We start from the raw sequence: 57,671 nt of genomic DNA, 5'->3' as shown, positions 1-57,671 counted from the left end.
GATAGGCTTTATTGCTGGTTTAGGTATGACGTGGTTTCAAGATTTGATGCCCAATAAAACAGGTGCTGCTTCTGCACTATTTTGGAATACAACAAATGTAGGCAATATTCTAGGCGCGGTAATTATCGCTTCTTTCGCCCAGCTACTTGGCTATAGGGATGTCTATTTAATAAATACCATCATGGCAATCACTGCGACAATATTATTGCTCTATGCAGCGCGAAGAACCATGACTATTAGAGTAAATTGAAAGCGACTATTAAGAGCTTAAAATCAGATAAGTGGAACACTTAAAATATGTGTTCCACTTTAGCTATTACACAGCCCTAATTATATGCACCGCTTGCATAGTGTAACTCGTAACTGTGACTATAAATTTCGATTACATTACCAAAAGGGTCTTCCATAAAAATCATTCGATATGGTTTTTCTCCAGGGTAATAAAACCGTGGCTTCTTCATTCTCTGTTTCCCGCCAGCTGCAACTATTCGCTTAGCTAACCCTTCAACATCAGGGTCTTGAACACAAAAGTGAAACACCCCAGTTTTCCAATATTCGAAGTTATTCTCGCGGCTTTCTTGGTTTTTAAATTGAAACAGCTCTATGCCAACACGATCACCTGTAGACATGTGAGCAATGCGCAAAGAGCCCCACCCCTCACCCAGTGCGTCTGTACACATTTCACCAATATCCGAATCGTCTTCAACAATATCTGTTGGTTCCATTATTGTGTACCAACCTAGTACATCAGAATAAAACTTCACCGCTCTCTCTACGTCCGGAACAGAAATACCAATGTGAGAAAAAGTTCTTGGGTATACATGTTCACTCATATTTTTTACCTTATATTTATTGTGTGGAGCCAACAAATTAACAACAAAGTATAAGTATGAAAAATTATTATATGTTATTAAAATAATTACAAATTATAATATCAGAAGTATATATACCCTTATTATGGAACCCTATAGCTCCCCTTAATCAGTTGATATAAATAATCTTAGTAAAAATCTGATCCAGAACTCATAGCGTCTAGTTGCTAATTATACTCAATATTATTTATTACTTGGTATTAGAGGTAACCAGCTCTGTATAAAAAAGAAGAATAGGGATTAAATGAAGAAAATTTCCATCAAGATATGAGAAGTCATCCAAATAGACCAATAGGGTGATATTACTGGAAAGAAATAAATCTAAAAGCGCTTTAACATTCATAATTTACAATATTATTTTTAGTGAAAATTGCAGATCAAATTTTTACTAAGTGCTATGCCATAATGCTTTTTAATAGTCATTCCACATTGTGGAAATCTTAATATTACATCCACATTTTCTTTTATTGCACTAGCCGCTATTGATTCAAAAATTAACTTTATGAACTATTAATAATTTAGTTATTTCACATATGAGAAAGACTCTTAAATATTGAAAACTGGATAAAAAATACTTCCATGTCCACGAAATTTTGCGATCAACTTAACTTAAAGCTTATATGGTAAGCACACGATAAAACCTTAACCGCTTATTGTTATGGCTATAAGCAAAAAAGAAACTCTTATTATTATTTTAATTCTAATCCTATTACTAGATGACAATGCAGAAAAAAGCGCGATGTGGCCAGCAATATTATAAGACTTAATGAACTTATCAACTTTCATAGCTACAATTGTCTTAAATCAATCTATTCTAAAGCTGCAAAGTTATCTCAACTAAAATAGTACTTTTAAAGCTACAGAGGTTTTTACTTAACCATAGAACAAAAGCAGTATTGAGTAATTAACTAACCTAAAAATGCTTACTTATTAAGACTCTGTAAAATTTGCTTGGAGCTCTTGCTCATCTAGTACCTTGGCTTTTTCAGTTATTTTTTTATTGTGCTTATTCAAGGATAAGATTTCAGCACAGAATGAATCTGAGGGGCAAAGCTCGTATTTATAGTCAACAATATTACCTTCATCATCCTTTATATTATCGATTTCATAGCTATCTAAAATATCGGCCTCAATCAGGTCCTTCATCGTATTAGCCATATCTCGACGAATAGCTGTAAGTCGTGATTTTTTTATATCTTCACTGTCAATGGAGCCAAACTTTATCATCGTTTTTTTTAGTAAAAAGTGATGCGTTTTGCCTACACTTGCATAGCGAAACATATGATAAAGCCTCAAAGTTAGCCATCTGGATAAAGTTCTTTTAAACGATTGAGCACGATTAAAATAAAACCCTCTATAACCAATAGACTCTATTTGCTGCGACATAAACTCATTTAATACAGCAAGACACTTAACAGTTGATTTTCCTTGCTGACCACTAAAATGAATAGAGCTTAAATAATTCATTTTAGACTCACTATAGTGCTGCTCTCCCGCTTGATTGGTCACTTGGTATTTAAAATTGAGTTCACTGCCCTTGAGTATTTGAAGTGCTTGCTTTATTTCTGCAAATGATAGGGTTTGATTAACAGACTTCAGCTCGTTAGCTATTTCTTTAATAGAAAAATATACCGCATATCTGTCGCCCATTTTTCCGGAAATTTTTGCTATTTTACCTTGGCTAGCTAAACGAATAAGTGCCCTTTCTACTTTTTCTTCTCTATCTGAAGGCCAAGCAAAATAATCTTCGTCTTTTCCCACAATCAGCGCAGGGGCTATTTCCAGTTTGCCTTCATACGTAACCCCTTCTAACTTATCAGAAATACTTCGTGATACAACAACGCGATTAGGCGCTTCACTAATTTTTACCAGTTTACGCTGATTACGTATAAAACGAGACCACAAGTCATACGCATTAAAAGTGTTTGAAATAGAGTTTTCAAAGCCCGACAACGTACTTTGATTATCAATGAAAAGTGACAATTGCTCGACTTGATTTGCATTTTGAATTGTCTTAATTTCGTTTTTAATAGTATCAGGAAGATTACTCAACGAAATGTACTTTGTGGCCATTAAGCAAAACCCTGCTTATTATTATATTTATCCCCTAGGTTCTCATAACCCATAGATTACGGCAACTATGAAACATAGAGGAAAATTGATCTGAGTGTAATAAAAATCTAAATACAATTTAACAAAATGAGTTTATGAGTTATCAATATAGATTTTTATATTTTTAAGCTGCTTTTTTTACTCTAGTTTCAGAGGTCTACTTGTTAATTTCAGTAAGCATCTATAGAACTAACATAGAGGAAAACTGATCTATACTGCATAATAGAAACTTGAAGCTTCTTCTGTTACTGGTTTTTACACAATAAACAATGATGCGTTTAATTTAAGACATCTACTTCATATGTAATTAAAGAACATAGAGGAAATCTGAACCTCTTTACTCAAGCACATCCCTATACCAAGCGTTCAGAATTAACTTGCTTAACCTTCCCTCTTTCGCAATCAGTTTTTATACATAGAGGAATATTGATCTGTAACTCTTTTAAAAAATAATATTAGGAAACTTAACCTAATAAAATAATATCCATAATGCCCCACGACTACTTCTATGGGAGTCTCAAACATAGAGGAAAATCGATCTGGATTAATTATCATCGAACACCCAACATAGAGGAAAAGTGATCTAAGCTGATTTTGTAACCCTCAAATTTATCACCTAACTTAACCGTTTAAATATAAATCGATGATTTTTGCTAACTAGACCTAAATTTAAGCATAGAGGAAAATTGATCTGTGATAATTTGGCTGATAACAAATTACATAGAGGTAAAGTGATCTGAGGCTAATTTATTTAGGAAAATAGTTTCACTATCATAATGCTGTATTGACTATCTACGGTAATGAAATAGCTATAAATAGTTGATGAAAGCCTACCTTCGAAATAAATTTATATGATTATGGAAAAACTCAATAAAATACATTGATACTGGGTAAATTAGAAAATTCTTGTGGATAAGCGTTATTTTACCTAGTTAAATAATGATCTCAGCATAATGGAGATCAGATCTACACCATGTTTTAGGTCAAAAGAAGCTGGCTTATGGGGATAACATCGAATGCAAACATAATGGAAATCTGATCTAAAACACATATTTGTGGGTAAGTGTGTTTATAACTTGTGTGTAATTATATGATTTTAAAGAATACATAGAGGAAACCGGATCTAAAACATAGTGTAAACATGATCCATACATAGAGGTTTGTTGATCTACAAAAGTAAACAAACTTTTATAAATTCAATAACTTATAATAATAACTTACCCACTAACCTTATACCTATTATTTAACCATATTAACCTTACTATTATCCTTAAGAGTAAATTACGTATAAGTTAGCATTATTTCTTAATGATAAAAAAGTATATAGGAGCCATCGTGTCTAAAAATAGTATATTTACCAAGGCAGCTACTAAACAACGTACCCTGTCTCATAAATCATAAGCAAGATAAGTCGTTAAATATATTTAAATATCAAATTAAACCTCATAATTTCATTAAAATGAGCGGCTTAGTAGCCCAGTAGTACTAATTCAAAGGTCAAACAATTCAAGGCTTTAATCAAATATTAATAATAAGGCCTGTTGTTCTCTCAGGTTAAATTTACACCTATATGTTAGGTATATAGACAAAGTGAAGTCTATATAGTGCGGTTACTCCTCATAAATAGGCAATAATGTAACATTATGCCAATAAGGCATTGTCCAATGGAATTAGAGCAGAGCAAAGGTGATGAAGATGGGAAGCAAGCTTTACTCAGTTTTACTTAACACTCTAATTTACAAACCTTGCTTGCATAGCGATTAAGTAACTCCTAGCTTGAATGAACTTTAATCTGTAAAGGTCAACAGCCCCTTAGCACCTTTGAAAACAAGCTATTTAAGCACCAGATTAGCTTCAGTAAGGACTAAGGTGTAGGAATGTTTTCCACAATGTGGAAAAGTAGATGACAAAAATTTCTAAGCGATTTGATTAAAAAAATACTATTTATTGAGTTATCAAAAGTTTGATAACAGCCCTAATTAGCAATCCTCATTTTAATCAACTTACCTTAAGTTTTATTTAAGTTTCACTCGTTAGATTTAAATTCTGAAATATAAACAAGTTTAATCGAGCGAACTTATGCAGTTAGCCCTCACTTCTACATCATTAGATTTAACACATAATAACAGTCAGTTTATTAGTGCTCGTATTAATGATGCGCATCGGAAAAATCTCGAAAATACAGTGAAAGAAGGTTTTTTACTTGCGTATAACGCTAAGCTTACTTCTTTTATGCCCCTACTTTGCCAATATATTACTGAGCAAGGAAAGTGCACGTTAGGGTTGAGGCAAGCAACTTCCCCGTTGTTTATTGAGCAATATTTAGCATCACCCGTTGAAAATTTTTTAGAGGAGAGCATTTCTCGCAATAAAATTTTTGAACTTGGTAATCTTTGCTCTACAAATCGTAGGGCAACACTTGCGCATTTTATTATTGTTAACGAGGCTCTGCAAAGTGTGGGGGCAAAACATTTAGTGTTTTGTGCAACCAACAAAGTGCGTGCTTTATTGCGCTTACTTGGTGTTACGTGTACTGAAATTGCACTTGCTAGTAGTTTTGTAGTTGAGAACCCATCAAAGTGGGGCAGCTATTACGCTAACCAACCAACAGTATGTATTGTGAGTTTAGAGCAAGCTCACCAACAAGTATTAAATACCCCACTGCTTTATAGTTTAATGCAGCAAAACCACAAAAAAATCAACTCTTTGGTAAATGCATTGGTGAATGCATTGGTGAATGCATTGGTGAATGCATTGGTGAATGTATGAATTACTATAATACACATTCAGTATCGGCATTAATTATTATCCACAAGAAAGAGCAAACTCTTGAAATTAACAGTGGTGAATTTAACCAACAAATACAAAACGTAGTAACAATACTACAAAGCTTTAACGGCAAATGTATCGCTTATAAGCTCGATAATACGCCAGCTTGGCTTGTTATTGATGCCGCTGCTGCGGTTTCTAATAAAGTGGCTGTGCCAATTGCTCACTTTTTTAGTGAACAACAGACTCAATATGTACTAGCACAATGCGGCGCTAATTTATTTATTAGCGACACGGCAAACCCTTTATTTGGGGAGCCGACTGCATCGATTACTTTATTTGAGCTTTACACATTATATATTTACGAAATCGTTGTAGCTAAAGCCGTCAGTTATTTTCCAGAAACTCAAAAAGTAACATTTACATCAGGATCGACTGGGCAACCAAAAGGCATGTGTTTATCTGCAAAGAGTCAAATGCAGGTAGCTCAATCTCAGTGCGATAAAATTAACATTAAAAAGCCTGTTCATTTGTGTTTATTACCGCTTGCTGTATTGCTTGAAAATATAGCCGGTGTGTATGCCCCTTTAAAAAGTGGCGGTACAGTGCATCTAATGCCGTTAAATGAATTAGGCTTTGTTGATACTGCATTAGAACAGCCCGCACAACTTATAGCTGCTATTAATAAAGTTAAGCCAAATACGCTTATTTTAGTGCCTGAACTATTAGCATGCTTAGTTACTTTTTCTGAAGATGGTTGGCAACCGCCTAGTTCGTTACAGTTTATTGCAGTAGGTGGTACGCTTGTCAGCGAAATGCTAATAGTAAAAGCGCGTAGCTTAAACTTACCGGTGTACCAAGGTTATGGACTTTCTGAGGCAGCATCTGTCGTTAGTTTAAATACACCCACAAACGATAATCTCGACAGTGCCGGCTCTGTGTTACCTCGTATTCAAACCAAAATTGAAAATGGTCAGCTTTTTATAAAAGGCGATTTGTTTTTAGGTTACTTAAACCATCAACCTCACAACAAAAATCAGTGGTATGCAACCGGTGATCTGGTCGAGGAGCGTCAAAATACCTTATTTATTAAAGGACGATTAAAAAACCTAATTATTACAAGCATGGGTCGTAACATCAGTGCCGAGTGGCCTGAACCACTATTACTCAGTCATAGCGGTATTTTACAAGCGGTTGTGTTTGGTGAGGGGCGACCTTTTCTGAGTGCCATTATTTACGCCGATGCAAAGCTAAGTAACCCAGTGTTAGCGCAATACATTAACGAAATTAATAAACAACTACCCGACTATGCACGAATTCAAAAGTGGCATCGTTTGCTACCCCATTAAGTGTGCAACAAGGATTATTAACAACAAATAATCGCCCAAAACGAGATGCCATAAGTAAGCAGTACCATGCTGTGTTTGAGGAATTTTACCGACTTGGAGAAGTAATTAATGAGTGATTTTTTTAACACCCTTAAAGAGCAAACTAAACAAGAGCAAAACTACCTGCTTGCAGCACCGATTATCCAGCGTGTTTTTAAAGGCGAAGCATCACTTGAAGAATACGCCTCGTTTTTAGCGCAAGCGTATCACCATGTGAAGCACACTGTGCCATTAATGATGTCGGTTGGTGCACGATTAATCGACGTTCAAGAATGGCAGCGCGAAGCCGTTGCAGAATATATTGAAGAAGAGATTGGTCATCAAGAGTGGGTACTTAATGATATTGCAGCCTGTGGTTTTGACAAAGAAACAGTACGGTGTAGTCAGCCGCACTTTGCTACCGAAATGATGGTGTCGTATGCGTACGACTCCATTGCACGTAAAAATCCGTTGAGCTTTTTTGGTATGGTGCATGTGCTTGAAGGCACTTCTATAGAACTGGCTGATGGCGCAGCTTCAAACATTGCAAATGCTGTAGGCTTACCTAAAAAAGCATTTAGTTATTTAACCTCTCACGGCGCGCTTGATATAGAGCATGTAAAGTTTTTTGAAAACCTTATGAACCAAATAACAGACGAGGCGGATCAACAAGCCATACTTCATGCTGCAAAGCGCTTCTATCGTTTATATGGCGATATATTTCGTGGACTCGATGATGAACCATTTTTTAAAGCACGTACACAAGGCAAATTGGCATTAGAAGGTTACATAGTTGGTGAGCGAGACGATGACGGCGATTTTGGCTTAGAAGCTTACGAGCTTGAGTTGTGCTGGCAACTAATTGAGCAAGGTAAGTTATGGGCTGATTGGGGCGCACTATTCGAGCTTGAAAAAAAACACAACGAAGACGTATATGAAGCAACGTCGGGTTTTGTGATCGAAAAAAAATTTGGCAAAACAAGCTTAACTATGAATGCCTTTTTAGTTTATGAGTGGGGGCAGGATATTCAAAATGAATGGGAAAGTGAGTTTAGAGCACAATACCGCTATCGCTATCGTTCAGCTTTTCAGCCGTCTATTGAGGTTTATGTTGGAGAAGACTTTGTTGGTATAGGGCCTGGTTTTATAGGCTTACAGCGTTTTGATGGGCAAAAGCAATTAAAGTGGGAAGCAGGTTTCATCACTGAGGTAAGCCAATCAGAAAAAACCATAGTTTTAGGCTCGCATTAGAATTTGAATTTGAATTACACGCTTTATAAGTGCCCTTTTAAATAGGTTGGTTGTCACTTTAAATATAACAAGTCTCAGATTTAATTAAAAATTTTCATCGTACGCAGTTGAGGAAAGCCTCACCTCATTGTGGTTTATTGTGGTGATATTCGTTTAGGAAAAATATATATTACTAATGCTAAAAAAGGGAGGCAAGTTGGGGGATATTGACAAGTATTCATGCTAAAAACGTATTTACATTATTCGCAGGTAACTCTAATTTGAGGAAAAAGCCCTTTCCACAATGTGGAAAAGGCTTTTTTAAATAAAGGTTATGCTGGTAAAGCTAAGAGTTAAAGCTGGTTAAAAGCATTTCTAATATATCGGGACTTACTTTGGACTCGTCTATTGAAATATTCACACCATTCTTTTTCGTCGTAAATTTTACACCTCTTACGTTGCTTTTTATAAGCTCTTTAAATTTACCGTTATAAACAGTTTCACCTTCAGTTTTATCATTTTTAATTTTATTTAAAATATCGCGTTGTAACTTTTTAGATTCTTTTTCCAGATATTCGTCTATTTCTGTTAACTCTTCTTTAGACTCATCACCTGTGAGGGATGATGTCTCGATTGCTCTAAAATGCGAAGCTAAATGATCTAAATAACCGTCCTTATTGTATTTTACTAATTCTCGTAGAAATGGAGTAGATATAAACTTTAGGGCAGGGAACAGTTTTATAATTTCGTTAGGTATATTTGAAAAGCTTAACGCGTAGTACACGTTGCTTTTTTTCATCCCCAAAATTTCGCAAAGTTTTGTTCCTGTCAGTTCTATACCATTTCTTTTTTCCAGTTTATCCTTTAACTCACTAATGGAGCGTGCTTTATCCATATAGCTAGGCTCTGAGTATTCATCCATTACTAAGGCAAAATGAGCGCGTTCTTCTTCCGTTAAATTTTTGGCAACAACTAGGGTTAATTTTGTATCTGGTAAAAGAGAAACAGTGTAAGCACGGCGAAGACCGCCTAGAATTTCATACTTTCCATCAACAAGTTCAGCTCTAACGGCTTCGGTATTACCGCCTGTAGATTTTATCGAATGATAAATATCGAGCACAGATGCTAAAGACAAATCTTTAAAAGATCGCTTATTATAAATCGACTTTGTACATTTATTTAAAACATCCTGGCTTTCAATTTCAACGCGTTCCCATTCAATGTCTCGTTCAGAAATAGGTGAACGTTCAACTATATTATTTCCACTATTTTTTGTAATAAGCTCATCCAGATTAGTTGTTGTAACCTTACGCCCGATCACGGCTCTTTTTTTTGTGTTCATAGTGGTCTAGCCTTTGTTTTTTCTATTAAACGTAATTGTGTCAAATACTGAACGTGTGAATTCCTCAGCCTTTAAACGCGCTTTTTTCAACGCATCTCTATCACCAGGATAAAATTTTGGATTAGTTGAAAAAACAGTACCAAAACTCTCACCACAACGTTCAAATGCTGTTGATAACGGCAAAGACGTATCCAGCATATCTGCACCGCAAACCTCACGAAGCAGACTTTGAGCATCAGCGTGATCAGATTTCCTCGCAATCTTAGCCATATATCCGAATATTGAACTAAGTTTAATTTCGCTTCCTGCCGTTTCGGTCATATCGAAAAGCTCAGGGAGTCTTTGCATAAATTTCAATGTCGAGTGAAAATCAACTTGAGCAGGGGGGACTGGTATTAAAAATGTATCGGCTGCAACAAATGAGTTTAATAAAAATGCATCCAAGTGAGGCCCTGAATCAATAAAAATAAAATCGTAATCGTGCTTTAGTTTGTTAATTATATTCTCTTGCAAAACATCATATATATTTTGCCCAGGTAAATGCTCATTTGCTAACTTTTCGAATTGAGAGGCTATAAATGCGTCCTCAATAGAGGCAGGTATAATATCTACGCCAGATACGTTCGTTGGTTTAACAAACTCTTCCAATAACTCTTCACGGCTTACATTCTGTAGCATTGCTTGGGCAACAGTTTCATCTACAACGCCAATAGAAAGGTCGTGTTTCATAAACATTGTTGCACTGGCCTGTGGATCTAGGTCGAGCACTAATATTCTTAAATCATGGTGAAGTAGGGCAGGGGTGCACCTCAAGCCGTGAGCGAGAGTTACGCTGGAGACCGTTTTTGCAACGCCTCCTTTAAGGTTTGTAAGAAAAATTGTATGGGCTTCTTTAAATTTATCACGGTATTTAGGAACCCCTCTGTGTTCATAAATCGCAGTAATATCTTTATGTCCCATGCTATAAACATTATTTAACCCTGCCTGCTTTTTTTGGAATTGATATCCTTTTTGCTCCATTTCAGCTACAGCCTTATCAACTTTAGCTTTAGCTAGTTCTGGTAAATTTGCGACTGCAGACTTTGAGTATGTAGGTTCATACTTTTCAGCATTAAATTCTATCTGAGAATTAGTAATTTTCTCTGACAATGCCTCCAGGGTTAGTTTCGCCCTAGTGGCTATTTTTAGTATTCTGTCATCCATCAGCTTACCTTGAAATGTGCAGCATTTTATAAAGTTAACATATAATGCTGCATATTAATGAGTTTGTAAACATTAAATGGAATATTTAGTTTCTTGTCTAATTGCTATGTATTTCAACGTTATGCACTTATACACAGACACTATAAATTATATTATTTCTATTAAAGAATATAGAGACTATTAATATATAGGCTCCTTATCTCTTTGAAAAATAATGGTTTTTAAGTTGTTTTAGATCAGTTTAATGGTGTTTAAGATCACTTTAATGGTATTGAAGATCATATTGATGGTATTAGTGATCACAAAAATGGTGTTACTGATCACATTACTGGTGTTGTGATTACACGTTTATGGTGTGCTTAGTAGTCGATATCCTTTGTTAACTCTATTAAAGAATTAACTTCATCCCTTAGCTGCTTCTCTTTTTCATTTACTGTATTTTTATTTAGAGCCATGCTTCTATTTAGAGCTTTTTCAACTTTATCCGCCTCATCATCCTGGCCAAGATAGCGATAAGCAAACATTAGCTGCGTTAGTTCTGCAGGAGATAGCTTTTCTTTTTGAATTAATTGCTTAGAAATTAGTTCTTTCACTGTATTTAGCGCATCATGAGTATTTAATTCTTCAGTAGTACCTTTATTTAGCCATCTAATAAGAAATTTTATTTCAGAAATTTTCTTACCTTGTGTTTTTAATTCATAACCAATATCGTTATTTTCGCTTTCTAGAAATAAAAATTCTTTACGAGCAATAGGGTGTCCACGTAAGATTTCTATGCTATCTCTAACGCACCGTTTCATGAATACGCCGTTGTTTTTAAAGGAGCTTTTATTTTTTTTCAGCCGCCCATTTTCATCGAGTAAACCAAAAAGTCCCTTAAGCTCTTCAATTGCAATATAATGCATTTCATAACCGTCTTTCTTAAATCGGCTGAGAATTTCGTACAATCTTTTTGCGTATTCTTGTTTTATATCTAAATATGTTCTTGTTGTTATTAATGCAAACCCTTGTTTGTATTCAATATATTCACTTTCAAGCATGTCGTTAGGCACCATTGTTAACACGCCTTTTCTATACTTAATATTTTTAAAAAGAGGTTTGTAATCAAATTCAAAGTCGCCAGAGGTTCCTTCTACTTTTATACCTATTTTGTAGCTTGCAAGTCGTTCAGCAGCAGGAGATAAAATACTGCCAACATGCTTAGAGCTGATATTCAGCCATTCTGATAGCTGGCTTGCTGTATATGTATACTGTGGTGTGCTTTTTTCCCAATCTGAATCTTTCATCTGCGCCATCATCAGTGCGAACAAATCCGCCTCTCTTTGCGATAAGTCCTTGCGGCTGAATACAAGTTTATGCCCTTGTTTTATATGTTTAGGTAAATTTGAACGAGAAATTGGGTTTGGGTTTAGTTTTTTTTCCACTTTCACACCAGAAATCTGTAATTAATAAGCTTAAAATACACAATACTGGTCAACAACACCAGTTTTGTGTATCTGAAACGGTTGTTTTACATATAACTGGTGTTTTTTACCAGTTTTATGTAATCGATAAATTTATTATTATTGAAAAATATTATATTTCAATGCTTTGCTGTTAGGGTGGCTTATAAAGATAACAAAATAATGGTGTTTCTATACCACTATTATGTTATCTAACATTATAAAATACCATAATTGTGTTATCTCAATTTTTTTATTAAGCCTTTAAACTAAGTATTACTCGAATATAGAGCACAAAATAATGGTGTTTTTAGTGTAATTACCATAATTATGTAAAGTTAATAGCCAAAAGTTACATATTTATGGTGTATTTAAGGAGGTATTCGACTGTGAATACACAATTCTGGTGTATTTAACCAGAATTATGTATTGATAACCTGTTTCCACAATGTGGAAAGCATTTCCATATCTACTATTTATTTATATGGGAGGCGGCTTAGAGCGATAACCGGACATTGAGGTTGGCTAAATATCGTCGTTAATTGATTTGTTAAACAGCTCTTTACGTATATATTCACGAAAATGAGCACTGAGCGCATATTGTTCCATTTAACTTTACTTAAAAGTTTTAGAAAACTTAGTGATAGTAATACCTTAGGTTATTTGTTAAAACTATATAAAGTAGATACGTGAGCGTGGCATCGGCAGAAATATGCGCGATGAGCGCACTATTAAATTGTTGAACTAAGCCGCTACGCGGAGATCCTATTCTTATCATTTGAGCCACACTTACCTTGGGGTTATCCCATAACTTGGAGGTAAGTCATGAATACACTCATTGAACAAGTCAAAACTGAAATAGCCTATCGTGGTTATTCGCAAAGTACATGTAAAAGCTACTCTGAACATTTACTCAAACTCAGTCATTATTTTAATAAACCGCTCGATTCGATTACTGATGAGGAACTTAACGCCTTTTTTAACGATCCCGCTATTCGTAAACTGTCTAGAGCAAGCCAAAAAATACAGATAAACAGTATTTGGTTCTTGTTTAAGAATATTTTACATCGGCCACTTAACTTAGATATCGCATTGCCAAAAGCGAAGTCACGCGCACCCACCTATTTATCACGTGATGATATGCGGCGGCTGATAAAAAGTTGCACTGATGATATGCGACTAAAAACGTTAATAGTGGTGTGTTACGGGTGTGGTTTACGTATTGGCGAGTTGTTACGTATTAAAGTGCAAGACATCGATGGCCAGCGTAAAACCATTTTAATTGAACAAGGTAAAGGAGATAAATCGCGTTATGTTGTAGTTTCAGATAGCGTACTAAACCAATTACGCAGTTACTGGAAAATGTACCACCCAACGGGTTGGATGTTTTACTCGCGATTGTTAATGGATAAACCTATGTCAGCATCGACCTTCAGGAAGCCATTGAGAAAGCACGGACAAGCGTGTGGCTTAAAGCACTGTAATCCACATGCACTTCGCCATGCTTATGCAACACATCAACTTGAATCAGGGATGCCACTGCATCAACTTCAACAGCAACTTGGACACAGTGATATTAAAACCACGCAAAGTTACTTACACTGGTTACCTGAATTAGGGCATGGTGGTATTGATTTACTCGCAAGTTGGGGAAACCAATGAGCGGCTTCCACCTCGCTGATATTTTAAATTCTAGCCTTGGGAATTATCGGCAACATCATACGATGAGCTATCAACAACTTCATGTCTGTCAGCACCTTCAATCATGTAGAACAGGTCAGCTCGGTTATCAAGCATGGCAATGTGATAGCTGTGGTGAGTTACAAAAGATTGGATGTAGTTGTCGAGACCGACATTGTCCACGTTGCCAAGGCATGGCCACGGCTAAGTGGGTGCAAAAACAGCAAGAGGATTTATTACCATGTCGGTATTTCCACCTTGTTTTTACGCTCCCTCATGAGTTGAATATCATTGCGCACTACAACCCAAACGCGTTGTATCAGTGTTTATTCAAAGCCACATGGCAAACGCTGAGTAAATTTGCGAAACGAAAGAGGCATGGCCAATTAGGCATGACAAGCGTACTGCATACGTGGGGGCAGAACTTGAGTCAGCATATTCACCTGCACTGTTTGATACCCGCAGGCGCGCTTGATAAAGCGCACTGGCATGAAATAGAAAAAGGCTATTTATACCCCGTTAAAGCATTATCAACAGTCTTTAGAGGTAAAATGCTGGCGGCGTTAAATGAATGCGATAGTTCATTTACGAAGATAAACATGCCAACCAAATGGTGTGTTTATAGCAAAGCCTGTTTAACGTACAGTGAAAAGTTAGTCAGTTACCTTGCACGTTATACCCGAAAAGGCGTGATGTCAGAATCGCGCTTAGTGTCAGCGACTGAAGAAACAGTGAGCTTTAAATACCGCGATTATGCAGATAACAACCGCGATAAAGTCATGACTCTGAGTTTTGATGAATTTTTACGGCGCTACTTACAACATGTATTGCCGAAAGGGTTTATGCGCATTCGCCACTATGGCTTTTTAGCTAATGCGTGTCGCAAGCGAAAGTTAGCATTAATAAGGTCACAAGAATCACACAGAGGTAAATTGGAGAAGCTAAAGACAGAAAACGTAACACTGATACCGCATTGGCCTTGCCAGCATTGTAAGGCAGGTATCTTGCGATTAATTGGCGTATTCCAGTTATATGAAACAAGGACCAAAGTAGAGCGAACGAGTTAGCAGCTAGGTAGCTGCTTAAAATCAATTAGTTAACCTGCTTAATTGCTCAGGCTAGCGGCCTCTGTACGTGTAAAAAATATAATTGCTTATTAAGGCAAATTTAGGTGTAATGAATACATAATAAGCGCTGAGTAATGCAGGGAAAGCTTACATAACACTAGCTAAGCTGATTAAATCAGCTAGGAAAGTGAGAGCCTCCAAAAAGCAAATTCCCATAGCATAAACAACACCAACTCTGACACACCGAGCAGGTAGCGGCTCAGTCCAACAAGTATTTATGCAACACAAACAGTGTGTCGCATAAATACTAAAATGTTATGCCTCTTAGGGAACAAGCATGAAAAAAATCACCTTAATTTTAATTGGCCTCTTATCCGCATCGATTTTGCACGCTAAAGAGTATCCGGAAGTTACGCTAGAGAAACTACTTTCTAAGTCCCAGCTAGAATCTCTCAATGCTTCAAAGATGACAGCTGCTCAAAGAGAAACACTTAGAATGGCATTGATAAACTCCTACATGTCTGGTTTTGAGTCAGGCAAAGAAAAAGGTATTGAGTTGGCAGTCGAGTACCAACAAAAAAAGGCTTCGCCGAGCGGGACAATTGAAAGTCAGATTGATGGAGAGTTTGAAGGCTTCGAGGGCGAAACCATCATTAAGCTAATGAATGGCCAAATATGGCAGCAAACTGAATATTGGTATCACTATCACTACTCGTATATGCCAAAGGTAATCATATTCCGGTCTGGTGGTGGCTATAAAATCAAAGTTGACGGCATTGATAAGGCCATTGGAGTCACGCTATTAAACTAAGGCATAACAAGGCGCTGCTGTCGGACAAATTTTCCGCTGCGCTCCAAATTTGCCGCAGAGCGCGGCGTTAGTTTCACGAGGGAGCATCATGCGCAGAATTAAAATTGTTGTCTTCGCCTGTTTTTTGTTAGTTGTACTCGCTGGTGTTTTTTCTCAGAGACATGCTTTGGCATGTGAAGCTGTGGGACTTACAGATTATGAGCAAGTCGCTCCAAATATTTTTGCATTACCCAGCGTGGAAAATATAGAGGAAGTTCTAAGAAGCATCCTAGATGGTAGACAAAGAGTAGATTCAACATTCGGTGAAATGATCGCTATTCCCAAAATAGTAATTGTTGCTAATAAAGTTGAAGCAAACAACTTTGGAGCTAATTCAACTGCAACAGCTTACTATACCCCAATGGGTACTTGCATAATCCTTGGCCCTAAAGGGCAAAATGTAGATGTTACCGCGCATGAGTTGACGCATGCAGAAGTTGGACAAAGAGTTGGATGGCTAACTCATTGGTTAGAAATTCCAGTTTGGTTTAATGAAGGGGTGGCCTTAATCGTGGATCACAGAAAACCATTCTTAATTGAAAATATTGATATCAGCCAAGAAGCAATAGGCTCCGTCAAACAGTTGAAATCCGGCAGAGGATTTTTTGGTGGTACAAACACACATGAAAATTATGTTGCATCAAGAATGGCAGTTAATAATCTCGAGCCGCTACAGCTTTATCAAAAACTAGAACGTGTTCGAAATAGAGAGAGTTTTGAAAGTGTATTTGAAATGTGAAACTAACAAGGTGCTGCTACGGAAATATTACTCGCTGGCGCTCCTAAATTTCCGCAGAGCAAGGCGTTAGGCGAATATGGAAGTTTCATAGCATGGCAAAATTAAAAATCCCTGAAGATATAGAAGTACTTAAACAGAGAGTTATTTTAGCTTTAGGTGATGTAAAGTCCGTACAAGAAAGTACAAAGGCCGACAAAAACTTTCTTTTCACTGCAAAACGCACAGATGCAGGAAGAACATTACCTCCATATTATCTCGTTTTCTTTTTGTTAAATGATTTATTGGGTTTTAAAAACCTTGGTAGATTTGAAAAAATATCATGGTCATTACCAATTGACTTTAGAGGTAAGGCTTTTTTAATTGAACACCGAAAATTTGGGCTAGGTGTTTTTGCCGATAATTTAGAAACTGATGAAATCGAAGCACAAGAGATTGTTAAAAACATCCATAAGGCTGTAAAAGTAGCTAAACCATATTTTGAATGGGTTGCTTCTGAAGCAGTTAAGAGTTCTAAATTAAACGTCAAAAACAATAGTTCTAACTTATTTCAACGCTACCAATATCTTGTGGAGTTATATAAAAAAGAAAAACAAGAAGCTGAAGATCGTAAAGATGAAGTTCATAGGGAAACAAAGAAAACTTCATATGGAGAAGCTACTTCAATTCATATCCCATCTACTCAATTACGAAAAAATGCCAATTGGTTAGCTACTTCATCTATTGAAGCATTCTTTAGCTGGACTGAGCATTTGTTCGTACATTTAAGTATTATTGGTAAAAATATTGATGATGGCGAAAAAGTTGCACATCTAGCAGGTGCCGAATGGCAAGTGAAATACACTACTGCAATAAATATTAACATCAAAGAAAATAAAAAATTCTTTGATGAATTAATTTTATTAAGAAGGCAATTTAGGAACTTTATTGCTCATGGTGCATTTGGTAAAAATGGTGAAACCTTTACCTTTCATTCAAGTGCAGGCGCTGTTCCAGTATTGATGCCTCACCAAAAAGGCAAAAATAAGTTTTCACTTTTTGGAGAGCTTTCGTTCAATGAGGATGAAGTGATATCTCTACTCGAGCGTTTTATTGAGCATTTATGGTCATCTGAAATACAACCAGCAATGTATTATGTTATGGATAGCGGTTTACCTACAATTCTTACAATGGCTAATGATGGCTCATATTCGAGAGCTATGGTTTCAATGGAAGATATGGAAAGTTTTGTGGAGCATTTAAATTACCAATTCGATCAAGCGGCTAATATGGATTGGTAAATTCGCCTAATAAGTGACTAAGGTTACGACAGTCCGCTAATGGCACACAAGAGCCGTTCGCTAGTAAAACTTGAAAGGCAGCAATCCGCGGTAATAATTACCCCCGGTAAAAGATCTTAGTGCGCTTCAAAAGTCGACGATGCGCTGTCGCTGTAGTCACTCTGGAAACCATCAGCCTAGATACTCTTTACTTAGTAAGTTAGTTCAATGATCTTTCCCTGAATAACTAATCTAACTCTCACTTCAAAGCACTTACTGGACTTCCCAGCTTTTAATAGACGCTTTAAACAATTTCTCTTTGCGTGCGAAATTTATCTAATAAAAAACATAATTATTTTTAGATCGTAATTACGATAATAAATTTCAATAGTGGCGCTAAATTTAATTATAAATCAATACCTTATAAATATTTTGGGGATTCTCAATTTGAGTAAATGGCACTGTTCAAGTTAAGGCTTGAAAGTCCATAAATTTAACTTTCTTTATCGTTTGTCAGTATAATTTTTATAACAATTAACGTGAGTACTATCGCTGGTAGTAACCAAATATAGTTAGCCATCTTATTCACCCTCGAAGTTGTAAAGCTATCATTCACCTTAATGATTTTTATTGTTTTTGCAAATTTAGCCAACATAAACGCAATTCTTCATTTTTACCCACCGCTTGTCCCTAGTTAATTTCAGGACAAATTAACTAGGAAAAATCATGAAAAATACTAAATCTCAATTTATTCGCCAATACGTTCGAGCCAGTAAATCCCCGTGGGATGATAGTACAACCGTTCTGCTATTAGCAGATATCGTTGATAAAAAAACGTTGGATCTTAGTTTTACAAACTATGTCTATTTGCATCGTGACAGTGTAGGTAAAACTTTGGGGATCAGTATTTCTAAGCAGCTTTTAGAAGCAAACCCAGAATTTACTTCACGCTATTTAGAGGGTATTGAAATGATTGGATTTTTACTAATACACTTGGAACAAATAGCTGAATTTTGTGAATTGTTTCATGAAGAGTTCCAGAGTTTGTTCATGCTAAAGCCCGGTTCTTTTTTTAGAGTTGCCGAAAGCGAATGGCTTGCAGAACTGAATAACGTGTAACACTCTAGCGAGCCGATAGGCTCGCTTTTTTTATGTATTTGCCAAAAAATTTGCAAAAAACATAAGTAATTACCTACCCCTAAATCTACTTATTAATATCTCCCTATCAGAGAAGTACGGATTGGTTAATACCTAACTTATTAGAAACTACTTATTAAAAGGATTTTGAAATGACTTTTAGATATATGTCTACGCTAGATACGATTACGCTGTTAGATGACCTAAAAAAAATCATCAGTGATAATGACCATAAAATTAATAAACTCATGTTGAACAATGAAAACCCTAACTTCAAGGGCTTTTGGTCAATTGTAGAGCCTCATGTTTTTGCCAATAAACAGTTAAATTACCGTGGTGTAAAAGTACTTATGTATAAACTAATGGTTTGTATAATAAAAGATATTGAGCAGCAGGTTCAAGCATATCCAGATTATGATGATGAGTTTTGTGAAGAATTTAAAAATGTGTATGGCGATGATCCTGAGGAGCATTTCGATTCTATGATAACTGATGAAATAGAAGAAAATTTTCCCGATTCATATAAAGAAGACATAGAAAATGAATTTCCTGCTGAGTTTGAGGCCGACTATACACATAAATATATTCGAAATTTTTTGGATAATCGTAGTGATGAATAATACAGGCCTAATTTGCTATTTAACAAAATCAGATAGCGGCCTAATCATAACCCCTAAAATATACCACTAGCCATTATTTGCAGGCTACCAGACCACTAATTTGGTTTGTTAATCTCTAAATGAGAAAACTCTCAGGGGAAAACGTTACGCAAATATATCGTTTTGTTATAGGTTCACAAAAGCGTGGAGCTACTAACTATGTAAGGTAAGGCAAAAGGTTAAATTAATTCCAGAGCGAAGAAGCTATGTTTTCTTCGCTTTGATGCATGTATATAAAATATTCTAAATAATAGCCCATATCGCATAAATGCTTTAAAAAATAAATTAATAAAAACAACGAAGTTGGGGTTATTTTTTTACTTTTTACTTTTTACTTTTTAATTTTTATCTTTTAGCTACCTTTAACTTATTGAATATTAACTATAAAAGTACATTTTGTGTGGGCATTATAGGCGCTGAGGGGGCGTTTTAGACCTTTACAGTGGGCAACTTATATATTAGAGGTGGGCATTTCAAAATAGTGAATATTTATAACTTCCCGCCGTTTTTTTGTTTAACCACAAATACTTTATCATTCTAACATCGAAAACACATTACAGTTGTCTATTATGACTTATTCAGCAGTTGTACAGAGTAATCTCCTTGTAGAGTCTAGCTATAAGCTAAAAATTAACGAGCTAAGGTTAGTTTTATTTTGCCTAACAAAAGTCTATTCTAAGGAGGCACACTCGGGAGTTATTATTGTGTACCCGGAAGAGTTTTCTTCGCACTTCGATTTGCAGGAATTAAATGTTCATAATTATTTTAAAAATGCAATAAATACTTTAAAAAACAAAAAAGTGCTAATCAAAGGTAAGAGCAGTGGTAAGTCGATTAATTGGCTAGTCGAAGGAGAGTATATTAATTCGCGTAATACTAGTGCTCATATACGATTAGAGTTTTCTCCTGAGGTGACAGAGCTAATCTCTGGGTTGGATGGTAATTTTACCAAACTCAAATTTGAAAATATAAAAGGGTTGAACACTTTATATTCATTCCGCTTGTACCAATTGTTAAAACAAAAAGAAAAGTTTTTAAATCATAAGCGTAATGGGCGTGTGGTCGCAGAGCTGAAACTTGAGTGGATGAAAGGTATTGCCGGTTTGCAAAACTCCTATCAAGATTGGCGTGAGTTTAAACGTAGGGTCATAGTTCCTGCTTTAAAAAAAATTAATTACAACACAGATATAGATGTTGTTTTTAAACCCAAAAAGATTGGTAAATGTGTAGTAGGTGTCGAGTTTTCATATATATGCAAAAAGAGAGATGAAGCATTTAAATTACCAAGTAGACCACGAATAAAAAAACGCCCTCGAGTAGCAAAAGGTTCTCATGGCGAGGGGGTATGGGCTCGAAATAATCTTTCAATGCTTGGGGAGTATGAACTAGTAATGCAAAACGCCCAGGGAAATTTCAAATTACCAAAAAAAGATATTGAGAGGTGCTTTCAATACGCTAAAATCATAGGAGATTCTGATGCTAAAAAATATTACTCATCACAATTAACCTAAAATTAAATTTTCCTATAGCGTACCTAGTTACTTATACAAGACAAACTATAGGAAACTTGTATGAGAAATAAAATAAATACACTAGGTAACATTGCAAATGAGCTCGCAGCATTAACTCGATTATATGCGCATTTTTTTGTTGTATTAGCGTGGCTACACTACAAGGAAATGGTTTATACACCATTAATTGAATCATTAGGGATTAAGGGGTATACGCTACTTGTTATAGCTCTCTATGTTGTTAGTTTAGTTTTAGGGTATCCTAAAACCAAAAGCAACTAAAACCTAAAGCACCCCAGGGTGCTTTTTATTTTCACTGACTATTGATAAAACATAGCGTTAATTTCCTCACATAATTTAGTACGGAAAATAATAGACGAGCGAAGTAATTCAGCATCACTTTCACTGAGAAGTGGTGCTCGCGTTTTTTTATCAAAACGCTGTGGCATCTCCTCAAATAACTGTTCGTGGAGTCGTTTAATGTCATCAAAAATTTTGACCGACTGAGAGAATAAAAAAATTTTACTGTAATCGCGATTCCTTAACGAGGCCAAATATTTTAGTAAAATGACCTGTCGTGCCGTTTTATTTTTAAATGAATGTTCAATTTCAACTGCTGCAACAGAGCCATCTAGGAGTCGTACAGCACCATCTACCGTTCGTGTATCAGATAGGTTATTAATACGTTTAAATTCAGGCTCGGTAATAAACCCATTCCACATTGGTGCGTACGTTTCATCACTGTGGTAATTATGTATACCGCGCAGCATGACAAATGCATTAATCAGGTTATGCATTACATTGTTTTGATTGAACTGCAGAGCAGGGTTTCTATTCGCTCTAAAATGTATATCGATGCCCATTAACTCCTCTGCAAATTTGGCTGCAGTATAGGTAGGCACGTAGACACGACCATCTGGACTTCGGTGTGTTTTTACCACACGCAATAGCCCATCGTTTTCTAGCCGGTTTAAATGCTCTAATGCCAACCGATGATTAATGCCGTAGAGCCAACGAACAATGCCTGGGGTAATAATGGAAAATCGAATCGCGATTAATACGGTCAACCTAGTTCGGTTAACCCCTTTTTGATGATTGTTTGCGCCTGGATAATACCGCATATCTATATCAAAATAGCGAGGGTAGTGAGTGAGAAGTAAGTTGTTCGTTTCTAAATCTTTTGATGGTTGCTGAGTCAATTCACAAAAGCCTTTTGGTGAGTTAATTGTTAAAATTAACTAGCACCGCAACACAAAAATTATCATCTTTTTATAAATGTATTTCCGTTTTTCATTCCGAGATGCTTTGACAGCATGCACGGAATCATTGTCGCGATAATTATCGCAACAAAGCCGCTTTCAGCGGATGGCCTCGTCGCTGCGCTACTCAACCATAGGGCCTAAAACGCCCGCCAGCTCTGGTGTTGCTCCGCAACGAGCTGACTCGACGCGCTATCGCGCTAGCGTTGTAGGCCCCGCGCGAATGCACCGAGCTACGCTCTGTACTGACCGCCATACTGCCGCGCCTGACAAGGCTGTGAGTTCCTCACTACTCGCCTTTTTCATCTGCTGTTATTTTCTCCGAAAATAGGTGGTTCGATACAATTTGTGCCAAATTTTAATCGAATTTCGCTGATGCGAAACACTATCGCGGTCAGTACAGACCAGCTGTACATTCGCGCTTTCTCCATGTGTCTACGGCTTCGCCTACACCACATTACGCGCTTGTTGGCCTCATTCTGAGGCGCTATTTTGCAGTTTTTCGTGCCGAAAAATGCGTTTTAAAAAACCTGTCTTGCAGACAAAAGCCGCCTCCAAATTAAACTTACTAATGAATTTTTTAGAAAAGAAAAAGGTTTTTTTTGCTTAATAAAAATTAGGTGAAGTAAGGGGAGGGGGAACTACTTATGCAAACTGTTTGTTGCTGAGCTGCGCAGTCAAACGAGTTTGTTTTTTATCACGAAATCATTAAATTTAAAAGTATAAATTAATGATTATTAGGTTTAAAAAATGAAAAATAATGACGTTACTGATATTGCTATTAATCCAACAACAGGACTACCTATCACAAATGCGAGTTGCAATATCGTAGATGTTGGTGGCAATGTGGTGGGCGAGCCAGGTAGGGTAATGACAGTATTTGAGATTGAAGATTCGATAGGGGGCTCTATAGCAGACGACTGTTTTGATGCATTTGACTCGCTTGATGATGGCTTTTAATGCCCAAAATTTTAAAAGCTTTTAGCCAATACGGAATAGAAGCTGCCTATTCGATTATCGCATTGAGTGTCTCAGGGTTACTGTTTTTACAGTACCAATCAACTAAAAATTTCGCTTGGTTTATCGCTCTAAGTTTGTTTTGCACTAAAATGGCTATTGGCATAATTAACTATGAGCAATATTGCCAAAGCAATAACCCAAGCATGAGAATGATGCTCAAATTTTTGCTATTTAAATTTGTATAATCCTTTGTTTATTTGTCCTAAACGCAAAGCGCTCTGAGTAATCAGGGCGCTTTTTTGTTGAAAGCATTATTTAGACTGTCACAAGATAAAAAAGATAAAAGTTTATATAAAAATGAGTTTTTAAAACTATTAAATACGACTAAATAGGAGAGAGTAACTTAGAGGGGAGTTGGTTCAATGAGTTGATAGACATGCAAAAATACACACCTACCAACCACAAAGAATATACAAATTAGTTTTTATATACCTCTGCTTACGCAAAGGGTAAAAATTAGTAGTTACAAGTGCTAACTAAATTTTTTATGAAATATTTCTATTTTTTGATTTATCTCCATTTATTACAGAGACGGCAGAGGAATAACATTGCTCCCCTTATATTTCGAACTTTAAATGCCTACTCTAATATTTGTAAAGGGCGACCTTTTTAAGTAGGAAACTTAAAATTATTAATTTTTTAGCTGCTTACAAAAATAAATCTCGTTTTATTCCATCATAAATACAAAGATTCATCTAAAAAATAAAGGCAGAACCTGACTCTTATTGAAAATTTGGTGATTGAAAATGATTTAAAATGCTTGACTGTGTTTGTTGGAGCTGTAGTATTACGTGCAATGTATTTAAAAGTTATTAAAAACTAATTAACAGCTGGAGTTGAACGGAAGATGCCAAGCAAACTAGACGAATATAAACACGTAAATTATAGCTGGGATGACTCTGTTGCAGATGAGTTAACCCCAATTGATAGTTTGGTTTACCGCTCGAATATTTTAGGCGCTGACCAACGCATTACTAATACAGGTGGTGGTAACACTTCTGCAAAATTGATTGAAACCGATCCATTAACCGGTGAAGAAGTTGAAGTACTATGGGTTAAAGGCTCAGGCGGAGACTTACGAACAGCTAAAAAAGAAAACTTTTCATCATTATATCAAGGTAAATTAAACGCACTTGATGCTACATATCAAGCGCGTGATGATAAAGGTTATAAACAAGCTGGTGAAGATGCCATGATTGGCATGTACAAGCATTGTAATTTCTGTTTGAACCCACGTGCTTCTTCAATTGACACGCCATTACACTCAATGATTAATGAAAAACACGTTGATCATTTACATCCTAATGCAGTCATTGCAGTTGCTTCTTGTAAAGATCAAAAAGAGCTTACAGAAGTTATTTGGGGTGGAAAAATGGCTTACGTCCCTTGGATGCGTCCAGGTTGGGAAGCAGCTAAGGTATGTGAAGAAGCATATGCTGAGAAACCAGATAGTGTAGGTATCTTGTTAGGCCAGCATGGTCATACTAACTGGGACAGTGAAAGTAAGAGCTGTTATGAAACATCGTTATGGGTAATAGAAACTGCTGCTCGTTATATTGAAGAGCACGACAAAGGTGAGATGACTTTCGGTGGAGCGAAATATAATAGCTTATCTGAAGAGGACAGAAACGAGTTATTAGCTAAGTTTTTGCCTGTAGCCCGTGGCTTGCTTTCTAATAAAGTTAAATTTATTGCAACGGTTCAAACAGACGAAACGGCGCTTCGTTTTGTTAACAGCGTAGATGCACCTCGTTTGGCAAAATTAGGTACTTCGTGCCCAGATCACTTTTTACGCACAAAAATTCAACCGCTATATGTTGATTTTAATCCGCAAACAGATGATTTTGACGCATTAGTAGAGAAGTTAAATGCAGGTATTGAGCAATACCGAGTTGATTATACTGAGTACTACAACAACTGTAAGCGAGATGATTCGCCTGCAATGCGTGATCCAAGCCCGACAGTTATTTTAATACCGGGTGTAGGTATTATCGGCTGGGGTAAAAACAAGAGTGAGTCTCGGGTTACTACTGAATTTTATAATTGTGCTATTGAGGTTATGCGTGGTGCTGAAGCGATCAGTGAGTACACAGCACTGCCTCAACAAGAAGCATTTGATATTGAGTACTGGGCTTTAGAAGAAGCTAAGTTACAACGTATGCCAAAAGAAGCGCCATTAGCACGTGATGTAGTAGTGGTAATTGGCGCTGGTGATGGTATTGGTAAAGAAACAGCATTTAGAGTAGCTAGAGAAGGTGCCCATGTTGTATGCGCTGACTTACGTGAAGAAGCTGCTCAAAAAACAGCTGATGAATTGACTGCTATCTATGGCCAAGGTATCGGTGTAGCCGGCACGGGGATTTCAAGCTGTGGTCCAGCTATTGCTCAAGGTGTTGATATTACTGACCGCGAAAGCGTTAAGAAAATGTTCAAAGAAGTCACGTTGGCTTATGGCGGCATTGATAAAGTAATAGTAACTGCAGGCGTGTTCTTAGCACCTGGCCAACCTGGTATGACGAATGACCAACAATTTGATGTTAGCTTTGCCGTTAATGTTAAAGGTGGTTATATAGTAGGTACTGAAGCTAATGAAATCTGGAAAGCACAAGGCCTTAAAGGCTCACTTGTTCTTACTACGAGCGTTAATGCTGCGGTATCGAAGAAAGGCTCACTAGCCTATGACACATCAAAAGCGGCGGCTAATCACTTAGTTCGTGAGCTAGCCGTTGAACTATCTCCACTTGTTAATGTGAATGGTTTAGCGCCTGCAACGGTTGTTAAAGGTAGCACCATGTTCCCGCGTGACCGTGTAATAGCATCTTTAACTAAATATAAAGTTGAATTTACAGAGTCGGATTCAGATGATGAACTTCGCGATAAGCTCGCTAATTTCTATGCCCAGAGAACGCTAACTAAACAACCTATCACGCCAGAAGATCAAGCAGAAGCTGCTTACTTAATGGTGTCAGGACAGTTGAGCAAAACAACTGGTCAGATTATTAGTGTTGATGGTGGTCTTCACGAAGCTTTCTTACGCTAGGACTGCACTTTTTAGAGCGCTTTTTAAAAGCGCTCATTTATAGGCTGATAAAATACACAATATAAGTATTAGGAATAAATTATGACACAACGTATTGATAAATCACTGATAGCTGATGAAAATGCCCAGTTATTAAGCGACTTAAATGAAGACTACCAAGCATTAGGCAATAAACTTGCGCGTAATGATATCAATATCGAAGACATTACAGAGAAAGCGCAAGCTTTCCAAATTGCAGTGCCATCTTGGGGTACTGGTACCGGTGGTACTCGATTTGCGCGTTTCCCTGGTGAAGGCGAGCCACGTAATATCTGGGAAAAATTAGAAGACAGCGCGGTAATTAATGATTTGTCTCAGTGTACAGAGCGTGTTTCACCTCACTTCCCTTGGGATAAAGTGGATGATTTTACAGAGTTAAAACAATTCTCAGACGAGTTAAACCTAAGCTGGGATTCGATCAACTCGAATACGTTCCAAGATCAACCTGGTCAAGAGCATAGCTTTAAGTACGGAAGCTTAAGTAATACAAGTGCTGAATCACGCGATCTTGCCATTTCACACAACCTTGATTGTATTGAATGGGGTAAAGCGCTGGGCTCTAAAACATTAACGGTTTGGGTTGGTGATGGTTCTAACCACCCAGGCCAACAACATTTCCAAAGTGCTTTTGAGCGTTATCTCGAAAGCATGAAAACAATATATGCCGGCCTTCCAAGTGATTGGGAACTTCATATCGAGCATAAAATGTTCGAACCGGCATTTTACTCAACCATTATTCAAGATTGGGGCAGTAATATCCTTGCAGCTATGGAACTTGGCCCTCAAGCTAAGTCGTTAGTTGATTTAGGGCACCATGCGCCAAACGTGAATATTGAAATGATTGTATCTCGCTTAATTCAATTTAAAAAATTGGGTGGTTTCCATTTCAATGACAGTAAATATGGTGATGATGACCTTGATAGCGGGAGCTTACACCCTTATCAGCAGTTTCTAATTTTTAATGAGCTAGTTGATGCGCAATACCGAAATCAGGAAGGCTTTAACCCTAACTACATGTTAGACCAATCACATAACGTGACCGATCCGATTGAAAGCTTAATGAACTCTGCTGCAAGTGTTCAGCGCTCTTATGTATCAGCCTTGTTAGTTGATCGTAAAAAGTTATCGCAATACCAGCAAGATAATGATGCATTGATGGCCAGCAATACACTGAAAAATGCATTTAACATAGATGTTAGCCCAATCTTAGCGATGGCTCGTTTACGTAAAGGTGGTGCAATTGACCCAGTAGCGACTTATCGTAAAGCTAACTATCGTTCAGCAGTAGCTGTTAAACGCCCATCAAACGGCGGAAACGGCTCAGGTATCGTATAAACACACACAAAGAAGAATCAAACATGCAAAGGTATTTAATTGCCCTTGCATGTTTTGACGAAAACACACACATAAGAATAAAGAACGTCGATTCATTTGTCATAAGAAGAACAAAAATTGGCGCAATGGAGGCAGCATGTCGACAGCAGAAGAATTTGAAACACAGCCCGTTTCTCCCAATAAATTACAATCAGCAAATACGTTTGCTGGTAGCTATGCAGGAGAGCATGTTGCAGGAACAGAATTTGTAATAGGTGCATTATTTGTATCATGGGGAGTAGGGGCCAGTGATATATTATTAGGGTTACTACTAGGTAACCTATTAGCCGTTTTAACTTGGGGTTTGATCACCGCGCCAATAGCCACAGATACGCGATTAACTCTTTACGCCTACCTTGAAAAAATAGCAGGGCCGGGCACTATAAAGCTCTACAGTGTAATAAATGGCATATTATTTTGTGTGCTTGCAGGTGCAATGATAACAGTATCAGCATCAGCTGTTCGTGTTCTTTTTGATATCCCTCCTCAAGTAGATTGGTACCCAACAGATTTAAGATTTGTGCTTGTAGCACTTGGTGTAGGCGCAGTGGTTGTTTTTATGGCCGTGAAAGGGTTTGAAAAATTAGCCGCGTTTGCTGAAATCTGTGCTCCTTGGATGATTCTAATGTTTATTGTTGGTGCCCTAGTACTGTTGCCCACAATTGTCTCAGCTACCAATGGTGTTAATTCAATTAGTAGCCTTACCGACTTTTTAAATATTGCCAGTCAATCAATTTGGGTTGATACAGATAGTGGAATAGGCTTTTGGCATGTAGCTGCTTTTGCTTGGGTTGCTAACTTAGCAATGCATGGTGGAATGGGGGATATGACCCTATTACGTTTTGCTCGTTATTCTCGCTATGGTTATTTCTCGGCATTAGGTATGTTTATTGGCCACTATTTAGCATGGATTTGTGCCGGTATTATGGGCGCAGGTGCAGCTATTTTACTTAATACAACTATTGTGGCACTAGACCCAGGTTCAGTTGCCTTTCAAGCGCTAGGAACTTGCGGGATTATTGCTGTTATTATTGCCGGTTGGACAACTTCAAATCCAACCATATACCGCGCAGGTTTAGCATTTAGTTCATTAAATCATAAGTGGGGCCGTACTAAGGTAACGGTTGTTGTTGGTATTGTTACTACAATTATTGCCTGTTTCCCGTTTGTATTTTCTCAATTGTTAGGCTTTGTTGGGATCATGGGTTTAATGATGGCTCCTGTCGGTGCTGTTATTGTAGCTGAACACTGGATTTTCCCACGTATTGGTTTCACTCGTTATTGGTCAAAATACAAGGGTAATACTACGAATTACGCTGCCATTATCACGTGGTTAAGCTCTCTAGCGGTGAGTTACTTACTTGAAACGTCTGGTACCTTGCACCTATTCTTCATCTTAATTCCAATTTGGATTTTTGCGACGTTGTTGTATTGCGGATTAGCTTATGCAATGGGAGCAAAGAACACATATTCTGAGCAAGCCGTTGCAGAAAGTGCGGAGGCTGAACGTAAGTCAATTGAAGCTGCTTATCTGAAAAAGTTCGAAAGCAATAAGGGCTCACAGCAAAAAGAATCTTTACCAATGATAACTAGGGCTGCTTTTATGGTGTCATATTTGGCTCTATTGGTATGTGCATGCCTAGGTATATTTTCTTACATTAATCAAGATATTGAGCTTGTGAGAACATGGTTAATTGTGCCGACATTGATTTACTTTGTGACTGCCACATTTGCCTATTTACAAAAAAGTAAGGTGGCTCAAGGTGAGCCGTCAGCAGATGCTTTAGAGCAAGAGCTGGCTGCGTCTAAATAAAACATAAGCCACTTTTGAAAAAATAACTAAGCTACTCAGACTATATTTACTATGCCCTGTGTAGCTTTTTTAATACTTAAAATTAATTTTCATAGTTAACTAATAGGAGTTTTAATGACTGATTTACGTGACCTAGTACCACCTGGTGTTGTTAACGCGAGCCAGATGAAGGTATTATTCGATTATGCGAGAGAGAATAACTTTGCTTATCCTGCGGTCAATGTTGTTAGCACTAACTCAATTAATGCGGCACTTGAATCAGCAAAAGAATGCAACTCTCCTATTATTATTCAGCTTTCATATAGTGGATCGGCCTTTTTCGTTGGTAAAGGAGTTGGATTATCAGGCCATGAACCATCTATTGCTGGGGCAATCGCTGCCGCTCATTATGTACATGGTGTCGCTAAGTTTTATGGAATACCTGTCATTTTGCACACGGATCACGCTGCTAAAAAGCTTCTTCCGTGGATTGATGGCTTATTAGATGAAGGCGAGTCGTATTATAACGCCACAGGAAAGCCGTTGTTTAGCTCACATATGCTCGATTTATCAGAAGAGAGCCTGGAAGAAAATACGGCAACGTGTAAAGAGTACTTATCCAAAATGATTAAGCTGGATATGGGTATTGAAATAGAGCTTGGTTGCACTGGTGGTGAAGAAGATGGCGTTGATAACTCTGGCATTGATAGCTCGCTACTATACACACAACCTGAAGATGTTGCTTATGCTTATGAACATCTAATTGAAGTGAGTGATGCCTTCACGATTGCTGCGTCGTTTGGTAATGTGCACGGGGTATATAAGCCAGGAAATGTTAAACTAACGCCTCTCATCCTTAAAAACTCACAGGCATATGTTCAAGATAAGTATGAACTTGCACATAATAGCTTAAACTTTGTTTTTCATGGTGGCTCAGGGTCTTCAGCAGCAGAAATTAAAGAAGCTATCAGTTACGGCGTCATAAAAATGAATATAGATACCGATACTCAATGGGCTTGCTGGCAAGGCGTACATAAGTACTATGAGAACAACAGTGACTATTTGCAAACTCAGATTGGCTCACCGAATGATCCTGATTCACCAAATAAAAAATACTATGACCCTCGAGTATGGCTGCGCCAAATAGAGCTATCTATGGCCAAAAGACTTTGCCTAACTTTTAAAGAACTCAACTGTATCAATAGATACTGATCGCAAAAAAGAGCTTGAGTATCCTCGGTGATATTCAAGCTTTCCCACACATTCTGAACTACATCCCACTTAACACAATATAGAGCTTGATTATGGATAATATAAAAAGTCATTTCAAAGTCTTATTTTATACTTCGTTTTTGTCGTTTGTTATAAGCCCTGCCTACGCAGATGAATCCCCCCCCCTAATATTGTGCTGATCCTATCAGACGATCATGCTTGGTATGATTATGGATTTATGGGACACCCTGTTGTCAAAACGCCTACACTCGATAAATTAGCCCGGGATGGTCTGACATTTAAGGCTGGATATGTACCCACTGCATTATGCAGACCTTCTTTGGCTACAATAGCCACCGGATATTACGCGTCAACCATTGGTATCACAGGTAACACCCCTACGTTTTCAGTATATGGTAAAAAAGGATCCGCTGAGCATAATGCACAACGTGAAAAGCTAATTTCTAAAATTGATAATGTTGATACATTACCTCAGCTTCTAAAACCAAAAGGGTATGTCTCTTTTCAATCCGGTAAATGGTGGGAAGGAAGTTATAAGCGAGGCGGTTTTGATGAGGGGATGACTCGTGGTTTTCCTGAAAAAGGCGGTCGTCATGGTGATGATGGGCTTAAAATTGGCCGTGAAGGTATGGAGCCTGTGACCTCATTCATAGATAGAGCGGTTAAAGACAAAAAACCTTTCTTGGTATGGTACGCACCCTACATGCCGCACTCACCTCATAATCCCGTTGATAGGATTTATAAAAAATACAAGTCGTTAGACTTGCCCGAGTCAGTAAAAAAATACTATGCAATGATAGAGTGGTTTGATGAAACAAATGCAACACTACTCAATCACCTGGAAGAAAAAGGGGTTAAAAATAATACTATTATTGTTTACGTCTCAGATAACGGCTGGATATCAAATCCTGATAGATTAAACAGTTTTTTACCACGCTCAAAACAAAGCCCGAGTGAGGCAGGAGTTCGAACACCTATTATCTTTTCATGGCAAGATAGGCTTAAGCCGCAATTACGACATGACTTAATAAGTAGCATTGATATCGTTCCTACATTACTTGGGGCGGTAGGCTTACCTATCCCAAAAGATATGCCTGGTTTGAATCTGATGGATAATATGCTCTCGGAAACCTCTATTGATCGCGAAGCTATTTTTGGGGAGGGTTTTGCACATGATATTGCTGATTTAGATGACCCTGAAGGTTCACTGATGTACAGGTGGGTTATTGATAGCGATTGGAAGTTAATATTAAGCTACGATGGAAAAACTGATAAATATCGTAAACGTCATACCACATTAACGAGCCCGCAGTTGTTTCACCTTGCGACTGATGAGCATGAGCAACATAACTTAATTACGCAATATCCTGAGGTGGCTGCTAAGCTGGCGAAAAAAATCGAGCAATGGTATCCATTAAAAAAACGTAAAGTAATTCAATAGATTCCTCAAAATTTGTGACATCAAATGTGGTTAAATCTACGGTAAGTTTTTAGTCACAAAGCACTTGCCATCAATAAAAGCCTCCAATGAGGCTTTTATTGATGTCGGTAGTATCTATTTAATCGCAATGCCTTATCCGATTTGAATCGATGTTTCAGGAAATTTAAGTGGCTGTAATTTAGGCTTAGTAAAACAATATGCAAAAGTAAGTGGTCCCACTCTTCCTATCAACATAAGTAAAATAATAACCACTTGGCTTGGTGTACTTAAACTACCCGTGAAGTCGCGAGATAAACCGACTGTACTGAGCGCTGAAATTGTTTCAAAAGTGATGTCTAAAAGCGAAGCTTGCTCTATTTTACTGATCACCATGATGCTTAAAAAAGCAGTGAACAAGTATAGTACTAACACGCTAAGTGCTTTTATAACAAGCCTATCACTTAGTTGTCTGTTGAATACGGTGACTTGTGGTTTATGGCGTAAGTAACTATACATGGCCAGCAGTAAAATAATAAATGTGCCTATTTTTATACCGCTAGCTGTACTTACTGAGCCACCGCCTATTATCATTAACAGTAACGTAAGTAATGTGGAATCGGCGGTGAGATCGCTAATAGCTAAGGTGTTGAATCCTGCTGTACGTGGTGTCACAGCCTGAAACCATGCTGCCAATATTTGGTCATCAAAAGGTAAAGAGGCAAGCGTAGCAGGGTTTGAATATTCAAATAAAAAAATAAGTAAAAATGCACAGCTATTTATAATTGCCGTTGCTATGAGTACCAGCCGCGTGTTGGTGGATAATTTAGACCAACGACGCTGTTGATAAATATCGATTAAAACAGTAAACCCTAGCCCTCCTACGATAAATAAACCGCTAATGATAAAGTTTGTTGCGGCATCGCTCTTAAAGGTCGCTAGGCTATTACTATGAAGTGCAAAGCCTGCATTATTAAATGCAGAAATAGTATAAAAAAGGCTTTGGTACGCAGCCTGCGTTACACTGTATTTATCTATCCAATTGATGAATAGCAGTAAAAAAGCTATAGATTCAATGATTAACGAATATAAGACCACACACTTTGCTATGTGTATCACGCCATTTAAATCGCTGGTATCAAATGCTTGGCTTGCAAGTAAGCGCTGCTTTAATCCCAAGTTTTTTCCCATAGTTAAGAAAGAAATAACAGCGAGGGTCATAAAACCAATTCCGCCAATTTGAATAAGTACCATAACAACACTTTGGCCAAATGTAGTCAGCACCGTTCCTGTATCAACCACTACCAGGCCTGTTACTGTAACCGCTGAAGAGGCAGTAAAAAATGCCTGCATAAAACTAAGTGACTGAACACTTGCAACGGGTAACAACAATAAACCAGTGCCCAACACAATGAGTACAATAAACCCACATGTTAAGATTAAAGGAGGATTAATTTGTTTTTTAAAGCCATTTAAACGGTGATTAAATGGCTTAGGGAGTACATTAGCTTGCCAGTTAATCATAGCGCTTTGAACCGTTTAGTGAGCTTTGTTAGGTAATGTTTAGAGCCCAATAGCACAAGGCTGTCGCCATGACGTAGTTCAGTATCCAAATTAAGTTCGGTATTAAAACTGTCGTCCCGGCGCAATGTGAGTGGTTTTATATCTGAATTGCGTTCTTTTAAAAGCCAGCCGATTGTGCGGCCCGATAAATGTAAATCGATGGCAAGCTCAACAATAAACGTAGATTGTGTAAGCGCAAAGTACTGATTAACCATCGGATAGTTAAGTGCATTTGCTACTCTTAGGCCCATTTCCTCTTCTGGGTGGATTATTCGAGATACACCAAGTCGACTTAAAATTTGATGATGGCTTTTAGAGCATGCTTTTACCCATATTTGTTTAACTCCCACGTTTTTTAGATGCAGTACACATAAAATACTTGCCTCAATATTTTCGCCAATTGCTACCAATACAGCCTGAGAACTGGTTAAGTCTAACTGTGCAAGTTGATTTTCATCACTGGCATCTAAAATAACGGTATAATTTAGTTGATTAGCATACATGTTAATGGTGTTTTCGCTTATATCGGCAGCACATACATGATGCCCTTGATTTGCAAGTTCAAGCGAAGCTGTAACACCGAAACTACCTAGCCCGATAACTGTAAATTGTGCCATGCTGGCTCCTTTAAAAAGTGCTTCACGACAAAGGCTAAGGCTTTTAAAAAAATAAACACGTTACCAGAGGTAAACTTTACAAAGATTTAATACAGGGTTTAAAAATCTTTATAAAAACTTTATACAGGGCCTTTTAAAAAGAAGTAATCTATAAACATAGCGTTTTTGAGAGAGCACAATGAATATTGATACGTGTTTTAAAGGGGTTTTAGTAACTACAGTCACACCTATTTTGATTGTATTAGCTATTTTTCCTATGCGAGATTGGTTAACCACCACCGACATAGTTATGTTGCAATTACTTTGGGTTGCATGGGTTGCGGTGCGTCAAAATGCGGCTTTGGCGGCGATAACGACATTGGTGAGTGTGGCATGTACTGACTGGTTTTTTGTGATGCCTTATTTTACGTTTCATATCGAAAAAATTGAGTACTTAGTCACCTTTATTGTCATGCTGATTGTAGGGTTAATGATTAGTCAATTAGCTGGGGAGCTAAGTAAAAATGTTAGAGATACGCAATTACATGCTAATAACACCCGGTGTTTATACGAGTTAGCAAAAACGCTTAATGGCTTAGATGATATAGCACAGCAACGTAAGGTATTTACAATAGCAATAGAAGGGCATTTAGGTATTTTACTCAAGTGGGATAGTAAAGAAGGGAATGCTAAAAATTGTGAAGAGTATTTTACTGTTAAACATAATACTCAGTGGGGAGGATTTTATACTGATACGAGTCTGACAGCAGAAAAGCGAGCATTCATCGACACCGCACTGTCATTATTATTTCAGGTTCACGAAAATTCAATACTAAGAAGTGAATCCGCTGCTATGCAAGTAAAAGCCGAGTTGGAGGGAGCTAAAAACGCGTTGCTTCGTAGCTTATCGCATGACTTAAGAACACCTCTGGCGACTATTATGGGTGCATCGAGTATGTTAGCCGATGAAAATATCGAATTAAAGCAGGACATCATTACTGAGCAAGCGAAAAATATTTATGAACAAAGCGAAATCCTAAATCAGCACTTTAATAAAGTAATGGAGTTAAGCCGAGTAAATAAAATCGGTGAACAGTTAGTATGGCAAACGATTAATGTTCACACCTTAGTTACAGAGGCTAAGGGTCGTAGGCAACAGCAATTGAGCAACTTTAATTTAGAGCTAGCGTTTGATAAGGCTACGGAATGTTTAGGTGATATAACGCTGCTTGAAATAGCGCTCGCAAATATATTCGAAAACGCTGCGCGTTATGGAGATGGTGTAGCCACAGTGCAATTTACTACAAAGGAAACCGATAATGTAATGCATTATAAAATATCAGTTAGTAACCAAATAGTGAATAAACGGGCTAGTGCAGATGAAGGTGTTGGGCTCGGCAGCGTAATTTGTGATGTAGCTGCAAAGTTTCATCAAGGTGAGTTTATGTTAAGGGTGGATGATCAAACGAAAATAGCTACAGCAACTCTCAGTTGGGGAGGTAAGCATGGCTAATGTTTTGATTCTTGAAGATTCACCACCCCTACAGAGTTTTTTAAAAACACTATTAAAAGCTAGTGGGTATAACGTATTTATCCGAGCCAATGGGCTCGATGGCTTTGCGTTAATGAGTGAGCAAAACTTTGATTTAGTTCTGCTAGATTTAGGACTACTCGATATGGATGGCCAAGCTTGGTTAATTGAGGCACGTCAATGGTGTCAAATCCCAATATTAGTTCTTTCTGCTCGTGATGGTGAAGTTGAAAAAGTAACCGCTCTGGATAATGGGGCTAATGACTATATTACAAAGCCTTTTAGTGCAAATGAGCTGTTAGCTAGAATGCGAGTACTATTAAGGGCTAATACGCAACCAAGTATGGTATTGCAATGCGGACAAATAACCATCGATCCTCATAAGCATATAGTGAAGCTTGACAATGGCGAAGTAAAACTGACTAACAAAGAATATAAAATTTTACTCTTGTTGTTTCAAAACAAGGATAAAGTTTTAACACATAACGCTATTTTGAGTGATGTTTGGGGTGAGCAATATATTGAGCGCCCTGAATATGTTCGTGTCCACATAGCACAGCTTAGGCAAAAGCTAGAGGTTAACCCTGCTAACCCGGTACATATTCTAACTGAACCTGCAGTAGGGTATAGATTAGTAGAGTGAAAATTTTTAAATATAAAGCGTATGAAATAACACTGTGGTTGGATAAAAGCTAAGTTATTAGTCGCATTTAAGAAACAGTCTTTTTTATTATTGCCAATATACAGGCAATATTAAGTGGCGTATATTTATCCAATACACAATAACTATATGTTCTATTGGAAGTAAAATGATTATTTCAGCCTCTACAGATTACCGCAAAGCTGCTAAAGCTAAACTACCTCCTTTTCTATTTCATTATATTGATGGAGGCTCATACAAAGAACATACACTAAATAGAAATGTACAAGATTTATCTGATGTAGCCTTAAGGCAGCGTGTTTTAAAAGATATGTCTGACCTAGATTTAAGTGCGGAGCTATTTGGGGAGAAGTTAGACCTACCTTTAATTTTGGCGCCTGTAGGCTTAACTGGCATGTATGCACGACGTGGGGAAGTACAAGCTGCTAAGGCTGCAGAAAATAAAGGGATCCCTTTTACAATGTCTACAGTGTCAGTGTGTCCAATAGAAGAAGTTACTCCTAACATTGACCGCGCAATGTGGTTTCAGTTGTATGTTTTGAAAGACCGAGGCTTTATGAAAAATGCGCTAGAAAGAGCAAAGGCTTCTGGCGTGAAAACCCTTGTATTCACAGTAGATATGCCTGTACCAGGTGCGCGATACCGAGATATGCACTCTGGCATGAGTGGCCCATTCGCAGCGTCAAAACGAATATTACAAGCTATGACACATCCTCGCTGGGCTGTGGATGTGGGTTTGATGGGTAAACCTCACGATCTTGGAAATATATCTGCATATCGCAACGAAAAAACGTCTTTAGTCGATTATATTGGTTGGCTTGGTAACAACTTTGACCCATCGATTAGCTGGAAAGATCTTGAATGGATAAGAGATTTTTGGGATGGTCCAATGATAATTAAGGGTATTTTAGATGAAGAAGACGCTAAAGATGCAGTTCGCTTCGGCGCAGATGGGATTGTTGTATCCAATCATGGTGGTCGACAACTTGATGGCGTTTTGTCGTCGGCTAGAGCTTTACCTAAGATAGCCGACGCAGTGAAGGGTGATATAAAAATTCTCGTAGACTCAGGTATCCGAAACGGGCTTGATGTAGTCAGAATGTTGGCTTTAGGTGCCGATTCCGCGATGTTAGGGCGATCCTATATTTATGCATTAGCAACGAATGGCCAAAAAGGCGTTGAGCATTTACTAGACCTTTATGAAAAAGAGATGAGAGTAGCGATGACGTTGACTGGTGCAAAATCAATTAATGAATTAGGTCCACATTCTTTGGTTGCATATTAATAGTTGTTCTGAACTACAGGAAAACCTATTTATTAGGAGTCCTAGCAGTTATGTGGAAACAAAACGCTTTAATTACACCATATTTTTATTAAATATGGTGTATTAGACCAAGCATAGATAAGACATATTATTTTTTGTAACTGAAGCTTATTAATGAATCGCCCCGTGTTTGCCAGAGACTCAATAACTTGAGAAACTGGAACTATGAAAAAATCAAATCGCTATACATCAGAATTTCGTGAACGTGCAATTAGGCTTGTTACCACACAACAGCATGAATACCCTTCTCTTTGGGCTGCGCTAGTATCGATTTCAGATAAACTGGGATGTACCCCAGAAACACTTAGAGCATGGGTCAAGAAATCTCAAGCTCAACCGTCTAAACCCTCTTCTAATACGCAATCAACTGAAGAACGCCTTGCCGTCTTAGAGCGCGAGAATAAAGAGCTCAAGCGAACGAATGATATCCTGAGGCAAGCTGCCGCTTTTTTCGCCCAAGCGGAGCTCGACCGCAAACAGAAGTAATAGTGGATTTTATTGATGCTTGCAGAGAGCATTACGGTGTCGAGTCAATTTGCAAGGAATTGCCGATTGCACCATCAACGTATTATTCTCATAAACAGATACAAAGAGAGCCTGAGCGACTGTCTAACCGCAAAAAGCGTGATGCTGAGCTGATAATACTCATTCGCGAAGTGTGGGAGGATAATATGTCAGTTTATGGTGCAAGAAAAATATGGAAGCAGCTACAGCTTGACGACCATCAAGTCGCCCGCTGTACAGTCGAACGATTGATGCGAGTTATGGGAATTCAAGGTGTTCGTCGGGGTAAAGCACATAAGACAACGATACCTGACGAGCAACAAGATAAGCCACTTGATTTAGTTAATCGTCAATTTACTGCTGAGCAGCCAAATCAACTTTGGGTAGCTGACATCACCTATGTTGCCACATGGAGTGGGTTTGTTTATGTCGCTTTCGTGATAGATGTTTTTTCACGATACATTGTAGGTTGGCGTGTATCAACGACAATGCACACAGAGCTTATTCTTGATGCGTTAGAGCAAGCTATTTGGCATCGTGGCAACCCCGAAGGGTTAATTCACCACAGCGACAGAGGCAGCCAATATTTGTCTATACGATACACTGAGCGACTTGCTGAAGCTGGAATTCAAGCGTCTGTAGGCAGTGTGGGTGACTCTTATGACAATGCATTGGCTGAAACAATAAATGGATTATTTAAAACAGAGATTATTCGCAGAAATGGCCCGTGGAAGAATGTTGATGCTGTTGAATACGCAACGTTAGAGTGGGTCAATTGGTTTAATAATCAACGCTTATTATCTTCAATTGGGTATATTTCACCAGCTCAATATGAAACAGACTACTATGATAATTTAAACGAGTCAGGTAAAGTGGCCTGACTTAAACAAACTGGTCTCCGATGAACTCGGGGCGATTCATAAATCAATAAATGTTCACCTATGTGAAAACCCTACAATGAATACATTATTCGCTATATCAAATTGCTTTTTACAATATATGCTTTCTTAAAGTCTTTTATTGGAAAGCGAAAAACTCCAGCTAATACATTTTTATATCTATATTTTACTGTAAACACCACTTTTCACATCGACCCCATTTTGGGGATTATTTTTCTTGTTAAATATTTGTTAGTTTAGTAACATTCAAAAACAGTCCAGTATAGTCAATACCATTAACTATTAATCATATTTAGTCAGATAATATAAGGTATAGAATGAAAAAAATAAAACTATTGGGGTTCCTTAGTATTGCTCTATCGCTGTCAGCGACATCAGGTTTAGCCCAAGCAGTGCAAAATAGTTGCACCAAAAAGCCATTTAATCCTGCCAGCGGAAATTATTCACAACTTGTTGAGGCGCTGCAAAGAGCTACTAATACCGGTGTTCCAGTTACAATCACTGGTGATTTTACTATATCTAAGCCTATTACTATCGTTGTTAGAAAAGATTTAACGGTAAATGCATCAGGAGCTAGCTTCACTTCGGCAGCAGGGCTTGATGGCGACATGTTTAGTATTGATGCGGTGAAAAGCGCTTCTGATCAATGCCGTTATTCTAATAAGCGAAACGCAAACGTGAGTTGGGAGGGGGGTTATTTTGAATTTTCAAAATCTGATAACTCAGCCGTTGTGCCAATTCAAAGCCTTGTACCACCTTCTAAACAGGGAGTTCAGAAAACAGGTGATGCATTATCTATAAGAGGTGCGTGGACAAATGGACCCCAGCGAATAAATAACGCACTTGTTGATGATGTGCTAATGCGAGGAACGTTAGGTACTGGAAAGGTTTTTTCGGATGCTGGCGGTGATAGTGGTGTATTTATGAGTTCAGTAAAGCGTGGTGAAGTAAGAAATAGTGAGTTTTACGGTATTCGCGATGCGGGTATTTATGTGTCTGCTAATGGCCAAAATGCGAATATGCGAAGTGAGTACCACTTAATAAATAATGTTATTAAGCGTGCATATGACGGTATATCCTCTAAGCGTGGTGCTGATGGTATAGTGATGCGCGGTAACGAGATTGTAGACACTGCAGTTGGGCTTAGCATTAAGCAAAACTTGCCAGGGCGTGTAGCGTCAAATATCACAATTGAAAATAACGAAATCAATCGCTCTGTAAGAGGGATATTATTAGAAAATACGCGTAACTCCAAAGTAAACAATAACGCCATTGTAAACTTAGGTGGAAAGGTTGCCGGTTCCGAGAGTGCGCTAGGCGGTGGCGGTAAATATAGAGGAGTAACTTTTGAGAACCTTGGTGGTACTTCAAACCAGGTGAAAAATAATAATTTCAGTGCTGATGGCTCAACTTCGCAGAGACGTAATAAAACAGTGATTGCATTGTCTAAGCAAGGTAATGCACCTATTAGTATCACCGGAAATACTTATAATAGTTATATTGATATTCGTTCTGTAAACGAATAATGGTGACTTGTTGGTGTTAATAATGACATTACGTAAAGTTACACTTTTGATCGGTGTAACTTTATTTGCATTACTCTTCGTGCAGCAAATACTGCAATCAGAAAATGATACACTAGATGATTTGAAGAGACTGAGTGTTGATGACTTAGAAAATACCTTTCCAAAAAAGGAGGTCTTGGTAGAAAAAGACGTAATTATTTCGCCGCCTTTTTTACATAAACAAAATTTCAGTAGTGTTAGTTTTACTAGAGATATAAATAGTTGGATAGAAAGGTTAGGTAAACCCATGTCAAATGACGATATTATTTCATCGTCAGAAGTGATGCTAAACAAAGTCGCTCAACTAGCAGAATCTCAACCTGATATCTATTATCAGTTACTTAATACATTAGTTGATTTGCCGCATGGTGAGCATCGTATTTATTTGCAAAGAATTTTAGCGCAAGGTACTACAGAACAAATTAAAGCAGTAATTGACGAATTGCTATACCACCATATTGACGAAAATCGCACTTTTGCGATTCAATTATTATTTTCATTAGATGATAAAGCTGCGCAGGCGCAACTGTTAAATACAGTATTTAATTTATATTTAAGTGAAATTGAACAACTCCAATTATTAAGATTTTTAGCCGATGCTGAACACGCTAAATTAGCAAACTTACACCAAGCCTCAATTGAAACCCTTTACCAGTATTCGCAAAGTCTCAATATAAAAAATACAGCATTAGAGGTGCTGCTGAACAATACTAGTTATACTGATTTATCGGTGTATGAATTATTAGTTAAGTCGGATCCTGTAAGTGAAAGCCATATGCTACGTATTATCAGAAGCTTAGCCATATCGGAACAATCTAAGTTAGGCGATATAGATACATTATTAAATCAGTTATATTATATGAAAAGTGATTCGTCACAGAGTATTGAAAATAAGGCGGTTATTGCCGATATTCTGACCTTACTGAATGCTTAATAAACTTACTAGCACAATATTTAGGCTTACTATTGTGCTAGTGAATATAATTTTCCCCCCCTGGTTTCATGATAAGGTTTTAATTGTATTAAATTATTAATCTATCTTAATAATGCGTACAGGGCCTAATAATCCGGAGCTCTGAAGTATTCTATTTTTCTCTTTTGTAAAAAAATTATAACCTGTGAAAGTCACACGCTCACTCTTTGGTGGTGGCTCATTTGCATTGAGCCAAGGTACAGTTGTACCTGTCATTTTATAGCCACTGGTATCTGGAAGTGCCTCGTCACCAATTAATCGGTTCACCCATGTATTAGTTATTTTTACTTCGAGTTCATTGCGACCAACCTTGATTGTTTTACTGATGTTTAAAGCGAATGGTGGTTTCCACAATGTTCCTAACTTTTTACCATTAAGAGAGACTTCTGCTATTTGCTGTACTTCACCTAAATCAAGATAAATCGCTTTATCAGAACTGATTTGCTCCTTAGTGATAGAAAATGTTTTGGAATAATTCGCGGTGCCAGAATAGTGTCTTATTCCTTCATTTGGGTGGGTACTCCAATCCTGTAATTTATCAAATGTTACTGATCCGGGACCTGCCAAATTTTGGTCAAACTCAATATTCCACGAGTTGTTTAGCTCTTCTATTCTCCTTTTTTCCTTGTCTTTTAGGTACATATCTGTAACAAGTTGAGAGTGTGCACCGTTATATTGTGGCGTGTTTTTATCACGACGAATCAAAATAAATCGGCTCGCATAAGGCTCAAGCACTAAGTCAAATATGATTCGATTACCGTCTCTGCGGTAATTTTGGATTTGTTCAATAGTGCCATCCGTATTGTTCCAAATCTCCGGTGAGCCGTCGCCATCACGTATTTCGATGTTGATTTGTTGAAACTCTGGCTTTTCACTGTGAAAAAAGTATAAGTCATTACCGTCAATGCGGCGTTTTGCAAAAACTTTTACGGACTCGTCGTTTATTAAAAGATCAGGTTGTAATTTAAGTTCCTTAATTGTCTCAGCAAGACTTAAGTTGCTTACAAGGCCTTTTTTATAAGCCTTAATGGTGCTTGCAGTATTTGGCCAAAGCTCATCAGTAATTTGCTGAAATTTGTCTCTATTTGGCCACTCGCTGAACCCGATCACATCTTTCGGTTTGTTACCAATAACGGTTGCACCAGCAGCTACTAACGACTGTATCCGTTTTAACGTTTTTAAGTGGAGATAATCAGTTTTGGTTAAGTATAATGCTTTATATCGAGTACCTTCAGGTAAGACAAGCCAGCCATCTTTTACACTTATACGGTTAAGCAATACATCGGTATTAGTGAAGTCGTGACCAAAACCTGCTGGTATTTCAACATCACTATTTCCTCGTACTGGTGCAACATCGCCTACATGTACTAAAAAATCAGCGTCCGGCACACCTTGTTGTAATAGGTACGATCCGCGGGCTAAATATTTAAACCAATGCGTCCCCCCGTTATTCCACCATGTTTGAGTGCGATCAATATGAGACCCAATTGAGTCCATTGTCATACCCGGCTTAATATGATTGTTGGGCTGATGTGCAAAGCGGTGGAACATGGTCTCGTTAATGCCTCGAGCCCACATATGATCACCATGATGTTTGTAATAGAATGGGTGGCCTTTCCAGTTAACGGTTGTAGAGGTAAATGACTCCGCGGAGATGATTTTTTTACCGTAGATATGACCTGATGAAATAGCAGCACTGGTTCGCCCATGATAAACCTTGTCTGTACCTGGGAATGATTTCACCCAAAACTCGCCCATTAAACGGTCTGCTTTACCGCCTGAGGCTAATTCATCAAAAGGGCCCCAGCCATAAGGTTCAATGTATGACTCTAAGCCATATTGGTGTGATAAACGAGTAAACTCACCAAAGTAGTTTTCAACCATTAAATCTGATTGATGCTGGCGTAGCTCTTGTAAAATAGCTCCTGTATGTTCTGCTGATTCAATTACGCGGCCAGTTAGTAAAGGTAACCACTTAATTAAGTCGTAACCGAACTTTTCTTGGAAGGTTTTTTCTATCCCTGTGGTCCAGTTTTGTCCACCCACTTCATAGCTATCAATTTCAGTTGTTTTTAGTGAGTTAATGCCTTTTGCTTGCACTTTTTTTACTAATTTTCCTACAAAAGCATCAAAGTGGAACCGTAAGGCTTTTGCATCAAACTTATCAACCTCTAACCCTTCACCTTCAACTGTCGCGGGTACATTATAAGCGCCGGTACTGGTGTAACCAAAACGCAAGACGCGCCATTTACCTTTAGGGAGTTTGATGCCTTTTTTGGGTAACTCGCCACGATTCAACACTAAAACATCTTTTGCTTTAGTAATCGCAGATTGATTAATTTTAGGTGCTAAACTTACTCGGCCTCGTTCCATCGAATTCATCGAAAACCAATCATCAATTCGCGGCACTGACCATAAGTCAAAGCGTTTTAGTGTTATAGGTTTGTCAAACACCAAACGAAAGAATTTGGCTTTATAGCCATCCGTTTCTTCACTAATAAGCTGCGGGCTAAAAGCCCATAGTCTTGCTCCGGGTCGAGGCCGCCTTAGCTTTTTAACGACGGTAGTGAAGTTAATACCATCAGCTGATATTTGTAATGCTGCATCACCATGACGGTTAGGGGTTTCAATATGTAAACTACGCAATGTGGTTGGCTTATCAACTTCTACTTGTACCCAGTAGTTATTGGCTTTATTTTCTTTGAAAGTTAATGTGCTATCCCAGTCATTGTCGGTGAGCAGGTCAGCATTTAATGTAGGATCTGAAACAGTCACTTTCGCATTAGCAAACGCGTTACTTTGGTTATATTTATTTGCAGGTAACGCAATAACTGCAACATCACGATAAAATTGCTCATAGAATCCTGGCTGAGGGGGTAAAAATAGTTGATTATCTTGGCTTATTTTTACAGCTTTCTCTGACCAAGTGATCCTTTTCATCGATATTTCAGGTGTAACCCAAGGACCACCACTTGAAGTCCAACCATCGGCGTTATGAATGCCAAACTCAATGTTATTTTTATCGGCCTGTGCGGCTGCATGGACAAGATGGTCATAAAATTCTTCAGTGCCAAATCGAATTGGACCATCTGATGAATAGGGCCTATTACGGCGATGTACATGAAAAAATATAGCCCCTCCAATGCCCGCTTCTTTCATGGTTTTAAAGTCTTGAGTAAACCCCGGTTTACTCAAGTTACCGTTCATTGCATGCATCCACGTTTTAGGTAAATAATTTTGTTGGGGATCATTAAACGAGTCAGGGGATAATTGTTCTGCTAAGGCATTTAGAGAAAATACAGCTATAGCTAATGGCAGAATAGTATGAGTCTTGAATTTCATATTGTTCTCTTTAAAAATTTACGGTACTAATTTAGCGTTTGGCTTAACCCACTTTAGAACGCTCTATTAGTTAGCTTTAGGTGCAACGTCCTGATAGCTAATATCTTCCCCTTCGGCTTGACGAACTTCGTCCAGATACATAATCATGTCTTGGTTACGGTTGACGTATTTACCCCAAAGATACCAACCAAATGAAGGGTAAACTCCCATGTCATCGTTATAGCCAATTTTAATATGTGTACGGTTAACCATTTGCTTACCATCCACCCAAATAGAAATTGCACCGTTATTTTCAAAGGGGTCTGTTTTTACCTTGATAACAAAATCGACCCAGCGGTCTTGGTATTCGGCTAGCTTAGCTGGAACATCAAAGGTTTCATTATCTTCACCATGACTACTTGTACTGGTCTTTTTACTGTCCCATGAATAGCCAATATTAAAGCCATTCTCCACTAAGTTTATTGAAAGTGGTGGGATACGATTTGGTTCTTTATTTTTGTCTCTAGCTCCATGAATTTGAAAAAATAGAGCACCTTGGCCATCCTCTAGTTGTGTTTGTTCGCTAGGAAAATAAGCGCTAAAGCCGTACCAAACAGTCGCTAATGTCGTGCTGGCTTTATGCCCATGAACCATCGCTTTACGGCCTGTATTATCGAGCACTTGAGGGTCACCATTGTATTTTTGAGGTTCATCATGCTGCCAATGTAACTTTGCTGAAAAACTGCCGAAACGTGCAATTGAACTTTCTACCGAAAAGGAATGCGGTCCTTGAAATTGAGTGAACAAAAAATTTTTCGGTAGTGCTCGATTGAGTCCCGGCTGGTGTGTACTTATACTAAGGCTGGTATTTTCCGCATTCCATCCTCTTTGTTCAAATGATTCATAGATCACCGAATCAAGACGCTTAACCTCAGAATTACTATTAGTTTTATTGTTGACAGGGTAACTCGGTGTACTGAGTGATTCCTGAGTATCTGCAGTGTAATCATTGCTATTACAACCTGATAAAAGCACTGCCAATGCTGCGAGCTGAAAGTATTTATTTCGCATTAATCAAATTCCTACTTAGTCTTATTTTTAGGGCTCTATTACCACTGGATCTGATATTTTTGCACCGCGAAAGAGGGCAGTGTGTTGTCTATTTCTACTAATGAGGTAGAAGCACCCTTACTTTCCTTGGTCACAGATGTGCGCCATTCACTCCAGTTGAGCGTGTTGATTTTTCCATATTTGGGTAGGCTTTCTTTATAGACTTTAAGTCCGGCTTCGTTTAATGCGTTAGTCGCTGATGCAGTTGGGTGAGCATCGTCTTTGCGCCAGCCTCCTTGGCTTTGCGGTATCATGGCATTAGGGTGATCTGCAAAAAATAATTGATCAATATTGCTTGCGTTATCAATTTGCGCAACTCTGTATTTAAACTTGGTACCAACTGGCTTACCGACATTTAATGAAAGTGAGATTGGCTCGGGTGCTTGATATTCCATGTTTTCTTTATTAAAGCTAAACATAAGAATATCAATGTTTTGGTTGTTTGAGTTTTGAGAAAATATACCATCAATATAATTTCCACTGATTGATTGAGTAACACCTCGTATATTACGGTAAAAAGTATTGCCAACCATATCGATGAGTGCAAGTTGCGTCATTGCTTCCGGACTATAGGAGCCATCTCTTGCATTACCCCATTGGTAAACATCTTTTATGTTTTTCTCGAGCATCATTTTTGACAACATGGCAAAAAAAGCAGAGTTGTGCGACGTTGCCACACTGACGAAACCAGCACGTTTCATTTTTACGATAAATTTATACTCATGAATCTCAAAACGGGCATCATCGTTATAATCAGGGTGCTCGAGAATTGGTGCTATTTGCGTTTGATATACTTCATGCATATCCATTTCATGGGGGTGAGTAATATGGGGGTAATAGGAAATGGCTAAAAAGTCATAGGGTACGTTATTTTGTTTTGCCCAGCTGACAAAGCTTGGAGCATAAGCATCCTCAGTGTTGCCTGTATAGTCAATATACTTACTTTTATGGGTCGCTTCTCTAAAGTGAGTACCAACTATGGCATTAGGTAGCACAGACTTTATTGCTAAAACGGTGTTCTGATAATGTTTAAAAAACTCTTCTTGAGTGGCGGCCCAATGCTGTGGCCGAGTATCTATTTCTGAGCCAATTCTGAATCGCCAATTATTTACTTTTTCTTCGCCATAGGTTGAAACTAAGTGCTTTATGAACGCTGAAATATAGTTATGCCAGGCTTTTGCGTCTTTTGGCGGTAAACCGTTACCATAAACGCCGACTCGGTCTTTGGCTAAATAATGTATGCCATCAGGCTCGTTGACAAAGTTATAACCACGCTGGAATGCCCAAGGAGGGTTATCTAACACTATTTGAAATATATCCCAATCACTTTCAAGCCAACTATCAATGCGATCAGTCGCGGCTTTAAAATTGTAGACGTATTTCTCTCCATCCCAAATATAAGTATCACCAGTAAGATCTTGGTTGTACCAACCACCTAGCATACGGACAGTATTAACTTTGGCTTTTCGACCAAAGGTAGCTGGTTTAGATTTAGGGTTACCGCGCTCGGTCCTTACTGCGATATCATAAAAATCATAAATCTCACCTAGCTTTGCTTCATCGGAGGTGAAGTCAGCAGTGAAAGTATGTGTCATTTCATTTTGCTGTTCGATCATATTATCTTTATGAAATTCCGTTGTAGCAGACGATTGGCAGCCAGAAATACAAATACAGAGTGTAATTAATGTGTGCTGAAGTAGTTTCATTGTTTTTTCTTAATTGTTTTTTATGTGACGTTTTTCATAAAACGATGGAGCGTCTTGTGGAAATTTTTCATGTAGAAGGGTTTTTAACCCTTGTTCAAGCGTTTGATATTGCCTCTGGCCAGACACATTAGCGGTTGCGACAACGCTGGCTGTGTGATTGTAGAGCTCAGTACTCTTAATCCGTTGCGTTTTAGCATCTCGCCATTCTGTATAGCGCCAAAGGCCGTCCGTCACTGTCACTCCCATGATTTTTCCACGATTAAATAAGCTATAAGCAGCTTTCTTAAATGGCATGTCAGGGTTATCTGCTAAGGCTAATAAGCTTTTACCATCTATGTTAGGGGTGGGGAGTCCGGCTGCTTGAGCTAGAGAAGGGAAAATATCAACGTTTTCGACAAGTGCGCTTGATGTTACACCTGCTTGTCGGTTTTCATGTGATAACTCACGGCTGATAATAAGGGGAACCTTTGTATCTAATTCCATATTGGTGTGTTTATTCCACGCACCATACTCACCTAATTTATATCCGTGATCGCTCATAAACACGACCATTGTATTGTCACGTAATCCCATTTCATCTACTGCTTTCATGACTCGGCCAACTTGTGCATCCATGTAACTTACTGATGCGTAGTAAGCATGAATAAGCGTTTTAGTGAGCTCATCATCAACATCACCTTTTTTCGGAATGCCGCCATACATGCGAAGCTCCCCCCACTTGGTGAGAGCTAGCCTATACATATTCTCTGGTTTATCTCTACTTGGAACTGTGAACTGCTCTCGATCATAGAAACCCCAATATTTTTTTGGGGCATTAAAGGGGAGGTGTGGCTTACTAAAGCCTACAAACATTAAAAATTTATCATCTTTAAGTTGTTTTAGAGTATTGATTGCATCCGTTGCTACTTTGCCATCTTTATAAAAGTTGTCATCTACGTCGCCAGCTTCATATGCGAATCTAGCTTTTGAGTTTTCAGCGATAGCGTAAAAGTTATCCAGCTTTTTAATATGTGTTGACCAGTTTTCTTGGTCGTCCGTTACACTGTGATAAACCTTGCCTATGCTGACAGTTTTATAGCCGTTTCCTTTAAAGAGTTGTGGCATAGAAACAATATCCGGTTGATTTGGGCGCAGGCGGCCATCCCTGCGAATTGTATAAAGCCCGGTCGTCTCAGGACGTAATCCAGTCATAATACTGACACGAGACGGCCCACAAATCGCTTGTTGTGCATAAGCATTGGTAAATTTTACGCCTTCATTCGCCAGTTTATCTATATTAGGACTTTTTACATCTTTGTGACCATAAACGCCAAGATCATTACGTAAATCATCAACCAAAAAAACGAGTATATTGACGGGGTCTTTAGCCTTTTTGCCATGCATTTCATGTTTTGTTTGGCTTGTACTGCATGCTGTAAGCGCTAGCATTAGTAATGCAGCTATATAATTAAATTTTGCCATTAATCAGGTACTCCCCAGGTGTTAATCTTTTCTTAGGGGTAACAGCTTTGCCTTGCTTTAAAATTGTTACGTTATTTAAATGAGCCAAATCTAGTATAGCTGTGGAGTTCTTTGGTACTGTGAGAGAAATAGATGCTTCATTCCCCTCTAATGTCCAATTGAGTTCAATGGCACCATTTGTTGTTGGTATGGTTCCGCTAACCTGATTTAGATAATGAGAAAATTGTGGTGAAACGTTAAATTCTCTAAATCCTGCTTCTATAGGCTTAACACCCAATATTCCTTCATAGAACCACCTTGATATAGTGCCATAAGCGTAGTGGTTAAGAGAGTTCATTCCTTGTGGGTTAAAGCCATTTTCTAATGAATAGGAGTTCCAGCGTTCCCATGTTGTCGTTGCGCCATTGTTGATTGAATAAAACCATGAGGGATAACTTTCTTTAAATAATAGTTGATAGACTAAATCGCTACGGCCAGCTTTTTGCAAAGCTGATGCTAGTAGCGGTGTTCCCAAGAAACCGGTGCGAAGGTGATTGTCAGCTTTATCGATGAGCTTAATAAGTAGGTGCTGTGCTTTTTTAACCTCTGCTTGCTCGAGTAGATTGAACTCCAAAGCAAGCAGATAAGCTGTCTGCGTGGCCTCACCTTTTTTTGGTTTTAGGTTTTGATCAAAGAAAGTGTTTCTAAACGCGGCTTTTATTTGTTGATGCAACTTCGTTAGTTGCTCTATATCAGCCTGCTGGTTAAGTACTTTTGCTGTTTTTAGCGTTAACTCTACAGAACGAGCATAGAATGCCGTACCAATTAAACTGAAATCTGTATCACCTCGGTTTGCTTTTTTCCCCTGCGCTTTCGGGTAAGGTTGTAACCAGTCACCAAACGTTTGCATGTTAGAAATGAGATTATCACTTTGGCTCTCGTGGTACTTTAGCCAATTTTTCATCATACTGTAGTTATCTGATAGAACTGATTTGTCGCCAGTCATCATGTACAGTTCCCAAGGAATAATAGTGGCGGCATCACCCCAGCCTGAAGAGGTCCATTTTATCCATTCAACATACGGGATATACAATGGAATTTTGCCATTATCAGTTTGTTCTTCACGCATACTTTCTAGCCAGGCCGACCAAAAACCATACGCATCAGCCATGTACATTGAAGGCGTAATAAACGCATTGGCGTCACCTGTCCATCCAAGTCTTTCATCTCGCTGGGGGCAGTCTAAGGGGACATCATAAAAGTTACTTTTAAGGCCCCAGTTAATATTTTCGAAAAGCTTATTTAACTTAGTATGAGAGGAATGAAAGTTATCATACAGCTTGATATCTGAATGCTGTACGAGCGCTTTTACCCAGTCCTTAGAGGGGGTTTTTGAGGTATCAAACCCAGATAATTTTATGTACCTATACCCATGAAAAGTGAACGTTGGCTTGTATGTAATTCGTTCAGATTTGGTTGGGGTGAAGTAGTTAGTTGATAATGCACTGCGATAGTTATCAGTATAAAATTCGCCCATATGTAGTGCTTCAGCAAATTCAACTTTTATTTTTTGATTGGCCAATGCCGGTATTTTTATTTCAGGTACACCGACCATGTTTTGTCCAAAATCAAATACCACACTATCTTTTGAAATATTCATAATTTTGATAGGTGAAAGTTCATCGATGATTCGTATAGGCTCGTGCCTTTTTGGGCTGAGCTTAATAGTTGGATCTATTTTTTGTGTGTACACGCTTTGCCATTTAGCACTATCAAATTCATTTTTATTCCAATTGGGCTGCTCTAAAGCTTGTGCATAATGTTCACCATCGTAATTACTAGCAAAACGAATAGGACCATTTTGAGTTACTTTCCAAGATTCATCTGTTTTGATAATTTGTTTGGAGCCATCAGTAAATTGTATTTCAAGCTGAGCAAGTAAAAGAGGGGAGTGAGTATGATCTGTCTCTTTTAAATCGGCTATCCGTGCTGAAAACCAGCCTCCTGCTAATATTGATGCAAGAGTGTTTTCCCCTAGTGTTAATTTATCAGTCAAGTCATACGTAAGGGTTTCTATTCGTTTACTATATGGTGTCCAACCCGGTGTCATTACGTCAATTTTAGAAACTTCTTTACCATTAATGTAAGGTTTAAATACACCTTTAGAAGTAATATATAAACGCGCTTTGTTTATATTTTTGTTGATATTGAATGACTTTCTAAAATATTGGGGGGTAGCGATAGTACTCTTTGATGGTTTTTTGGATTGCTTGGTTTCTGGATGACCGATCCAATGAGCCTGCCAATCTTTATTAGTCAATAGCCCAAGCTCTATACTTTGCGGTTCACTCCATTCGGAGGGTCTGCCTTTTTCATCCCAAACTTTAACACGCCAAAATACGTTTTGTCTTGAAGAGAGAGGCTGCCCTTGGTATTGAATCCAACTAGTCTTAGGTGAGTTTACCTTTTTACTATCCCATAAATCTGGCTGCTCAGAAAGTAAGTCTAAAGTTGTGCTTACCTGGATTTGATAAGATGACTGGAAATTCGAGTGAGTTTTTTTTGCTATTTCCCATGAAAAACGAGGTTTACTTTCATAATAACCAATGGGTGATTCAAAACCTTCACCTACTTTTAACTCTATGGGAGCAGCAATTGATTCAAAGGCTTTTTGTGTAGAACTGGGCGTTTCTCTTTCACTACTGCACGCTACGTTTAAACACATAATTGATATGATAATCAACGGCTTAAAAAATACCTTAAATAAACAGTGTTGTCTTGATTTATTCATTTTTTGTGTGTGTATGTTAATAAAATATTTCTTTACAGTAACATTAAAACTGTCATTTTCAAGCTAAATGAGTCATTATGGTGATTGGTTTTGATTTTTTAATCCGAGTAGTGATGCAAATTTTTGGATGGATAAAATGAAAATGTATTTAAACACACTGTTTTTAATAACTTTAATTACCATAGGCTTTAACTCTCATGGAGCTGACCGAGAGGATGTTGAAAAAACAACTAATAAACGTCCCAATATTCTTTTTATTCTTGCTGATGATCATCGCTGGGATTTGCTAGGCAAAAATCACCCTATTATAAAAACACCTAATTTAGATGCGTTAGCAAACCAGGGGGTGAGCTTTTCTAATTCATTTGTTACTACTCCTATTTGTGCATCAAGCCGTATTAGTATATTGACCGGGCTAACAGAACGAACTCACGACTTTACTTTTAGTCGACCAGCAACCGGTACTATTGAATCTGACAATATTTATCCAAAAAAGCTAAAAGATAGTGGGTATACCTCTGGATTTGTTGGCAAATATGAAATAAAGCTATCAGGTGAAGACTTTGAAAGGTTTGATTATTTCGAGCCATTACTACATGCTAAAACAAACACTTATAGAGGGAGCGAAATTCCTCAAACCCATTATATCGCTCAAAGAGCAAAAGACTTTATTGAAAGGGCCCAAGACTCATCAAAACCTTGGGTACTCAATGTTAACTTCTGGAATCCACATGCACTCGATAGTGATAAGACAGACCAATATCACTACCCTGCAAAATTTGAAAATTTATATACCGATATAACGATCCCACCGGCAAAGTTATCTGATGATGCAACATTTGCAGCGTTACCAGATTTTTTAAAGAAGTCTATAGGTAGGGTGCGTTGGGAGTACAGGTATGCCAATGACGCAATGTACCAAAAAATGATTAAACGTCATTATCGAGCAATCAGCGCGGTTGATGAAGGTGTAGGTCAAATTATCAGTCAACTTGAAAAGCTGGGGATGTTGCAAGATACGATTGTAATTTACACCGGCGATAACGGATACAGCTTAAATGAACGTCAATTAGCTGGTAAGTGGTTTGGTTGGGAAGAAGACCTTCGAGTGCCTCTGATTATTCATGACCCGCGAAATAGCGAACACAAAGGAGTAAGTATTGATGAAACTGTACTTAATATCGATATAGCCCCTACTATTTTAGATTATGCAAATGTAGCAATACCGAAAACGTATCAAGGTAATAGTTTAGTTGGTTTAGTTGAAGGTGAAAAGATACCTTCATGGAGAGAAGAGTTCTTCTTTGAGCATATGTATCAGCCGAAAAGGGTATCAATCCCCCCTATGGTTGGTGTACGAACAGACAACTGGAAGTTTGTCGATTTTTACAAAAATGATTACTCACAACTTTATAATTTAATTGAAGATCCTCAAGAGAAATTTAATCTAGCTTCACTTCCTGAGTATAAATCTAAAGTTGAGTATTTTCGTAAGCGCACAGATGAATATATTAAAATGTATGAAGATCAAAGAACCATAGAGGTTAAAGAAAGAGCTTATTTTTTAAATAGTAGGCAATAAATATAGCCCATCAGAGACTTCTTTTACTAAGAAGCCTCTGATTTTTTGTACAAGTAAGTGCTCTTAACTAAAAATATGCTTTAGGGAAAGGTAGGCTTGTTTTATATCATCGATAAGTAATGTAATCTTCTCTGGTTTGTGGCGTGTATAAGGGTACACGGCAAAAACACCTAAAGAGCGGGTTTTATAGTTTTTCAACACTTGTACAAGTTGATCACTTTGTAATTCTTCATAAACACTGCATTTGGGCACATAAATTAGTCCTATGTTGTTCAGTGCCGCTTTTTTTAAAGTGAGTGCATTGTTAGAAGACATACTGCCATTTACAACAATTGATTTTTGACTTCCATTTTGGCTGAAACGCCACTCATTGCTGCCATTTGCTTGCAGGTCGTAGCATAAGCAGTTGTGCTTTTCGAGGTTGCTCACTTCATCGAGTGGTTCTGCATTCGCTAAATACTCTGGTGATGCACAAACAACCCAATTTGAATCCAATAACGGTACTGCTATTAATGATGAGTCTGTTAAAACTGCAGTTCTTATTGCTAAATCAACGCCTTCATCAACTAGGTCAACAAGTTTATTCTCCAAGCGCAATTCTATACTGACTTTAGGGTACTTTTTACAAAAATTTGCAACTAAATCGGCCAGCAAAAGCTCTCCTGATATAGTAGGTACTGACATCACAATATGCCCAGAGACCTCTTGGGAAAGCTCGTTGACTGCACTAAATGCATCATTTGCTTGCTGATTAATCCCTTTTGCATGTTCATAAAGTAGTTTACCTGCATCTGTTAAGCTCAGCTTCCTTGTTGTTCTGTAGAGTAACTGAGTATTTAGCTTACTTTCCAAAGCAGATACTTTTTTGCTAACAGCTGTTTTTGATAGCCCCATTTTTGATGCGGCTTGGCTAAATGAGTTTTCCTCAACAACTATAGCAAAAATAGCTAATTCTGAAGCCCCTACCATAAACCCTCTTTATTATGACCTTATTGGAAACAGTTTATAACTTTATCGTGAATATACACATAAAAGGATGGGTAGTATATTGTCTTCTTTAATTATCAACAGTTAGTTACATAGAATAGGAAGTTATTTTTGATTTTTATTGTGAGTAACTGGGTAATATTTAAGATATTGAATATTGGGCGACTTAAGCTGTTTATGCCAAATGAGCTTCGGTTTATGGTGAGTGAGCTAAAGCGATTTATTACCATCTTGCTATGAAAAGTATTTAAAATTGACAACTAAAATTTTTTATAGCTGCTTTAAGTTGAGTAAAATACAAAGGGTGAAAAATTGGAAAGGTTAATACCAGTTCTAAAAAAAGACAACGTTAACATTGAACTAATCATGTTAATTAGAACAATTCTTGCAGCTTCTAAAGAAATCTCCTTTAGAGTGAGTCAAGGTGCGCTTGCTGGTGTACTTGGCTCAACCTTAGATGAGAATATTCAGGGGGAAGTCCAAAAAAAATTGGACGTTATCGCAAACCAGCTACTCAAAGATATGCTGCTAAATGATGACTCTGTTCGCGCCATAGCCTCAGAAGAAGAAGACTTTGTCCTTGCTGCTACACCAAAGGCACCTTATATCGTTGCATTCGACCCTTTAGACGGCTCGTCTAATGTTGATATTAATGGGCAAATAGGCACTATTTTTACAATATACAAAGCAAAAGATGATGTACCTGATGATAGCGAGCTACAATTTGCTCAAAAAGGTGAAGAGCAGGTGTGTGCCGGATATGTCCTCTATGGTGCTTCAACTCTACTTGTTATGACGACAGGAGGTCCAACACGTTGTTACACACTAGACTCTACTCATGGAGGCTATTTGTTAACAGAAAACAACTTCGATATTCCGGGAAAAACTAAAGAATTCGCAGTGAATATTACTAACTATCGCTACTGGCCAGAAAAGGTTCAATGTTATTTTGATGAGGTCTTATATCAAAGTGATGCATTTACAGGTTCTTCCATGAGATGGAATGCGGCTATGGTAGGTGATGTTCACCGCATTATTAGTCGTGGTGGATTATTCTTGTATCCACAAGATACTAGAAACGGGAATAGTAATGGCAAAATCAGGCTGCTATATGAAGCTAACCCCCTTGCTTTACTTGTAGAAAAAAGTGGGGGCTTAGCAACAAGCTTAGGTCAGTCAATTTTAACTATTGAGCCGACTTCCCTTCATCAGCGTGTGCCCGTAGCTATAGGCTCTAAAGAGCAGGTTGAATATTATAATAAGTCTACTATTTAACGTTAAATACAAAAATTTCTCGTCAAGCTAGCTATAAGCCTTAGTTGTATGCTTGTTGATTGTAGGTGCCTTTTAGGGTTATTTAAGTTAAACGGAAATCGTTGATATGCCAAATGATTGGAATTTGTTTTGTTTATGAAGATGAAGAGGCTGAAAATAATGCCGATTTATATATTGTATTTAAACTGGAGTATATAGAGTTTGCGTACTCACATATTTGATATTGACGGTACTTTAACTAAAAGTGGCAATGATTTATGGTTCTTAGTTATGCAAGAGCTATGTGAACCAACGGCTTTCAAAGCGATGGTTTTAGCGTGGGAAGCAAAAAGTAAAACGTATGCAAACTCGCATACTCTACTTGTGGGTGCACTTGGTTTACTCCGGGATGTCGAAAATGCACAAGAGAAGATTTTTAATACAGCTAAAAGGCTAACACTGGACTTAATAGATAAGGATTTTGTACCAAAACAAGCCATTATTGCACTCAGGCAAAGTATACACATCTGCGATTTGATTGTGTTAAGCACAGCTAACTATATTGAGGCAGCAAGGGGTTTTACAGCAGCTTTAGTGGAGCGAAACCTAATTAGTCAGTTTGAATATAGTAGGCTTATTATATTAGCAACTAATACTAATTGGGAAAAATTTTCCGTAGAGTGTTTTAATATGGGTGATGTGAAAATACATACTTTTTACAGATATTTACAACAAAAAAACTATCCTCTCAAGGTACCTGACAAAGTGTTTATCGATGACCCTCAGTTTAATGATGCGTCATTAGCGAATGAATCTTTAGAAGTCGTAGTAGTAGATAACCCTAAGAACAGAGATTACATAAGAAATACAGGATTTGAGCGAGTATACTGGTAATAAGTATGGAGGAAGCCCCCAGACAAAAGGGCTTCTGTTTCGAGATTAGAGTGTAGCACAGGGTACAATAATTACCTCTATACCCTGACTTTCGAAGTCTTTGATTAGTTTCTTATCTGCATTTGAGTCAGTAATTAGAATGTCGACTTCAGACAGCGGGCAAAAAATAAAATTACTATGCTGACCCAGCTTAGTACTGTCAGCTAAAATAACCAATTTCTCAGTTTGCTTTTTTAATTTTTGTTCTGATCTAATGAGCAAGGGGTCTGACTCCATGACTCCAAACTCCCCTATCCCAGGTGTGCCCATAAACATCATAGTAGCCCGATAATTTTCGGTGGTATCACTTTCATATGAGCTGAGAATAATGCCTTGATCTCTATAAATTTCGCCACCAGGTAACGAAACTTGATTGTCACTATTTTCAGTTATGTAGTTGGCTAAAACAAAAGAGTTCGTCAGTATATTTAATTGTAAATTACATAGGTATTCACCCATCATATACGTAGAGCTACCACCGTTAATAATAATGGACTCGTCATTTTTACATAACTCTACAG

41 protein-coding genes, 3 pseudogenes and 1 other annotated feature (2 of these 45 running past the window's edge) are annotated in these 57,671 nt (G+C 37.8%); of the genes and pseudogenes, 29 read left to right on the top strand and 15 right to left on the bottom strand.

Annotated features, from left to right (window positions below):
- Window positions 1-250: the end of a sugar efflux transporter gene (locus SJY38_RS16770; protein ID WP_377110326.1), read on the top strand. The gene continues 929 nt to the left of window position 1, outside the view; the window shows 250 of its 1,179 coding nt (coding positions 930-1,179); its start codon lies off the left edge, out of view; its stop codon occupies window positions 248-250.
- Between the two features lie 76 nt (window positions 251-326).
- Here the strand turns inward: SJY38_RS16770 and SJY38_RS16765 are convergent, their stop codons facing one another.
- Both SJY38_RS16765 and SJY38_RS16760 read right to left on the bottom strand, forming a co-directional pair.
- The gene (locus SJY38_RS16765) at window positions 327-833 is read right to left on the bottom strand and encodes a lactoylglutathione lyase family protein (protein WP_054983784.1); all 507 of its coding nucleotides are present in this window, start codon (window positions 831-833) and stop codon (window positions 327-329) included.
- A gap of 969 nt (window positions 834-1,802) precedes the next feature.
- The gene (locus SJY38_RS16760; RefSeq protein WP_273606468.1) at window positions 1,803-2,945 is read right to left on the bottom strand and encodes a replication protein A; all 1,143 of its coding nucleotides are present in this window, start codon (window positions 2,943-2,945) and stop codon (window positions 1,803-1,805) included.
- 2,118 nt (window positions 2,946-5,063) lie between these two features.
- Here SJY38_RS16760 and SJY38_RS16755 point away from each other — a divergent pair.
- The 4 genes and pseudogenes from SJY38_RS16755 to SJY38_RS16740 all read left to right on the top strand — a co-directional run.
- The gene (locus SJY38_RS16755; RefSeq protein ID WP_377110324.1) at window positions 5,064-5,753 is read left to right on the top strand and encodes a thermostable hemolysin; all 690 of its coding nucleotides are present in this window, start codon (window positions 5,064-5,066) and stop codon (window positions 5,751-5,753) included.
- Window positions 5,750-7,218 (top strand): annotated as a pseudogene (locus SJY38_RS16750) (AMP-binding protein). Before SJY38_RS16755 ends, SJY38_RS16750 begins: the two are co-directional and overlap by 4 nt.
- A pseudogene (locus tag SJY38_RS16745) lies at window positions 7,211-7,885 on the top strand (TenA family transcriptional regulator); the annotation flags it as partial. The pseudogenes SJY38_RS16750 and SJY38_RS16745, both read left to right, overlap by 8 nt.
- A gap of 6 nt (window positions 7,886-7,891) precedes the next feature.
- A pseudogene (locus tag SJY38_RS16740) lies at window positions 7,892-8,400 on the top strand (hypothetical protein); the annotation flags it as partial.
- A gap of 296 nt (window positions 8,401-8,696) precedes the next feature.
- Here SJY38_RS16740 and SJY38_RS16735 read toward each other — a convergent pair.
- The 3 genes from SJY38_RS16735 to SJY38_RS16725 all read right to left on the bottom strand — a co-directional run bounded on the left by SJY38_RS16735 (window position 8,697) and on the right by SJY38_RS16725 (window position 12,319).
- Window positions 8,697-9,692, bottom strand: a complete 996-nt coding sequence (locus tag SJY38_RS16735; protein WP_377110323.1) for a hypothetical protein — start codon at window positions 9,690-9,692, stop codon at window positions 8,697-8,699.
- Between the two features lie 6 nt (window positions 9,693-9,698).
- Window positions 9,699-10,895, bottom strand: a complete 1,197-nt coding sequence (locus tag SJY38_RS16730; protein ID WP_377110322.1) for an AAA family ATPase — start codon at window positions 10,893-10,895, stop codon at window positions 9,699-9,701.
- A 359-nt stretch (window positions 10,896-11,254) separates the two neighbouring features.
- A complete protein-coding gene (locus SJY38_RS16725; RefSeq protein ID WP_377110321.1) occupies window positions 11,255-12,319 on the bottom strand; it encodes a replication initiation protein in 1,065 nt (354 codons plus the stop codon).
- An 843-nt stretch (window positions 12,320-13,162) separates the two neighbouring features.
- On the opposite strand from SJY38_RS16725, the gene SJY38_RS16720 reads away from it, so the two are divergent.
- The 9 genes from SJY38_RS16720 (at window position 13,163) to SJY38_RS16680 (ending at window position 21,518) form a co-directional block, all read left to right on the top strand.
- Complete coding sequence (locus tag SJY38_RS16720; RefSeq protein WP_377110320.1) at window positions 13,163-13,999, top strand: tyrosine-type recombinase/integrase; 837 nt, start codon at window positions 13,163-13,165, stop codon at window positions 13,997-13,999.
- Window positions 13,996-15,084: an IS91 family transposase gene (locus tag SJY38_RS16715; RefSeq protein WP_377110319.1), complete on the top strand. Its 1,089-nt coding sequence runs from the start codon at window positions 13,996-13,998 to the stop codon at window positions 15,082-15,084. The genes SJY38_RS16720 and SJY38_RS16715 overlap by 4 nt, the downstream gene beginning before the upstream one ends.
- 337 nt (window positions 15,085-15,421) lie before the next feature.
- A complete protein-coding gene (locus SJY38_RS16710) occupies window positions 15,422-15,895 on the top strand; it encodes a hypothetical protein (RefSeq protein ID WP_377110318.1) in 474 nt (157 codons plus the stop codon).
- An 88-nt stretch (window positions 15,896-15,983) separates the two neighbouring features.
- A complete protein-coding gene (locus tag SJY38_RS16705; protein ID WP_377110317.1) occupies window positions 15,984-16,673 on the top strand; it encodes a hypothetical protein in 690 nt (229 codons plus the stop codon).
- A 92-nt stretch (window positions 16,674-16,765) separates the two neighbouring features.
- A complete protein-coding gene (locus tag SJY38_RS16700; RefSeq protein WP_377110316.1) occupies window positions 16,766-17,950 on the top strand; it encodes a hypothetical protein in 1,185 nt (394 codons plus the stop codon).
- A gap of 705 nt (window positions 17,951-18,655) precedes the next feature.
- Complete coding sequence (locus tag SJY38_RS16695) at window positions 18,656-19,048, top strand: hypothetical protein (RefSeq protein WP_377110315.1); 393 nt, start codon at window positions 18,656-18,658, stop codon at window positions 19,046-19,048.
- Between the two features lie 170 nt (window positions 19,049-19,218).
- The gene (locus SJY38_RS16690; protein WP_377110314.1) at window positions 19,219-19,686 is read left to right on the top strand and encodes a hypothetical protein; all 468 of its coding nucleotides are present in this window, start codon (window positions 19,219-19,221) and stop codon (window positions 19,684-19,686) included.
- A 608-nt stretch (window positions 19,687-20,294) separates the two neighbouring features.
- Window positions 20,295-21,236, top strand: a complete 942-nt coding sequence (locus tag SJY38_RS16685) for a replication initiation protein (protein WP_377110313.1) — start codon at window positions 20,295-20,297, stop codon at window positions 21,234-21,236.
- Window positions 21,237-21,296: 60 nt separating this feature from the next.
- Window positions 21,297-21,518 (top strand): hypothetical protein, encoded by a 222-nt coding sequence (locus SJY38_RS16680; protein WP_377110312.1) that lies wholly within the window; start codon window positions 21,297-21,299, stop codon window positions 21,516-21,518.
- A 38-nt stretch (window positions 21,519-21,556) separates the two neighbouring features.
- Here the strand turns inward: SJY38_RS16680 and SJY38_RS16675 are convergent, their stop codons facing one another.
- On the bottom strand, window positions 21,557-22,435 hold the full coding sequence (locus SJY38_RS16675) for a hypothetical protein (protein ID WP_377110311.1): 879 nt from the start codon (window positions 22,433-22,435) through the stop codon (window positions 21,557-21,559).
- An 810-nt stretch (window positions 22,436-23,245) separates the two neighbouring features.
- Between SJY38_RS16675 and SJY38_RS16670 the strand changes: the two genes are divergently transcribed.
- From SJY38_RS16670 to SJY38_RS16645, 6 genes are all read left to right on the top strand, one after another.
- Window positions 23,246-23,455 (top strand): hypothetical protein, encoded by a 210-nt coding sequence (locus SJY38_RS16670; protein WP_377110310.1) that lies wholly within the window; start codon window positions 23,246-23,248, stop codon window positions 23,453-23,455.
- Window positions 23,456-24,362: 907 nt separating this feature from the next.
- On the top strand, window positions 24,363-26,555 hold the full coding sequence (locus tag SJY38_RS16665) for a bifunctional rhamnulose-1-phosphate aldolase/short-chain dehydrogenase (protein ID WP_377110309.1): 2,193 nt from the start codon (window positions 24,363-24,365) through the stop codon (window positions 26,553-26,555).
- Between the two features lie 81 nt (window positions 26,556-26,636).
- Window positions 26,637-27,929 carry an L-rhamnose catabolism isomerase gene (gene rhaI / locus SJY38_RS16660; RefSeq protein WP_377110308.1) on the top strand — a complete coding sequence of 431 codons (1,293 nt, stop codon included), beginning with the start codon at window positions 26,637-26,639 and terminating at the stop codon, window positions 27,927-27,929.
- Between the two features lie 136 nt (window positions 27,930-28,065).
- Window positions 28,066-29,781, top strand: a complete 1,716-nt coding sequence (locus SJY38_RS16655) for a nucleoside transporter (RefSeq protein ID WP_377110307.1) — start codon at window positions 28,066-28,068, stop codon at window positions 29,779-29,781.
- Between the two features lie 114 nt (window positions 29,782-29,895).
- A complete protein-coding gene (gene fbaA / locus SJY38_RS16650) occupies window positions 29,896-30,972 on the top strand; it encodes a class II fructose-bisphosphate aldolase (protein ID WP_377110306.1) in 1,077 nt (358 codons plus the stop codon).
- A gap of 175 nt (window positions 30,973-31,147) precedes the next feature.
- Window positions 31,148-32,434 (top strand): sulfatase, encoded by a 1,287-nt coding sequence (locus tag SJY38_RS16645; protein WP_377110330.1) that lies wholly within the window; start codon window positions 31,148-31,150, stop codon window positions 32,432-32,434.
- A 132-nt stretch (window positions 32,435-32,566) separates the two neighbouring features.
- Here the strand turns inward: SJY38_RS16645 and SJY38_RS16640 are convergent, their stop codons facing one another.
- Window positions 32,567-33,934 (bottom strand): TrkH family potassium uptake protein, encoded by a 1,368-nt coding sequence (locus SJY38_RS16640; protein WP_377110305.1) that lies wholly within the window; start codon window positions 33,932-33,934, stop codon window positions 32,567-32,569.
- Complete coding sequence (locus tag SJY38_RS16635) at window positions 33,931-34,590, bottom strand: potassium channel family protein (RefSeq protein ID WP_377110304.1); 660 nt, start codon at window positions 34,588-34,590, stop codon at window positions 33,931-33,933. Before SJY38_RS16635 ends, SJY38_RS16640 begins: the two co-directional genes overlap by 4 nt.
- Before the next feature lie 178 nt (window positions 34,591-34,768).
- On the opposite strand from SJY38_RS16635, the gene SJY38_RS16630 reads away from it, so the two are divergent.
- The 6 genes from SJY38_RS16630 (at window position 34,769) to SJY38_RS16605 (ending at window position 41,987) form a co-directional block, all read left to right on the top strand.
- Window positions 34,769-36,082, top strand: coding sequence for a DUF4118 domain-containing protein (locus SJY38_RS16630; protein WP_377110303.1), 1,314 nt, complete (start codon window positions 34,769-34,771; stop codon window positions 36,080-36,082).
- Window positions 36,075-36,743 carry a response regulator gene (locus SJY38_RS16625; RefSeq protein ID WP_377110302.1) on the top strand — a complete coding sequence of 223 codons (669 nt, stop codon included), beginning with the start codon at window positions 36,075-36,077 and terminating at the stop codon, window positions 36,741-36,743. Before SJY38_RS16630 ends, SJY38_RS16625 begins: the two co-directional genes overlap by 8 nt.
- A gap of 166 nt (window positions 36,744-36,909) precedes the next feature.
- Window positions 36,910-38,046, top strand: a complete 1,137-nt coding sequence (lldD, locus tag SJY38_RS16620) for an FMN-dependent L-lactate dehydrogenase LldD (protein WP_377110301.1) — start codon at window positions 36,910-36,912, stop codon at window positions 38,044-38,046.
- Window positions 38,047-38,250: 204 nt separating this feature from the next.
- Window positions 38,251-39,470, top strand: a protein-coding gene (locus tag SJY38_RS16615; protein ID WP_223230517.1) for an IS3 family transposase whose coding sequence is annotated in 2 segments (ribosomal slippage) — window positions 38,251-38,539 and window positions 38,539-39,470 — 1,221 coding nt in all. Because the reading frame shifts where the segments join, the coding sequence is not laid out codon by codon here.
- Window positions 38,529-38,645 (top strand) — a sequence feature (AL1L pseudoknot). Its footprint overlaps the gene before it by 117 nt.
- Before the next feature lie 335 nt (window positions 39,471-39,805).
- On the top strand, window positions 39,806-41,014 hold the full coding sequence (locus SJY38_RS16610; protein ID WP_377110300.1) for a hypothetical protein: 1,209 nt from the start codon (window positions 39,806-39,808) through the stop codon (window positions 41,012-41,014).
- A 22-nt stretch (window positions 41,015-41,036) separates the two neighbouring features.
- The gene (locus SJY38_RS16605) at window positions 41,037-41,987 is read left to right on the top strand and encodes a hypothetical protein (protein ID WP_377110299.1); all 951 of its coding nucleotides are present in this window, start codon (window positions 41,037-41,039) and stop codon (window positions 41,985-41,987) included.
- A gap of 96 nt (window positions 41,988-42,083) precedes the next feature.
- Here the strand turns inward: SJY38_RS16605 and SJY38_RS16600 are convergent, their stop codons facing one another.
- The 5 genes from SJY38_RS16600 to SJY38_RS16580 all read right to left on the bottom strand — a co-directional run bounded on the left by SJY38_RS16600 (window position 42,084) and on the right by SJY38_RS16580 (window position 52,394).
- Window positions 42,084-45,368, bottom strand: coding sequence for a glycosyl hydrolase (locus tag SJY38_RS16600; RefSeq protein WP_377110298.1), 3,285 nt, complete (start codon window positions 45,366-45,368; stop codon window positions 42,084-42,086).
- Between the two features lie 66 nt (window positions 45,369-45,434).
- Window positions 45,435-46,418 carry a heparin lyase I family protein gene (locus SJY38_RS16595; protein ID WP_377110297.1) on the bottom strand — a complete coding sequence of 328 codons (984 nt, stop codon included), beginning with the start codon at window positions 46,416-46,418 and terminating at the stop codon, window positions 45,435-45,437.
- Between the two features lie 38 nt (window positions 46,419-46,456).
- Complete coding sequence (locus SJY38_RS16590) at window positions 46,457-48,163, bottom strand: hypothetical protein (protein ID WP_377110296.1); 1,707 nt, start codon at window positions 48,161-48,163, stop codon at window positions 46,457-46,459.
- Between the two features lie 9 nt (window positions 48,164-48,172).
- The gene (locus tag SJY38_RS16585; protein WP_377110295.1) at window positions 48,173-49,624 is read right to left on the bottom strand and encodes a sulfatase; all 1,452 of its coding nucleotides are present in this window, start codon (window positions 49,622-49,624) and stop codon (window positions 48,173-48,175) included.
- Entirely contained in the window at window positions 49,611-52,394 is a 2,784-nt protein-coding gene (locus tag SJY38_RS16580) for a family 78 glycoside hydrolase catalytic domain (RefSeq protein ID WP_377110294.1), read from the bottom strand. Before SJY38_RS16580 ends, SJY38_RS16585 begins: the two co-directional genes overlap by 14 nt.
- Before the next feature lie 127 nt (window positions 52,395-52,521).
- Here SJY38_RS16580 and SJY38_RS16575 point away from each other — a divergent pair, with 127 nt between their 5' ends.
- Complete coding sequence (locus SJY38_RS16575) at window positions 52,522-53,976, top strand: sulfatase-like hydrolase/transferase (RefSeq protein ID WP_377110293.1); 1,455 nt, start codon at window positions 52,522-52,524, stop codon at window positions 53,974-53,976.
- 63 nt (window positions 53,977-54,039) lie between these two features.
- Here the strand turns inward: SJY38_RS16575 and SJY38_RS16570 are convergent, their stop codons facing one another.
- Window positions 54,040-54,945: a LysR family transcriptional regulator gene (locus SJY38_RS16570; RefSeq protein ID WP_377110292.1), complete on the bottom strand. Its 906-nt coding sequence runs from the start codon at window positions 54,943-54,945 to the stop codon at window positions 54,040-54,042.
- A 330-nt stretch (window positions 54,946-55,275) separates the two neighbouring features.
- Here SJY38_RS16570 and SJY38_RS16565 point away from each other — a divergent pair, with 330 nt between their 5' ends.
- Complete coding sequence (locus SJY38_RS16565; RefSeq protein ID WP_377110291.1) at window positions 55,276-56,238, top strand: class 1 fructose-bisphosphatase; 963 nt, start codon at window positions 55,276-55,278, stop codon at window positions 56,236-56,238.
- A gap of 201 nt (window positions 56,239-56,439) precedes the next feature.
- Complete coding sequence (locus SJY38_RS16560; protein ID WP_377110290.1) at window positions 56,440-57,111, top strand: hypothetical protein; 672 nt, start codon at window positions 56,440-56,442, stop codon at window positions 57,109-57,111.
- A 45-nt stretch (window positions 57,112-57,156) separates the two neighbouring features.
- On the opposite strand, the gene SJY38_RS16555 is transcribed toward SJY38_RS16560, so the two are convergent.
- Window positions 57,157-57,671: the 3' portion of a DeoR/GlpR family DNA-binding transcription regulator gene (locus SJY38_RS16555; protein ID WP_377110289.1), read on the bottom strand. The gene runs 319 nt beyond the window's last position; only the last 515 of its 834 coding nucleotides appear in the window; its start codon lies beyond the right edge, outside the window; its stop codon occupies window positions 57,157-57,159.

It is taken from the genome of Pseudoalteromonas sp. R86517, from assembly GCF_042466295.1.
Classification (GTDB): Bacteria; Pseudomonadota; Gammaproteobacteria; order Enterobacterales; family Alteromonadaceae; genus Pseudoalteromonas; species Pseudoalteromonas atlantica.
The sequence above is the reverse complement of the archived record's forward strand: the minus strand, read 5'-3'. Positions and strand labels throughout refer to the sequence as shown.

Bases quoted from the DNA above. Each gene is read 5' to 3' on its own strand.
- SJY38_RS16765 (WP_054983784.1), bottom strand. From the start codon at position 833: ATGAGTGAACATGTATACCCAAGAACTTTTTCTCACATTGGTATTTCT.
- SJY38_RS16760 (WP_273606468.1), bottom strand. From the start codon at position 2,945: ATGGCCACAAAGTACATTTCGTTGAGTAATCTTCCTGATACTATTAAA.
- SJY38_RS16755 (WP_377110324.1), top strand. From the start codon at position 5,064: ATGCAGTTAGCCCTCACTTCTACATCATTAGATTTAACACATAATAAC.
- SJY38_RS16735 (WP_377110323.1), bottom strand. From the start codon at position 9,692: ATGAACACAAAAAAAAGAGCCGTGATCGGGCGTAAGGTTACAACAACT.
- SJY38_RS16730 (WP_377110322.1), bottom strand. From the start codon at position 10,895: ATGGATGACAGAATACTAAAAATAGCCACTAGGGCGAAACTAACCCTG.
- SJY38_RS16720 (WP_377110320.1), top strand. From the start codon at position 13,163: ATGAATACACTCATTGAACAAGTCAAAACTGAAATAGCCTATCGTGGT.
- SJY38_RS16715 (WP_377110319.1), top strand. From the start codon at position 13,996: ATGAGCGGCTTCCACCTCGCTGATATTTTAAATTCTAGCCTTGGGAAT.
- SJY38_RS16710 (WP_377110318.1), top strand. From the start codon at position 15,422: ATGAAAAAAATCACCTTAATTTTAATTGGCCTCTTATCCGCATCGATT.
- SJY38_RS16705 (WP_377110317.1), top strand. From the start codon at position 15,984: ATGCGCAGAATTAAAATTGTTGTCTTCGCCTGTTTTTTGTTAGTTGTA.
- SJY38_RS16700 (WP_377110316.1), top strand. From the start codon at position 16,766: ATGGCAAAATTAAAAATCCCTGAAGATATAGAAGTACTTAAACAGAGA.
- SJY38_RS16695 (WP_377110315.1), top strand. From the start codon at position 18,656: ATGAAAAATACTAAATCTCAATTTATTCGCCAATACGTTCGAGCCAGT.
- SJY38_RS16690 (WP_377110314.1), top strand. From the start codon at position 19,219: ATGACTTTTAGATATATGTCTACGCTAGATACGATTACGCTGTTAGAT.
- SJY38_RS16685 (WP_377110313.1), top strand. From the start codon at position 20,295: ATGACTTATTCAGCAGTTGTACAGAGTAATCTCCTTGTAGAGTCTAGC.
- SJY38_RS16680 (WP_377110312.1), top strand. From the start codon at position 21,297: ATGAGAAATAAAATAAATACACTAGGTAACATTGCAAATGAGCTCGCA.
- SJY38_RS16670 (WP_377110310.1), top strand. From the start codon at position 23,246: ATGAAAAATAATGACGTTACTGATATTGCTATTAATCCAACAACAGGA.
- SJY38_RS16665 (WP_377110309.1), top strand. From the start codon at position 24,363: ATGCCAAGCAAACTAGACGAATATAAACACGTAAATTATAGCTGGGAT.
- rhaI (WP_377110308.1), top strand. From the start codon at position 26,637: ATGACACAACGTATTGATAAATCACTGATAGCTGATGAAAATGCCCAG.
- SJY38_RS16655 (WP_377110307.1), top strand. From the start codon at position 28,066: ATGTCGACAGCAGAAGAATTTGAAACACAGCCCGTTTCTCCCAATAAA.
- fbaA (WP_377110306.1), top strand. From the start codon at position 29,896: ATGACTGATTTACGTGACCTAGTACCACCTGGTGTTGTTAACGCGAGC.
- SJY38_RS16640 (WP_377110305.1), bottom strand. From the start codon at position 33,934: ATGATTAACTGGCAAGCTAATGTACTCCCTAAGCCATTTAATCACCGT.
- SJY38_RS16635 (WP_377110304.1), bottom strand. From the start codon at position 34,590: ATGGCACAATTTACAGTTATCGGGCTAGGTAGTTTCGGTGTTACAGCT.
- SJY38_RS16630 (WP_377110303.1), top strand. From the start codon at position 34,769: ATGAATATTGATACGTGTTTTAAAGGGGTTTTAGTAACTACAGTCACA.
- SJY38_RS16625 (WP_377110302.1), top strand. From the start codon at position 36,075: ATGGCTAATGTTTTGATTCTTGAAGATTCACCACCCCTACAGAGTTTT.
- lldD (WP_377110301.1), top strand. From the start codon at position 36,910: ATGATTATTTCAGCCTCTACAGATTACCGCAAAGCTGCTAAAGCTAAA.
- SJY38_RS16610 (WP_377110300.1), top strand. From the start codon at position 39,806: ATGAAAAAAATAAAACTATTGGGGTTCCTTAGTATTGCTCTATCGCTG.
- SJY38_RS16605 (WP_377110299.1), top strand. From the start codon at position 41,037: ATGACATTACGTAAAGTTACACTTTTGATCGGTGTAACTTTATTTGCA.
- SJY38_RS16600 (WP_377110298.1), bottom strand. From the start codon at position 45,368: ATGAAATTCAAGACTCATACTATTCTGCCATTAGCTATAGCTGTATTT.
- SJY38_RS16595 (WP_377110297.1), bottom strand. From the start codon at position 46,418: ATGCGAAATAAATACTTTCAGCTCGCAGCATTGGCAGTGCTTTTATCA.
- SJY38_RS16590 (WP_377110296.1), bottom strand. From the start codon at position 48,163: ATGAAACTACTTCAGCACACATTAATTACACTCTGTATTTGTATTTCT.
- SJY38_RS16585 (WP_377110295.1), bottom strand. From the start codon at position 49,624: ATGGCAAAATTTAATTATATAGCTGCATTACTAATGCTAGCGCTTACA.
- SJY38_RS16580 (WP_377110294.1), bottom strand. From the start codon at position 52,394: ATGAATAAATCAAGACAACACTGTTTATTTAAGGTATTTTTTAAGCCG.
- SJY38_RS16575 (WP_377110293.1), top strand. From the start codon at position 52,522: ATGGATAAAATGAAAATGTATTTAAACACACTGTTTTTAATAACTTTA.
- SJY38_RS16570 (WP_377110292.1), bottom strand. From the start codon at position 54,945: ATGGTAGGGGCTTCAGAATTAGCTATTTTTGCTATAGTTGTTGAGGAA.